Genomic DNA, 57,671 nt, shown 5'->3' on the forward strand with positions numbered 1-57,671 from the left:
CATGGAAATATCTCCACTTAGAATTTATACAATCACTATAGAAAAAGTGGAGTGATTTCAGGAGTTTTACAATCGGGTGCGATTGCTTTATAAGCGATTGCGTCTATATCGAAATCGAATTCAGAACAAAGAGGTGAATGAAACGTTTATTATAAAAAGTTATATATCAAATTATCTTCCCCATTTAGGATACATTACATCGAAAAAAGAAAGATTCTTATCTATACACGATCCTTTAGCTAAACAAGCTGCCCAAATGATTTTAGAGGATAGTGAAGGGGATTATTTAGAGGGTTGTATTACTGCAACTTATAATTCTGAAGTAATATTTACCCAAGATTTCGAAACGACAGATTTATTATTTACGTGGCAAACAATTATTACTCCTTTATTGAATAACGAAATGGATGATAATATTAATATTGTATTTCTAGATTCTTTGATTAATGTCGACGTTTCAGAAAAAGACAGTTTGTTTTATCTAAGATTAGAAGATCCATCTGGTATATTGAATTATAATTTAAGCAAAGTAGTTAATATTCCTAAAGAGGATTACTTAAAGGGAATGACTAAGGAGTTTTTATCTTTTGCAAGTTTCTGTATTAATAACGAATTAAAGTTCTGTGAAGAAAGCTCTTATCGTTCGTTCGTTTTAGATTATCAAACATTAAAAACTAAAACTGAACTCAAATAGTTCGAAATGGTCAAATTTGTATACAGCATACAAAGCAGGTTCATATTGTGGGAAAATATTGGGGATGAAGAACGCAGAGATAGTTAAGGTCTTCAGTTCAGTAATAGGGCGCTTTAACGGTACAAGATTTGTGCTTCAAACTGGCAACTTGATAGTACGAGAGGGATTCAGTTGAAATATGTTCTAATCTTTATTGGATTAATGATTTTGGCATTTATTAGTTTTATGTTTTTGGGAGAAGTATTGCGTATTGGAAATGGTGATGAGGTTTTTGTTGGTATTAGTGTTTTAGCTATGCAAAGTTCTGTTATCATAACGTTTTTAATATATCTCGTCTTAAAACAGAAAAAGAAACTACAGTGAAAAATTCCCAGTATTTATTTCTGCAATCTGATCCGATCAGCATACCTGAAGGGGCTTCAGGTTCCATGAAATAAAGACGGCCCCGCAACGGCGATTTTTGCTGCTACGGGGTTTATTTTATTTGATTGCATCTCCCGGTGAAAAATTATTTGTAACGATATGTCACCATTTCGGATCTTCAAGTGTGTTAGTAGTGAAAGGAGTTGAAAGCTGTTGCGGAAATTCGGCTCGGATACAGAGGCAGAGCGGATCGTCGATACATATGGCCATATGCTGTTCAGGATTTGTCTCGTTATTCTATGTAATGAGAAAGACGCAGAGGATGCCGTACAGGACACATTTATTGCGTATCTGACGAAATCTCCGGTTTTCAACGATTCGGAACATGAGAAAGCGTGGTTCATCACGACGGCAACGAACCGCTGCAAAAATATGAGAAGGTATCATTTCATCCGCAGACATGCAGATATACATGATCTGCATATTTATGCGAGGGATGATTCATACCACGACTTGCTCGAACAGCTTATGAGATTGCCTTTCAAACATAAAACAGCCATGCTGCTACATTATGTGGAAGGCTATAAAGTCGATGAAATAGCGGAGATCCTCGTCATTACATCGTCAGCTGTAAAGAAGCGCTTGCAACGGGGAAGAGAGCTTCTCCGGGAAAAATACCGAAAGGAGAATCCATATGGAATTTGAAAAGCTCAAAGACGCTGTCCGTTCAATCGAGATGCCGGAAGCGATGGAGGACCGAATGAAGAAAAATATCCGGAAGAAAAGGTGGTTTCAGCCAAATCGTATGAAATGGGTTTCGGCCGCATGTGCATTTGGCGTGCTGCTTGCCATGATACTCGTGATGCCGAACCTGAATAAGACAGGTGAAGCCGCGGACTTTGCGATCACCGCCTATGCAATGGGTGATGGAGGGCAAGAGATCCATACGGACGTCACAACAGAAAAAGCTATAGTCGAAACAGGGACGGATTTCCGGGAAGGATTAGTTGCGATAAGTGGAAGCGGCCCTAATTATATTTTCACGGATGTCAGACTCGGGGTAACCGGGGAACAAATTGAGTCGATCACGTACAAGTTAAACGAAGGTATGTTTATTGAGGATGTGACATTTTTATACGAAAAGTTTATCGATAAAGAATGGCTGCTGACCGAAAAAATTAATTTCATTGGGAGAGAACCCGATTCTGATGTGTATGAGGGGATAAAGGATGTAGGGAACAGTTATCAAGTCCGCTATGAAGATCAGGATCAACATAATTATACACTGGCACTCCCTCACGACGGCAATGAAGCATTAAGTGAAGGGATCATCATTACGGTACAAGTAGAATACAAAGATGGAAACACTGAGCAGCAAGAGATCATGGTAACTCAAGAATCAAATGAGATTGTGTTAAAGCTGATTTAATACAATTAAGATCTTTATGTCGCTCAATAAGCCAGAATCCACGAAAGCGGGTGGCTGACGTGGATTTCTTTTGACTAATTTCGCAAAATACTTTAGGAGGTCAGTTGTAGATTTTGGTTAGATATTTTGTTTCAAGGTCTTCTTGTTTGGCGGTAGGGGCCGGTTGGAAGAAATATGTTATAGTTGGAGAAAGTCGATCTTCAACCAACTTGGCCAATTATTGGGCTATTTAAGGAGTTCAAATAAATGAATTACAGTTACGAGGAATTTCTTGAGGACTTAGATACAGGTAGAGAGATTCATTTTATATATAGAAATGAAAATTACTATATAGGTGCTGGAACAGGTAGATTTATGTTTTGGAAGTTCTATGATTCTACAAGTGAAATTATAGGAGAAGACAGCAGGGATTTACTTCGAAAAGTTATTATTGATGGGAAACAAATAAAGGAAGTATGGAACTTACTAGAGATTGATGGTATTTTCTAGATAATGAATTGTTCAACCAGCAATCGGGCCAGATCACGTTAGAGTTATTCTTTAGGTTAGGAGGGAAAACTTGACCGATTTTATCTTGATTTTCTTACTTATATTACTAGTTACACGTATTTTTATAAAAAACAAAGAAACATTAAGAGAGTTTAAAAAGCTGAATAAAAGCCAACTTCTAGGCGTTTTTTTAACTCTTGTTTTTGATATTATCGTTGTCACCACTCTCATTTATTACGGTCGAAATTGGATTATGGAACAGTTTACAAATATCTTTTTACAAGCTCTTAGCTTTCTTGTTATTGTTTTCCTTGTACTTATTCTTATTGGAAAATTATCAGACAAAGTGGTGAATAAGATAACGAATGGTATTCTCCCGAAAAACTAAGTGGTTATACCGTTAATGGGCGCGATTGTGGCACATTGTTTATTCGCACTCGCTCAGTTGATCGGAGTGGAAGCCGGCGACGGGAGGTTCACCGCCCGCCCTCTAAACGCGTCCGGCTGCAACGTAGATCAACGGGTCGAAACCACTATCGTACCCTTTTATTATCAACACACTAAATTTAATGTCATAGCATAAACAGAGGTGAAGTAAATGAAATTTCTAAGAAAACTTACTGTCGCCATACTTTCCGCCATCGTATTTTCTTTATCGTTAGCTTTTTACGAATACACTCCCTCAGCGCAACGACAAGCCGATGTTGGGTACTTCCCTTATGACGCACTATTTGTACTATATTTCCTTTATTCCATACCCATTTATATAGTTGGAGGAATACCGTATTCGCATTATGTAGATATGTATTTCGAAAAATTCAAGTTTCGTAATGAAGTTCAGAAATATATCATGTACTTCCTACTCTATATAGCCGGTGGATTATTCATTGTAGGGATCCTGTTACTCATTTCGTTACTAATTGATGGAGAAGTTTCGGGTTTACTGATATCCAATGTTTTCGTACTTGGTGTTTGTGCCTCTTTATTATTTTTCCATATTTCGTTACTTTTCAATAAAGTGTTGAAAATACTAGCAAAATAAATAGAAGTGTTATGTTGTATAATCAGATAAGTTTATGAAATACGTTCAGAAGCACTCGCATAGTTCATCTGGGCAGACGCTCTGGATGAACGACTTGCGTCCGCAATATGCATTGTCCATATTTTAAGGAGATGCGTGTTCCCCAACTCCTAGCAAACAACGCAACAACTCCAAAAATCTCTCCACCTCTTCATCCGAAGGTTCATTCATTGCCGCCACTTGCAACCAATTATGCGCTTGCAAGTACCTACTTTCATAATGCGTGCGGTAGCCATTCAGAAGTAAATCATCACCGAGTCGCTTTGAACTTTTCCCTTTAGGTAGTACGAATGTCAGAATACCTGGATTTGCATACTCATTAGGTGCCACCACCTCCATACCCAACTCTTCAACGCCTTCACGCAAGCGATCTGCACAATGGCGAATACGATGAAAACGTTGTGGCGGATCCAACAATATATTTTCAAGCGACTGATGCAACGCGACTACTGCATTAGACGACTGTGTATACGGAATGCCCTCATATTTCTCATATTGACCGAGATCCAAATAGCGCGGAATCGTTTCATCCGGCTCGATCGCCTCTTGATGGAACACTAGACCAAGCCCCGCGTACGAAGCCAGTCCTTTACCACTAACTGAAGAAGCGAAATCGACGTCACGCAAATTCACAGGCACTGTTCCGACTGAACTCGCACAGTCCACTGCAATCCTAACCGCACGTGCGCGACAAAGTGCTGTAATCTGTTCCAACTCCTGCAAGACACCCGTCGACGTTTCACAATGAACGATCCACAACCAGCTATATTCTTGAGAATCCAATTGCTCCGCTAACTTTTCCAGCGATAACACTTCTCCCCATTCTTGCTCTAAGCAATCAAAAGCTAAACCAAAACGCTTTGAGTGATCGCATAACCGTTGACCAAATTCTCCATTGATTACAACGAGGCCACGCCCCCCTATTCTAGACAACTGGGCCGCCACCGCATCATTCGCAAGCGTTCCTGTTCCATGTAATAACTGAACGTATTTCGCACCCGTTAAGTCGAGTAATTGACGTTTTACAGTCGTAAATAATCGTGCATATTCAGCCGAACGATGGGAAAATGCTTCACTTGCAAAAGCTGCTTTAACATTTTCAGCAATTTTCGGTGGACCAGGCAAAAAGTTCACGACAGGTGCAACCAAACGCTTCGCTGCACTTTTTTCATATGCCGCGAACGATGAAATCATTGGCACATATTTCGCTTCCTTCGTACCGACCGGATTGGCAAATGGCTCAAAGCCCATATGACGATAAAGCTTCAGCTCACGCACTGTACCCGAAATCACCGCTGCATCGTATCCTGCTTGCTTGCACCAATTCACTAGCCCCTGCATCAAACCAAAAAATGCTCGACCACTACGATGTGCTCGATCGACTACAAGCAATCTGATTTCTACAGGATATTGTGGCTTTTGTTCAAGCCATCCCTCAATCGGACCGATCTTTTTGTCCAATGAAAACGGACGAGTCGAACGCAATGCCAACATCCCAACTATTTCATTTTCCTTTAAACAAACGATATATGTATTTTCCTCATGAAACGGATCGACCAACAAACGCTGTTCATTGGATGCATGCTGCGGAATTTCTTCCACAAACGCTCGATAATTCAACTGATGAATTCGCTCCGCATCTTGCGGAAGTACGGCAAGCCGATAATAATAGGTCATACTGATTGCCTCCCTTGCTCGTTAATGAAATAACTACGATGTGTATAGATGACTAGCGCAAACAAACAGAATGCTACGATCCCCGCCCATTGGCCGTAGCCAATAAAAATAGCTGGAATAATGGCCGACAATCCAAGCAGCGCGGCTTTTGTTTTCTGACGAATCCACGAGTATAACAGACCCGAAAAAATAAGGATTAACAGCAGAACAAGTGGCTGAAAGACGATCATGCCACCGAGTAAAGAAGCCGCCCCTTTCCCACCACGAAATCGATGAAACAGTGGAAAACAATGCCCAAGCACGGCCGCAAAAAGCATCAACAAGACGATAGCTGGGCTGAATCCAAGGGCACGCGAGACGATGATCGGCAATGCCCCCTTGGTCGCATCAAGAAGCAACACAACAAAGAACATCGACTTCCCAAGCACCCTCCCGGCGTTACGCGCTCCTGGATTGCCACTACCTTCTACACGCAAATCTAGTCCTTTCCTTTTCCCTATATAGAGCGCCGGCAATATCCCCCCGAATAAGTACCAGAAGATGAAGAAACTTATGAGTTGTATCAAATTCCAACCTCCATCCCCACTGTATATACTTTCACGACATAATTAGTTACATAACATTATAGTTTGATTATATAGTGAAATAAACCGCTTTCCTATAGTTTCTCTGGTTGATATAAAAAAAGAGAGCCAAAACATACGGCTCTCCTCGTGTAATCTACATCAGTTATTCTTCTGATAGTACTGCCGTTGCAACTCTCGCACTTGCTCTGCATACTCTTCTACTGGCCCAACTACTTCGATAGCAGGCACCATTTCTTGAATCGGATAACTTTTCACAGGTGCAGGCAGCGTAACCCCCATTTCTTTCTTCCACTGGGCTAACTGTTTCGATGAACTAGCATAGACAATCCGTCCCAAACCGACTAACCCATGGGCTGACGCACACATCGGGCAATGTTCACCCGACGTAAATACCGTCGCCTTCGCTCTGTCTTCTGCGTCCATATGATCTGCAGCCCACCGCGCCAAAGCAAATTCAGGATGCTGCGTCGGGTCGCCACCACTTGTACGATTATGGTCTTCAGCTAGCACTTCACCACTCGCTGAAACCAATACCGAACCAAATGGCTGATCTCCTTTATGTAACGCAATTTCTGCTAATTCGACAGCTCGTTGTAAATGCTTCATTTCATTTTCTTGTAACATGAATGAACCCCTCCTTATTCTTCACTTCCCTTTATAGCACTTCTTTTAACATACATACATAGTTCTGTTTACCATTCTTCCATCTACTAGGTATCAATAATCATATCCTACATTTCTAGTTTACATAGAAAATAGACGGGTACAAAATAAGCATAACGCGAAAAGGAAGTGATGGTATGAAAGCAGTAACATTTCAAGGAAAGAAGTCGATGGTCACAAAAGAAGTGAAAGCTCCGAGTATCCAAGAAAATAGTGATGTAATCGTACGCATTACGACAAGTGGTATTTGCGGATCGGATTTGCATCTGTACCATGGCGGGATTGTGCCCGAGAAAGATTATGTAGTCGGTCATGAACCGATGGGGATTGTCGAAGAAGTAGGTTCTGAAGTGAAAACATTAAAGAAAGGCGATCGTATCGTCGTTCCTTTTAATATAGGCTGTGGAGAATGTTTCTTCTGTCAACACGAAATGGAAAGTCAATGTGACGAATCCAATCCGCACGGTGAAGTAGGTGGGTTATTTGGTTTTGCTGAGCCAAACGGGAACTTCCCGGGAGGTCAAGCCGAATATTTACGTGTTCCATACGCAGATTTCACGTCATTTAAAGTACCGGAGAACAGCGAACTAGATGACGAGCATCTTGCCTTACTATCTGATGTTATTCCGACAGCGTATTGGAGTGTACTTCATAGCGGATTGAAAAAAGGCGATACCGCAATTATTCTTGGCTCCGGACCTATTGGATTAATGGCGCAGAAGTTTGCTTGGATGCAAGGCGCGAAACGAGTCATTTCAGTGGACCATGTAGATTATCGTTTAGACCATGCCAAGAAGACGAATAAAGTAGAAACGTATAATTTTAAAGAACATGACGACATCGGCAAATTATTGCATGAAGAAACGAAAGGTGGCGCAGACGTCGTCATTGATTGTGTAGGAATGGACGGAACTGTACAACCAGGCGAAACATTCGGATCTAGTGGAGATAACCAATTTGGAACGATCAGCCCGATTATCACGGCTTCACAAGTCGTAAGGAAATTTGGTACGGTGCAATTGACAGGTGTCTATGCGACAGACGCCAACAACTTCCCACTGGGTGATTTCTTCACACGCAATGTTTCCTTGAAAATGGGACAAGCACCCGTTATTCACTTAATGCCTGAGTTATTTAAAAAGATCGAAGCAAAAGAATTCGATCCGACAGATATTATTACGCATAAAGTGAAATTGGAAGACGCAGCAGATGCTTATTCTATTTTCGATAAAAAAGAAGACGGTTGTATCAAAGTATTGATTCAGCCTTAATATAAAAAACGCGATGAGTTGTTCATCGCGTTTTTTGTACCTAATATGCTGTTCCATCTTACTCGCCTGCTTTGTTTCATAGCCCCATATTCTTCGCAATAATCACTTTCATAATTTCATTCGTTCCGGCATAAATCGAACTGACTGCCACATCGCGATACCTTCTAGCGATTTCGTATTCTTCCATATAGCCGTAGCCACCATGAAATTGCATACACTGAATCGCCACGTCTTGTGCCAAATCACTCGTCCACCATTTCGCCATCGATACTTCATCTACGACGTTTTTGCCTTGCATATGCTCGATAATTAAACGATCAACAAATGTTTGACCAATGGTGGCCTTCGTTTGCATTTCTGCCATTTTAAATTGCGTATTTTGGAAATCCCCGATCCGCTTGCCGAAAGCCTGTCGCTCTTTTACATACACTAATGTAATATCTAGCATTTTCTGCACAGAAGCCACACTTTGTATGGAGCACATCAAGCGTTCTTGCTGAAGTTTCTCCATCAAATAGTAGAACCCTTTCCCTTCCTCACCCAGAAGGTTTTCTGCCGGAACCGATACATCTTCAAATATCAATTCACTCGTGTCATTCGCATGCTGTCCTACTTTATTGAGCTTCTTTCCCCTTGTAAACCCAGGCATTCCCTCTTCCACTACGAGCAAGCTGATGCCTTTATGAGCAGGTGATGCGGTAGGATCCGTTTTACAGACGACAATGACGAAGTCGGCAGAAGAGCCATTTGTGATAAATGTCTTTTCTCCATTAATAATATAACGGTCTCCCTTCTTTATCGCAGTCGTCCGCACGGCAGCAAGATCGGAACCTGTGCCTGGTTCCGTCATTGCAATGGCACTAATCATATCTCCGGTTACAGCTTTCGTGAGCCAACGCTCTTTCTGTTCGTCCGAACCAAAGGATTGTATATATGGAATGACAATATCATTATGCAATCCAATTCCACCGATGCCGCTTGCCACTTTTTCAAACTCTTCACTAATGACGACAGCATAGCCAAAATCCGCGCATATACCGCCATATTTTTCTTCAACTGAAGGTGCGATCAATCCTTGGGCGGCAGCTTTCTTCCAAAATGATCGAGGCACTTGCTGTTCTTTCTCCCACTCATCTATATAAGGCACGGCTTCCTTCTGCAAAAACTTCTGCACTGATTTCCGGAGCTGTTCATGCTCTTCCGTCATAAATGGTCGCTTCATGCATCCGCCACTCCTTTACTCTCCCGTAAGAAAGCTTCTATTTTTATACGTGAGGATTAACAGGTCGATTGGAAACCAGTGCTTCCCGAATACGATATTTCAACACTTTCCCTGATGCATTTCTAGGTATCTCTTGTTCTTCAATAAATTCAACCGGCACTTTATAATCCGCTAAATGGGCTTTACAAAACGCTTTCAACTCTGCATAATCGAGCTTCTCCTCTTTCTTCGCTACTACAATCGCGACTACTTTCTCTCCCCACACCGGGTCCGGTAAGCCAACTACCGTCGAGTCAAGCAATTGAGGATGTCTATACAGCGCTTGTTCCACTTCTGTTGAATAGACATTCTCTCCTCCGGAAACGATCATATCTTTCATTCTGTCTACTAAGGTTACGAAGCCGTCTTCATCGATCATCGCCAAATCACCGGTGTAAAGCCAACCGTTTCGGATCGCTTTCGCAGTTTCCTCCGGCTTATTATAATACCCCTTCATAACCATCTCACTTTGGATAATAAATTCTCCTACTTCACCAGGTAGTATATCCTCATCATGATCATCCACCACGCGTATTTCCGTATTCAGCGAAGCTTTTCCTCCCGTACCGATTTTATCTTTATGATCTGCTGGCAGAAGAAAAGCACCGCCACCTGGTCCTCCTTCTGTCTGACCACACATATTGTAAAACTGGTCGGTACTGAAAAGTTTCATTATCTGTTCCAACAAAGCGACAGGCATCGGCGCCGCACCATATCCACATCGTGTAACAGAAGAAAGATCGTATTTCTGCTTATCTGGAACTTGCAGCAAGAAATTATACATCGTCGGCACACCGAAGAAGAAGCTGATTTTATATTGATCGATTGCTTGTAATACTTTTTGAGGTTCGAAGTTTTGATGAACGACTTGTGTACAGCCTAAGTAAATTCCTGGTACGAGAAATAAATTCAATTGTGCGGAATGAAACAACGGTGCCGCATGAAGCAATATGTCATCGGGATTGATTTTGAGGATTAAAGAGGTGTTAAATGCGACGTGAAGCACGCGGTGATGATCGAATAACGCGCCTTTCGGATAGCCAGTCGTACCGGATGTATATAATATTTCTGCATCATCGGCTTCATCGACAGAGATCTCGGGATCATCTGTGGTATCTTGTAATACATCTTTGTAAAGGACTTGGTCGTTAATTGCTGTTGCGCCTGTTGTGATTTTTAAACGGATCTTGTGATTCTTCGCTGTTGCTTGATCGATCAACGAAGCATACTCTTCATCAAACAACACAACACTTGCATCACTATCATCCAAAATATACGAAACTTCAGTAGCGGTTAAGCGGAAATTCACGGGTACCGTAATAGCTCCAGCTTTCAATATGGCATAGTAGACGATAATAAATGTATCTGAGTTTTTCATCATGAGCGCTACTTTGTCACCTTTTTTCACGCCATGGTGAATGAGTCCATGTGAAAGTTTATTCACCTCTTGATTCAGCTCGCGATACGTATAACGTCGATCCTCATAGATCATTGCGGTTTTCTCAGGTATTCTGCGTGCATTACGGGAAAGTGATAGGCCGATATCCATTAGTATTGTCCCCTTTCTCTCACTAAACTCATTGACATACAGTTTCTATTTTCCTGACGCGAAAAATTTCCACTTCATTACCAATGGCCACATCATATAAATCGAGTTCTTCTTTCTATTCTCCGAGTACCGCTACTGTATGCTCTCCTAGAGAAGGAGCTGGACTTTGAATTTTTCCGGGCGTTCTTGACAACTTTATAGGTGTTGCGATATGCATCACTGGCCCAATTTCTGGATCTTCTACTTGCTGGATCATCCCCCGTGCCTTAACTTGTGGATCCTCTAGTACTTCATCGAATGACAGGACCGGTGTTACACAAGCCGCGACCTCATCGAATATTTCCATCCATTGCGCGCTCGTCTTCTGCAATAAAATCGCAGTAATTTCTTCTTTCATCTGCAGCTGAACATCTACTGGATCATGCAATTTCTCCGCAAATTCTTCTTTACCAATAACATCGCAAAATGCACGCCAAAATTTTAATTCAAATGCGCCAACAGCTAACCATTTATGGTCTTTCGTTTCGTACACCGCATACGACGCACGCTTGCCACTTAAGTCTAGTTCACCTCTTTGTGGCTGTTGACCCGTCGCAAGAAACCCGGGAAAGAATGTTGGCATCCAAGAAAGCACGCCATCCATCATCGAAATATCAACCATCTGCCCAATACCTGTTTTCTGTCTTTCAAACAATGCCAGCATGATCCCCATCGCTGCCGGATACGCACCCCCTCCGATATCCGCGATTTGTGTAGCAGGGATTTGTGGCGCACCGTGTCGCTCGCCCATCGCATCTAGCAGGCCTGCATAACCAATGTAATTCAGATCATGACCCGGCAGAGTAGCGTATGGGCCGTCTTGTCCGTAACCTGTAATCGCACAGTACACAAGCCCTGGATTAATTTCATTCAATATTTCATAATTCAATCCGAGCCGCTTCATGACGCCAGGTCGAAATGATTCAATCACAACATCCGCGTCTTTCACAAGCTGCTTAAAACGCTCTTTGTCTTCTGGATCTTTTAAGTTAAGACAAATACTCTTTTTACCACGGTTCAATGAATGAAAAAGCGCGCTCACTTCGCCCACCTTAGGCAATTCCGCCCGCGCATAGTCTCCAGTGTGATGCTCTTCTATCTTGATCACCTCTGCACCAAAATCTGCGAGAAGCATCGAACAGTATGGCCCCGGTAACAAGCGGGATAAATCCAGTACCCGAATAGAATCTAATGGCATTGAAATCTCTCCTCTTTACATGTCTTCATTCATCATTTAATTAATCCAATCGTTCCAAAATCGTCGCATTTGCCATGCCGTGCCCTTCACACATCGTCTGCAGTCCGTAACGCCCGCCCGTTCTTTCCAATTCACTCATCATCGTAATCATCAAGCGTCCGCCACTTGCGCCGAGTGGATGTCCTAGAGCGATTGCTCCTCCATTCGGATTCAGTTTCTTTGGATCGGCACCTGTTTCTTTCAACCAAGCGATTGTCACAACAGAAAAGGCTTCATTGACTTCAAAAACATCTATATCATCGAGTGTTAGTCCGGACTTTTCCAAAGCCTTTTGGGTAGCCGGTATAGGCCCCGTTAGCATGAGTGTCGGATCAGAACCTACCACTACGCGAGTAAGTACTTTAAACTTCGGCTTCAATCCGAGTTCTTCCGCCTTTTCGCGGGACATTAACAGAATTGCATTGGCCCCGTCGCTAATTTGGCTAGAGTTTCCTGCCGTCACATCGCCGTTTTCTCTAAAAGGAGTTTTCAACTTGCTGAGCTTTTCCATCGTCGTATCTTCCCTCGGTCCTTCATCATCCTTCACGGTCATGTTCGTACCGTCAGGAAGTGTGACCTCTATTGGCATGATTTCACTATCAAACCTACCTTCCTTTCGAGCAGTGATAGCTTTATTATTGCTTTCCAGTGAGTAGCGGTCCATTACCTCTCTTGAAATCTCCCATTGGTCAGCTATTCTTTCCGCTGATTCACCTTGATGGACCATTTCATATTTCGATGTGATTTCTTCACTGAATGAAACGCCTAGTCGGGTGCTACCCATCGGTACTCGGGACATACTCTCGACGCCTCCTGCCACGACGACATCCATATCCCCACTAATAATCGCTTGCGCCGCAAAATGTACAGCTTGCTGGCTTGATCCACATTGTCTGTCCACTGTCGTTCCTGGCACTTCCACTGGATATCCTGCCTGCAAAGCTGCAACTCGAGCGATATCAAAAGATTGTTCCCCTACTTGCGATACACAACCGAAGATGACATCCTCTACTAGTCCGGCATCGATTCCCGCTCGTTTGATTACTTCTGCTAGGGGCTTGGCTGCTAAATCTTCCGCCCGTACCGTACTCAATACACCATTTCTTTTTCCTACCGGCGTTCTGACCCATTCCACAATTACAGCTTCTCTCATACTACATCCCTCTTTCTCAAATACATTTGTAAGCCCTTACATTTAGTCGATTAATTTTTACATTCTCTATACACACTCTTACTTTGGCTGCATACGGACTGCACCATCTAAGCGAATTGTTTCCCCGTTAAGCATTGTATTTTCGCAAATACTTATCACCAATTGTGCGTATTCTTCCGGGTAGCCTAGTCGCGAAGGAAAAGGTACCATTGCGCCAAGAGATTCTTTTGCCTTCTCTGGCAATGAAGCGAACATCGGTGTTTCGAACAAACCCGGTGCGATCGTCATCACGCGAATTCCTTCAGATGCTAGATCTCTCGCAAGCGGCAATGTCATACTGACGATCCCGCCTTTAGATGCCGCATACGCCACTTGACCAATCTGTCCGTCAAACGCCGCAACCGATGCGGTATTCACAATGACTCCTTTTTCGCCATTACTATTCGGTTCATTTTTTGTCATATGCTCAACAGCGAGACGAATCGTATTAAACGTCCCGATTAAATTAATTTGAATGACCTTGCTGAAGTTCTCCAGATCATGCGCACCTTTTCTACCGCTATAGGTTTTCTCCGCCACACCAATGCCTGCGCAATTTACGACTGCATTGATTTTGCCAAAAGTACTCACCGCATGATTCAAAGCCGCTTGAACACTTTCCGTGCTAGTAACATCCGTCTTGATATATGAGGCACCATCTCCGAGTTCCTTGACCAATTTGTTCCCACGTTCTTCTTGCAAATCGAAAATCGTTACGTTTCCTCCTGCCGCAATAATTTCTCTAGCTGTAGCTTCTCCAAGTCCCGAAGCGCCCCCTGTAATAACCGCTGACACGTGATCCATGTTCATATTTACTTCGCTCCCTTTGATATATAGTCCTACAATAGAATTTTCAATAAATAATCTGCAATAGAATTGGCCAATTCGTCTATACTTTTACTACCTTTCGGAGAATACCAAATCACCGCATTATTCATGGCGCCTAGAATTATATAATTCACAATCTTCATATCTACTTGTACAAAACTTCCGTCCTCCATCCCTTGTTGAATAAGTCTGTTCATACAATCACTGTATTGATTTCTAAGGTGTAGAATTTCTTGTAAATGCTCACCTTCAAACACTTGATCCGGTTTAACGCCAATAAAGAAATCCGTTCTTTCTGTAATGACATTTTCCATGTGGACGACCATCGCCTTGCGCAACTTCGCAACAGACGTGAGTTCTTCTGCCAACACATCTTGGAGTTGCTCCATACTTTGTTCCAAAAGTAGTTTATGACTCTCATACACAAGTGATTCTTTATCTTTAAAATAATAGTAAACGGAACCCTTAGTCATGAGTAACTTCGCTGCAATATCTTCCATCGTCGTCGCATGATATCCCTTTTCCGCAATAACACTCATAGCAGATTTCCGGATCTCTTCTTTTTTCTTTTCTACTTTCTTTTCTCGTAATGACATGACTTTCTTCACACTTCCAATTTTTAACTTACGCATATTATGAATTTTCAGACTTTGAATGTCAAGTCAAATTTTAATGTCCGGGTATATTTAAAGGTACCAGGATCCGAAACAATTCTGAATACTTTCCAAGTTGTGTCGGGACCTGGTACCTGAAAGAGGTGTTTTCTCTTTGGGATTCTATACGTCTCTACTTTGTAATACAATTAGAGTGGGATGTCCTTATTATCAGAGTAGTCTATAAACATAGTATTTAACTGTAATATTTGTGATAAGATGATTACTAATACCAGATCACGAAAAGGAGCGTGCAAGATGAATACATATCAAAAACGTACTGTATATATTTCAATTGTCGCACTTGCTTTCTTCTTCGTATTATCCGTACTAACACAGCACTGGGGTTTCTTTTTATGGAGTTTACTACCTGTTTTTATAGTGTTGATGACTACGTTTTCCACAAAGTTCGACAAAAGCAATAAAGATCAATAGGTTTATTTTATCGTTGGGTGCGCTTTATAATAAAATGCCGTTACAGGCCTGAATTGGAGCTAATTCAAATGAAAAACATCAAACTTATTTTCAAAGCAGTTGCATTAGCGATGGGTGTCAGTACACTTGTTTTAAGTATTTTAGGTGATGTATCTGTAGAAACCGCCATCACACTACTGTCCATTGGTGTCGCTTGCTTAGCAATCGTGCAACTACAAGACAAAGAAAAGTAATAATCAAGTAGATGCTTTAGCTAATCAAAAGCCGTGAAAGAATCTGGCCAATACGTAGTAAGCAGCTTTTACTTAATCAAATACCTTTGAATTTCTCACGATTTGTTTTGAGATCCCTTTTCGACTAAAAGGATCCTGCCCTTCATTTAACGGCAGTGTACATTCCCATAGTCTAAATAGGAGTTGAGTTCATGAATAGATATAAATTTGGTCAGTTAAAAAGTTACAATCAAGTTCTTCTAATTTCCGCGGTCCTACTCGTTGCAGGTAATTTACGTGCGGCCATCACTTCTGTTGGGCCTATTATCGGTCTACTACGCGAAAGTCTGTCTTTATCTAATGGAAGCATAGGTATTTTAACGAGCTTACCGTTAATTGCCTTTGCGGTCATGTCCCCCATTGTTCCCAAGATCAGTACTAAATTCACCAATGAAACGACACTTATTGCGGGGATGTGTATTCTCTCTTTTGGAATCATCGTAAGGTCCATTCCATTCATCCCATTACTTTTTATTGGCACGATTTTAATCGGTGTAGGAATTGCTATTTCAAATGTGTTACTCCCCGGTATTATTAAAGAACGGTTTCCGAATCAAGTACCATTGATGACTAGTGTGTACACGACGACGATGAGTTTATTTGCGGCTTTAGCTTCAGGCGTTAGTATTCCGTTAGCTATCGGTGCTGGATTAGGGTGGGAATTTGCCTTAGGTATCTGGATAGTACCTGCGCTTGCGGGCATTGCGATTTGGGTTTATTTCGTTAAACAGCGAAGGTCTGCTGACGAAGTAAAAATGTATTATGTGAAGGCCGATGATAGTAAAATGTGGCGCTCGCCGCTTGCTTGGCAAGTAGCCATTTTTCTTGGGTTACAAGCTTTTTCATATAATGCGCTTATGACGTGGCTGCCGGAAATTTTAATTGATTATGGAGTCACGAGTGAGTCTGCTGGTTGGATGCTGTCATTCAATCAATTGATCGGACTACCTGCCAGTCTTATCATTCCAATCATTGCCGGCAAATTTACATCACAACGAGGAATTATTTTAATTTTATGTTCGTTGGCATTCATTGGGTATATCGGTCTTTTAAGTGGTGAGAGTTACGATGTTATGATTTGGAGTGTTGGATTAATAGGTGTTGCCTATGGTGGATTATTCCCACTTTCTTTAGCCTTTCTAGCTATGCGTACATCGACCGCAATGCAAGCAGCAAAGTTATCGGGAATGGCACAAGCAATCGGATATGCCCTTGCTGCGATAGGGCCCATTTTAGTAGGATCACTTGTTGACAGGACAGGTACTTGGACATTTTCCTTATCCATATTATTATTTGTCACAGTATTAAACCTGATTGTCGGTTTGGGTGCTGGTAGAAATCGAGTTATATAATATAAGTACCAAAACCCCACACAATTCTGAATTGTTCTCGAATTGTGTGGGGACCTGGTACCTAATCAAACCGTGCCACCCTAAAACTCCCGAGCCCACAAAGGCAAAAACCACTTTACCCCTCGCCGATTAACAGGAAGAACCTTCATATCCGCAAGCAAATGACTAATATACCCAGCAAGCCCCGCAGCAACCAAACCGTCAATCGGCCACTGGGCATACAAATGCTTCAAAATATATGCATAGAACACAATACCGATAATCGAATGTGTATAGGACCTATGCGGCAAGAATGACGCTATAATTATATAACTGCCAGCGAGTAAAATACCTGGCGACTGGTCAAGGACAAAGCCGAGAAGCATGACAAGAATACCTGTAATAGTGAGCATTCGTCGTTGTGTGATGATACGCGACACAATAAGCAGTAGAAGTCCGATACCGCCATATACATAAATATCTTGACTCAGTCCTTCTATAAATACTTGATAGATGAGAGTCAGTAATATCACGATGCCGGCGGTCTCCATCAGCCATTTGCTTACTTTCTTACTAAGTGTAATGCTATTGCTCGCAAGCCCGTTCGTGTCGAGATCCGGAACAACGCCGGATATTCCGCCGACTGCCGCACCAATCAATGCAGTCTGAATATCCGGCTGCACAGCGTACCCCGCAACGGCACCGACTACTGTACCGATAAATAGATGTGAAGTGCCTTTCATATGTAAACCTCTCTAGCTGTATAGTGTACGGTCGAATCAAGAACGTATATTCGTCCCGTCTTTTCTAGTATACCGATTGCCTAATGAAATAGGAAACATTCCGTTACGACAAAAAACGACCGAGAATGATCTCAGTCGTTTCACATTCATTTAGAAGAAATATAAACCGATACTGATAATAATCCCACTCACTATAAGTACGAAAATACAGAAGCCCATAATATCCTTGGCACGAAGTCCTGCGATCGCAAGTGCCGGCAATGCCCAGAACGGCTGGATCATATTCGTCCATGCGTCGCCCCATGCAATTGCCATAGCTGTCTTCGAATAGCTGACGCCGAGTGTTTGCGCGGCATCCAACATGATAGGAGCTTGCACTGCCCATTGCCCGCCACCAGACGGTACGAAAAAGTTTACAAGGCCAGCCGCAAAGAAAGTGAACAAGGGAAACGTACTTTCCGTCGAAATAGAAACAAACCATTCGGACATGACACCAGCTAATCCTGAAGCAACCATCATGCCCATAATCCCTGCATAGAACGGAAATTGAATGATGATACCCCCAGCTGTTTTAACCGCAGTCGTAACCGCAGCAAGAAAACGTTTCGGCGTACCATGGAAAATCACACCAAGAATGAGGAAAATAAAATTCACAATGTTTAAGTTTAAATCGAATCCTTTGGTAATGAAATGCTGAATGAGATAAATGAGACCAAGTGCGCCAATCAGCATGGAAATAATCACACTGTTTTCAAGCTTGCTCGCTGGTGTGTGATCTGTACCTTTCTCCACTTCGATATGTTCTTCTAAAAGCTTCGGATCCACCGTAACGGTATCTTCTGGCTTAGGCATCATAAAACGATTCAAAATGGGAATGATCAGGAGTAACGCCACAACAATAATCATGTTGTACGTTGAGAAGATCGTTTCCGATGTATGAACGACACCCATAATGTCAGCGAACGGATGATCTTCAGTTGCGATCGATAATGGAATGGAACCACCAAGACCTCCATGCCAAATAATCATACCGGAATAAGCACTCGCAATTAACAGACGGTAGTCAACATTTGGTACTTTCTTTGCAATTTCTTTCGCAAAAAGAGCACCAATGACCAGGCCGAATCCCCAGTTAATCCAACAAGCGATCAGTGCGACAACAGAAACGAGTATAATTGCGGAACCAGGCGATTTTGCGATACCAGCAAGCGCGCTAAGTAACTTTTTGAACACTGGGCTAATCGCCAAAACATAACCTGCGACTAGCACGATGACCATTTGCATCGTAAAGGATAAAAGCCCCCAGAAGCCATCTCCCCAATGCACGACCATGTCGAGTGGACCCGAATCGGTGAATCCAAGGCCGAGCGCGAATACAACCAATGTTAATAGAGCAACGAAAATATACGGGTCTGGCAAATACCTTTCCATTAACGTGTTGGACCATTTAGTTAAAAGTTTCATAGTATCCCCCCGTTTCATGATGTAGACCATTCCGTTCATTCATCAGATAAAATCTGATGAATGAACGTATTCAGCCCCTCTTTGACACCTTAAAGTGTAACTCCGGACTTCGCTTTCTCTTTGCAATGAAGGGCTGCGATATGACCGAATGTCATGCCGGGTCCAATTGTTGCGCCAGGTCCCGGATAAGATTCGCCCATGACGGCAGCCGAGCAATTACCGCACGCGTACAGTCCTTCAATTGGCGTGCCATCCTCTTTCAGTACACGGGCATGTGTGTCGATGACGACTCCGCCTTTCGTTCCAATATCCCCCGGATAGATCTTCAATGCATAGAAAGGTCCTTTGTCGATCGCATCGAGGTTCGGGTTTTTCAATGTGGGATCGCCGTAGTACTGATCATGCTTCGTTTCGCCACGATGGAAATCCAAATCCTTTCCCGTCTCCGCAAATCCATTGAACCGCTCCACCGTCTTCACCAGATTCCCTTGTGGTATCGCCAATTGCTCTTCCAATCCTGCAATCGTTTCACTTTTTAGAACCACATGATGTTCATAGTATTCTTTAGGGAAATCTTGTCCTGGGAACAAGCCCGCGAAGAGATGACGTTTCTTCGCTTTATGGTCTAGAATGATCCACGAATGAATGGCCTTTCCACCTGACTTTTCATTGTGCGCATACATAGTGTCCACAAATTCATGATAGGGCGTTGGCTCATTAATATAGCGATTGCCATCTTGATCTGTAATAATCATAGACGGAATGGCGCGGTCCGCCACTAAGAAGAATGGCTTACCTGTATGATCAATGATCGATGGCGCGCCCCAAACCTTATCCATGAAGCCGAGTTTCGCACCAAGCTCCTGAGCAGGCTCCAGTAAATCCCCCGTTTGCCCTTGCGGAGAGGATGTCCACGTTTTATCCGTCGGTGCCGGAAGATACTTCTCACGGAACGACTGTTTTTGGGAGAATCCGCCTGACGCAAAAATGACTCCCTTCGATGCTTTCACACGTGTTTCTTTGCCATCTTTCATAATCTTGATACCGCTAATTTCATCGTCTTCGATAATAAAATCGATGAACGGGCTATCTAGCCAAAGCTCGCCACCAAGCTCTTTGTATGTCATCGCCAGTCTACCGATCAACGCTTGACCCAAAGCAGAATAATTGGCTCTCAAAACCAAGTGCTTGACCAAACGCCAGCCGAGCGTCAAGCTTCTCTTCTTTCCTGTCCACGTTCGAGTAATCATATTAATATGACGGAAATCCTGCCCTGTCATGACAAATCCTTTCGTATCCATCGCAGGTGCCTTCATCTGCCCTCTCCAACCGCCGAGCTTGTTTAGATTAAAAACCGTAGGCTCGATGGAACGCCCTTCACCTTTACCGCCTGCTAAGTGAGGATAATAATCTGAGTAGTCTTTGGCGTACGTAAACCGCATATGCTCGGACGTTTCATGGAGATAATCCATCATGTCGATGCCTTTCTTCAAATAGGTCTCTTTCATCTCATCCGACGTTTTGTCACCGACCGTAGAATCCAAATACGTCTTTGCCTCCTGGAAACTGTCCTGTACTCCACCTTTAACCAAATACCGGTTATTCGGAATCCATACCCCGCCTCCCGAAAGTGCGGACGCCCCGCCAAATACTTTTTCCTTTTCAATCAAGACCGTCTTCAAGCCTTCTTTCTTTCCCGTGATCGCGGCCGAAAACCCCGATGCTCCTGAGCCAACGACAATTACATCATATTCATAATCCCACTCCATAAATAAATCCCCCTTTTTAAAATTACTCATGTATACATATGGGCAACTTAGTCTTCTACTAGTCTAGTCGAAGCTGATTGCCCCTCAGCCTGCATTTAAATTATATGCATGTACATGACATAATATTTTGTATACTTTGTAAGAAATATACTATTCCCTCAATACTGGGCATGAAACGCTACTATATTTTATTTCAAGATATACAGATACACTTTTCAAAAAACTATCACTAGTACTTACCTACTTTTGATAGTTCTGAATTGTTTCTGAATTGTGTGGGGACCTGGTACCGTTCAAAACTGCATAGTTGATTTCCCAATCAATTGGGCGTATGTTGTTCAATAGAAAACGCAGAACGCAACCTCGTTCATTGAACAAATAGTCGTAAATGTGTATGGAACCCAATAAGAACATTAACAAAAAGGAGTGTTTTTCATGGCAGGAGTTATGGAAGGTAAAGCAGGACTAGTAACAGGATCGGGTTCAGGTATCGGTAGAGCTACCGCCATTGCTTTAGCAAAAGCGGGCGCGAAAGTGATGATCTCTGACGTTAGTGAAGAGGCTGGACAGGAAACCGTACAACTGATTCAAGATCTTGGAGGAGAAGCGGCCTTTTTCAAATGCGACGTAAGTGATGAGGAACAAGTAATCGGACTGGTCAATCAAACAGTTGAAACTTTCGGCAAGCTAGACTTTGCGCATAATAACGCAGGCATTAACAAAGGGTTAAAGCCTATTGGGGAAATGGATTCGAAGGACTGGGATATTACGCTAAAAGTCAATCTCTATGGCACGTTTTACTGCATCAAGCACGAAGTAAACGCTATGCTTAAAACGGGTGGCGGCGCGATTGTCAACACAGCATCCGGTGCGGGTATTGAAGGCTCACCGAACATGGCGCCTTATACTGCATCTAAACACGCTATTGCAGGTCTTACGAAATCAGTGGCTTTAGAATATGGCCAACAAGGCATTACGATCAATTCTATTGCTCCTGGCGCAACGATTACACCGGCAATTGAAAGTTGGTCTAAAACTTCGCCCGAACAATACCAAGGCGTACTCGCTTCACTTCCAGCTGGCAGAATGTCTACCGCAGAAGAACAAGCAAACGCTGTGGTTTTCCTATGCTCAAACCTCGCGAAATCAATTAGCGGCGTCACACTTGCGGTGGATGGCGGGTATACAGCGGGTAAAATGCAACAATGATGTAGGTGGATTTTAAAAAAGAGTGGATCAGGTGTATAGCCTGGTCCACTCTTTTTATTGCCTTTGAATTGTTTCTAAATTGTGTGGGGACCTGGTACCGATCCTACTCTGAATCAGTAAGATAAGCCCAGACAACAAACACACTCACCGCCAACAAGATGATATACATATACAACTCCCAATACGTAAATGCCTGAGCAACATCCCATATAGAATGATCAGGCACAAACACGTCGTATGTATTAGCATTCCGATATGAGATTGGTAATTTGTCTCCGATGCCATATTGCTGATAGGTGTGTCTCGTTACATCCTTCAATACTTCGAAAGTGTGTCCCGCCCGATCCTTAAAAGAGATTGTCAGTTCATACTGCGAGTCTTCATATCTACGGTACGTAGTATGCGAAAACTGATCCAAAATGGTGGCCTCAGTCTCCGTCTTTCCAACAAACTGCAATTTACGAATCAAGTTCCATACAAAACGGCCCGAAATGAAAAGAAAGAACAGAACAATGATTCCTGCATTTCGCCAGGCTCTTTTCCTTACACTCCATTTTTTCTTACTTTTAACACGCCGTTTGGAATGCATCTTCCTTTCGAAACGATCCACTGCGGGAATAGAAAATATTAGGGCAACTAGACAAAAGAAAGTCAAAATGCCAAAAATGATAATAGCCAACAAGTAGTACAAGCTATCAATCGCAATATCACGAGCTGTCGAAAAAGTTGCGGTACCCGTCATGTAACCGCTAAGGGAGTCGCCTATTTTACTATTCTCCATCTGATTCTTTGAAAGGCGGTTAAGACGACCCGGCTCTTCTCCATTTGGTAATCTAATACGAACATAATAAACGGGAGGCGTAAATAAACCTTTAGCTCCTACCTTCTCTATGATCGTTACTTCTTCTGACTGAATAGAGCGTAAATCATATTCATCCATATAGGAATCTATCATGATCCAAGTAAGAAGACTAAATAATAACGTGATTACCGTAAATCCGGCTGCTTCTTTTATTCGTTCCATCTTACACGCTCCCTAACTATCCTACTAACACTCTATCAAATGCGAACAGTAAAACCCACCAGTAGTTATACCGATGGGTGATCACTTTATATTCTTTCTCTTGAAATCCAATAAAAACAGTGTCTACCACAGAAGATCAAGTAAACGCAGTGGTAATTCTACGCCTAGACCTTGCAGAGGATGACGGATAACATGCAATAATAAGGTATACAAAAAGAGTGAATCAGGTAAAGTCCGATCCACTCTTTTTTATGGTCTTAAAGGAAGTACATATTGATTTTTAAGCAGTAAACTACAACTATCGCCTACCGACTCCCCATACATTCTTAAATTGTTTCTACATTGTACGGGGACCTGGTACCGATCTCACGAATGTAGCTTGCTTTGAACTAAACTCCAAGACTCAGGATCGTTCAACTCATTAATATCCACTTCGAGATTGCTACCTAAATAAACCGTCTCTCCTTGGATAGCGACAACCATCGCCTGAAGAATCGGATCTTTTGTGTTGCATTGGTACACGTCGCCTATTTTAATTTTATGCGCTTTAGGCACATTGATCTTCGTCTTTTCATTTACTTGCTCCGTAATATAATCCGCATCTGGAATCTCCATATCAATAATATTCGCACCGTCTTCAAGCCCAGGCATCATCACCCAATACTCGTTATGTTTAATACCATTGGATTTATTACTGATGACACCATGACGTTCAATCGAAGATACCATTTCAATCGCATGTAGATGGTGATGATCTAAAGAATCTGGTTGAGGATTAATGATTAAAATATAATCGCCTACTTTAGCCTTCTCATCTTTGTGCAATGTATATCGTTTATGATTCACGACAAAACTGTCCAAATGTTTAGGTTTATACAAATTAATTTCTTTAGCCGTAGCCAACTGTTGTTCAAAGTCTTCTAGTCGGATCAAGTGAACGGACTGCTTGAAAAAAGCTTTTACAGAATAGACTTTATGCAGCTTATTTTGATAATAAACGAATTGGCCTTTTCTAACATTTAAGAGATTCAATATAATTCACACCTTGTTAAGTATTTTCCGCAGTCTACTGCCTTTTCATGCAGAATATACCTTAATCATATCAACAATTAGTGGTTAACGATATAAAATTGAATTATTCATAAAAAGATTTTATTAAAGAGTAGAAGGATGAAATACAAAAAAACTCCCCATAATAAATGCTGAGAGTTTTCCATGGATAAATAGGCAAGTCAAGTACCAGATGCCAGTACAATGCAGAACCGTTTCTGCGTTGTACTGGCATCTGCTCTAACTTATTCATCCGCCTGTTTTTTCTTCTTTTCCAAATACGCTGTACGTATTTTATCAATTTGCTGCTTTTTATCAAATTGAGCTGGCTTGTTTTTTTCGTGATACTTTGCCACAGACGCCTTGCCTTTACTATCTAGTTGATACTTCCCCATTGTTTTCACCTACTCTTCTCATCTTCTTAGTAGACCATCTATTCAACACAAGGATGATACCTTAATTTACTGAAGTAGACCTTCTTACTTTATAAGTATACCCTAAAACTCGCGTATATTAGCAAAATATAATGAATTTCATGCGGACCTGTCACCTACTTTACAACCGGCTCCGTCACCGTTAACGTTCGATTCACCGTATCCATACGAACACTGGCCCCTATAGGTACAGTGGCTTTGTAGAAGCTATGTGCGCTCGCTAGGTTGGTCAATAAAGGTTTGCCTAGTGGAACTATAAATTCATTGATCAAATCCACATAACTTTTCCCATAGGCAGAATCACAGTTCGTACATTGTCCCATAATGATGCCCACACAATCATCAAATTTCCCTGCCATCGCTAAGTGGTTTACGTAACGATACACCGTATTAATCGGTTCATGAGTTTCTTCCAATAGAAGAATTCTACCTTCTGTATTGATTTCATAGGACGTACCTAATGTGCCTACGAATGACGTGAGATTCCCACCTACAATCGGTCCCGTGACATTTCCCGGAACTAATCCAACCAGTGGAACTTCAGGCGGATTCATAATTTGCCAAGGTGCCGTGACATTCGATGTCGCCGCAAAGAATTGATTGAAATTATATGCAGGGGTCCCCGCCTTAAAGTCTAGCAACAGCAAACTTTGAAAACCGATGAGGTCGGCATATTCAAACAACACATTCAAAAAAATCGTAATATCGCTATATCCCGAAACAATTTTGGGGTTTTGTTTAATCACATTAAAATCAAGGAAAGGTAAAATACCTGCCACTCCGACGCCTCCGCGAGTAGGTAAAATCCATTTCACTTCCGGATTCTTAAACATCTTCATTAAATCCGAAGCCCTTTGTTGAGGCGTAGCCGCAAGAAATCCATTTGCCGAATACACATGTTCACCTACCACGACTTTATACCCCATCGTTTGCAACATCCGAATCCCTTCCGTAATGCGATTAGCTGCGAGCGGACTTCCAAGCGTCACGATCCCCACCGTGTCGCCTCTTTTTAATTGCTGCGGTTTTGTTGCCATGCACTAGTCACTCCTCTCCCTTTGTAAGTCGTACAAATATATTCTTTTGTTGTAGCTTATGTTGGGGAGGCTTTTTTGGGCACTGGCAAATGGCTCACTGGTGAACGGGAACGAATGGAATACAGCATAGCGAACGGTCAGCAAACGGTACCAGGTCCCCACACAATTCCGGTTCAATTCAGAATAGTTTCCAATTTGTGTGGGGACCTGGTACCGAAAAAAACAAAAAAACTCCGCCAGTTCACACAAACCAGCGGAGTTTTTCCTTTAGAACATATGGATATGTAGTTTTGCACACAAGTATCTGAAAATCAGTTACCTACGATATCTAGGCACCATGTGAAATTCTCCCATGCAGAATTCCAGCCGTTGAATAGCTCGTGCGAATCATCCCAACGAACCTCAAATTTCTTCTGACCATCTACCTCTACTAAATACAGTGCCAACGTAGAGTCTTTCTTAGCTATCGCTAACATCATACCATTTTGAAGTTCTTCTTCAGTAAACGGTACATCTGAAACCGATCGCAACTGTGCTTGCTCGAATACTTGCTTGTTACCGATTCTATAATTCATACAGACCCTCCACTAAAACTTTTATTCTTTATATTCATTCATACCTCTTCCGTAATTTATAGAAGTACAGAAGTACATTTTATACTTATTTACTAGTGAAATCAAAGATGAAGTGTATTGGATGAATTCAATATACTTCATAAACGGTGCCAGGTCCGCACACAACTCTAATTCAATTCACAATTGTTTCTGATTTGTGTTGGGACCTGGCACCGTTTATGATATGATTTACGCAAAAAAAGAAATCCAAAGCAAAGGGATGCAACTATGTTTATATTCTTATTTATCGCTACTCTCATTCTGGCATTCACCGGTAAACATCTCGGACATAAGCCAGTGATTTCCACAGTTGCCGGCGCCCCCCTTATGTCGATGGGCATTGCATTAAAAAGCGTCGTTTTCATATATTTTCCATCTGCAACCACCATCGTATTTTACGTAGTCATTGCAGGCGCATTTTGGATCTTAATTCATTACCTATTCGATTTGTTTCATAGGGACTTTTATTTGCTTCATGTGAAAGATCCCATATCGAGTTTTTCGATTGGCACTTGGATTGCATCTGTTTCAATTATTCTTATTTTGCTGTCGGACAACGACATGGCCGGTTCAATGAACATTCTATTCTACATAAATCTCACGTTTTGGTTTATTTATATTGGACTCGTTATTAGAAATTATATGTTCATTTTCACAAATCTGAAAAAGTATATACATCAAATACATGGCGGATTGTTACTGACATGCGTATCCACTCAATCTATTGTTATTTCGGGCTATCATGTGTTGGATGGCGCTGAATGGACAGGCCGCGCTAATACTCTACTTGTTATTGGTTCATTGTTTTATATACTGAACTTTTTGCTGATTGTGTTCCGTTATGTAACGGCTTCAGATAAAGATTTAACGGTCAATTGGGTCAATACGAATTGTATTTTACATGGTGCTTTGTCCATTACAGGCGTGGCACTTACATTCGCACACCCTACAGCTTTCTCCCTCATGTATATCGTTTGGACTCTTTCATTCGTATTTTTCCTTGTCATCGAAACGATTGAGATCATATGGGCTTTTCAACGAATTCGGAAACTCGGCTGGCGTCATGGCCTCTTTGACTATTCCCCGACGCAATGGGCTCGAGTGTTTACATTCGGCATGTTCCTTTTCTTCACGGAACGAATTCCTACCGGCCATCATCCATGGATCGACGCGTTGGCACAGCCACTACAACTCTTCTTGCCGGTTGTGATTGTACTATTAATTGCCGTAGAAGTTACGTTGATGAGCTTGCAGACTTATCGTACTCTACGGGCGGAGAGAACGGGAACAATTGCTTAACGGTGCCAGGTCCCCACACAACTTCAACACGATTCAGAATTGTTCCCGAATTGTGTCGGGACCTGGTACCTTATTCAAAAAAAGAAGCCAAAGATCGACATTCGACCACTTTGACTTCTTAAAACAGCATTCTTTATTCATTTACCTTTTTGGGTTTAAGAAGAAACATACAGACAGCAATTATTACAAAGGCCATTAATGCCAAAAATGGAATCGTAACAAACCCAAACCAATTGATGTACGCGGCATTACAAGGTACTCCGCTTACGCACGGCTTGATACCTCCAAACCCCGGTATCTTCTGTTCTAAGTAGTGCATGAAGGAGATGCTTCCTCCAATAAGAGCTAGCGGAAGCACAAACTTTTTAACAGTATTGTCATTCTGAAAAGTAGCAATCCCCAATAGTAATGTAAGTGGGTACATAAGTATGCGCTGATACCAACATAACTCACATGGAATATAGCCTTTAATCTCACTGAAATACAGGCTCCCAAACATGGCAACTAGCGAAACAACCCAAGCCACATATAATAGGAATTCCTGTGATTTAGATTGGTTTTCTTTATACTTCATCAGTCTTTATCCTTCTTCGCTTGCTCAATTGCGGACTTAATCGCTTCGTAATCAAATGGGTCTTCCATCATTTTTCCGTTTACGACAATAGTTGGAGTCATGGCAACGCCGACTTCCCTTACTAAATCTTCGTCGAGTTTTAATTTCTCCATAGTCGCTTGTTGTTCCATGTCTTCTTTTAAAAGTGTCTGATCAATCTCAGGGAAATCACTCGCAATTTCAAGAATTCTTTCAGGAGTTATCCACTCCGCATCATGATTTTCAGCTGGCTGTGCATCATACAATGCGTGATGGAAATCCCAGTATATACTAGGACTACGCTCCAAAACGGACTCAGCGGCGATCGACCCTAAAGTCGATTCATCACCGTGGAACAATACATTCACGAATGAAAATTGCACTGTACCTGTTTCGATATAATCCGTAACTAGCTTTGGATAAATCATTTCCCCCCATGCTTTACATGCAGGACATTTGAAATCACCAAATTCAACTATCGTTACAGGAGCATCTTGATCCCCAAGTGAAGGTTGCCCAGTGATATCGATTTTCTTTGTATCCGTTGGTAAGGTTTCTTCTTTATTGCTAAATACAACAACTGCCGCCAATATTGCGACTGCCAATAGTGTTAAAATAACCACAAATTTCATATTGGAATTCTTATTCTGTTTCATCAAATACCTCTTCTCTCATCGTTATTATTGCATGCTAGACATGAATCCAAAATAGAGCGATAGAACACTGAATATCCCCATGAAAAACGGAACAATTGCAGGCGTTTTTTTCTTGAAGCTATATACGATTAGCCCCATGAAGATCATGGCTACAATAAAAAATAGAATGTTTAATGTGTTAAAACCAAATTGCAAACTCATGGAAGGTTCTATAACCCCTAAATAAAAGTACTCGAAGTACGCCGAAGGACCGCTGCCTGCGAGAGTAATCTCGATACTATGCGGTGGTTCCTGTTGTCCCAAGACCCCTGTCGAAACGAACGTAAAAAATAGAAGTACGCTTTCGAACTTCAACCACGGTATAGGATTAATTGGCTCTTGCCTTTTCAATTTACGTTTAATCCAAAACCCATTTATAAAAGCGAAAAACAGAACCGGGATGATAGTCAAATGCTTCACCAATAAGGCTTGTCCATAGGGTAACATCCATGCATCGCCATACTCATTTACATCAATCACCAATGTCATGAGAAATAATCCTGTTCCTACAATCGTAAGAAAACATGTGATGGCCAAAGGAGTAAACCATCGTAAATAGGAAAGCCAATTCTCTTGGTTTTTTGAACACCAACCAACGATCAGGAGGATACCAATCCATACTGTCACTGCTAGAAAGTGTAAAGAGTGAATAACGAAGCCACTCCATTCGGTAAGCGATGCGCCATGACTTGCCCATCCCAATGCCAGGAGTAGGACGAAGGTGAAAGCTAATGAAATACCAGAAAGCACTTTGCTATTCAAGACTGAAAACAAGGATACAAACAAATAAAAGAATAGTGCAAGTATGAGGGTGACTGTCCATGCCTTGCCTACTTCAAACCCCGTAAGCACATTTTGCATCGTCAACAGTAGACCGATGTCTTCATAAAGAAATAAGATGACTCTAATCAGCGGTGCAGCCGAAAAGAACACAATGCCTAGCACTGCCAATTGAAGTAGCCTCTTCGAAATACGGATTTCAGGTTTCAGTCGTTCTGGAATGAATTGAATGATAAATGCGCCCATCAATAGTGAGAAACATAAATACAATAAACTTTCTGAAATATAAATCCAAATCATTTATGTTTGCCTTCTTCCTATGATCCAGCCGAAAACTCCGCCAGCAATCGTAAATAAAACGACAAGGATGATAACTAAGACATCATGTGATGCTATTTTTGATTGAACTTCAACTGGCTGCTCCACATTTTCTTCTACTCGTTCTTCAATGGGCTTGGCAGGTGTTTCTTGGACTTCTTCTGATACTATAGGATCCTTTAATTCATCTTGATTGACTACAAATGAATAAGTTCCCTGTATCGGATGACCATCCGCACCAATAATCTTCCAGTCCACAGTATATGTACCTTGATCTAACGGAGACAAAAAACCAGCTGTCATGACATGATCATTCACGTTAATAGTACTGACGATTATTTCCTCATTCGCCTCGTTAAAGACTTTCACCGTACTTGTGGCTTCAATTTTCGTATTAAAATCCAATACAATTTCATGAACTTCTTCAAAAATTACTTCACCATCAGCTGGGGTAGCACTAGTTAGGCCAGTATGTGCGGATACGGTATTTGCTGAGATGATGAATAACAAAATGGACATCATGACAATATTTTTCTTCATAACTTCCCCTCTCACTTCCTTTCATTCATATAAAAATCATGCCTCCTTTTAAATCCCTGTAACCATAAGGTGCGTACTATATACTGTCTGCTTCTTTAACTATTGACTCTTGAGAATGCTCATAGGTTCCGACTCTTCAAAAACAAATGATAGCGATATAGATCATGTAATTTCGTTCAAAAATAACCTTTTCAATATGTACTAACCTGATGTTGCGTTGAACACCAACAGTGGCCCCCATACAGTATTCACTTTTATTTGACATACATATTAGTCATTGCTAATGTGATAATAACAAAACGTATTAGTCATGTCTAATATAAGGAGTGATATATATATGATACAAGAAAATTTAGAACTTAAAGTGAAGTTTTTACGTGCATTTGGAGACAAAACAAGGGTTCAAATATTAGAGTGCATCAAATATGAGGAAAAGACTGTCACACAAATTGTTGAAAGTATAGAAGGTAATCAGTCAAATATCTCACAGCACTTAGCTTGTCTTAGAGGTTGTGGGATTATTGTAGGAAGGCAAGAAGGTAAATATGTCTACTATGGATTGCGAAATCAACAAATTAAAGAGTTATTAGACACATTTGATCATGTGTTGAGTCAAATTGAAAACAATGTTGCTTGCTGTGAAAATCATATAAGTTCATAATAGTGCCAGGTCCCCACATAACTTCGAAACAATTCAGAATTGTTTCCAAGTTGTGTCGGGACCTGGTACCTGTTTGAGTGGTGTCCGTACCTGTTTGCCTTCATTTGACAATTCAAACACCTTCCGATAGTATCTGTAATGAATTGCATAGATACCCTCGTTAGGTAAGGCTCCTGTATGGAGAAACGCTGCTGCCCAGAAACGTCCAAAGACGCCAATGGGTCAACAGGAATTATCGAGTTAAGGTAATTTTTAATGTAGCTGGATTCAATCCTATGCCATACAGTGCTAAAGCTCCACGACTGGAGGATATTTGTTTGGCCTTTTACAGTTCTTTTCAGAGAACTTTTTTCGTATTGCTTATGACAAAACACCTTCTCTTCTTGAAGGTGTTTTTTTATGATTCATTTAAAACAAACGTATGTTATCAAAATTCCTTTGTTTGCTGTTGTAGCCTTACCCTACGAGAGAATTAATTGAAGGAGCGTTGTATATGACCAAGTTAAGCAGAAAGACACGCGAACAATACATGAGTTTGGCGTTAGACGAGTTGAGAGAGGAAAAAATGGTAGAGTTTCGAGAAACGTTTTTAGAGCTGCATCCATCCGACCAATCGGATATTTTCATGACGTTGCAAGAAGAGGAACGTCATCGGGTCTATTCGTATGTATCCCCTCGTGAAATGGCGGATATCTTCGGGCTTTTAAAATTCCATAATCAAAAAGAAGTTTTTCAAGAGCTGAATGACAAATATGCTTCCGAAATGTTTAACAACATGTTTACGGATGACATCGTTACATTCTTAACGAAGCTCAATAATGAGTTGCCAAATTCCATAATCGATAATATGGAACCCGGCAAAGCCGAAAAGATTAAAAGCCTTTTATCGTATCTACCAGAAACTGCTGGATCGGTAATGACAAAGGAATTTGTGAGCATTGCGTCTACTGACAACGTGACAGATGTTCTGAATACGTTACGGATCATTGCCTCGGATGCCGAAATTATCTACTATTTATATGTGGTCGACGAACAGGGCAAGCTAATCGGAGTTGTATCGTTACGAAACTTGCTCGTCGCAAATCCTGACGAAATGATCATAGATATTATGAATACACGCGTCGTATCGGTGCCAGATCATATGGACCAAGAGGATGTGGGAAAGCTCATTAAAAAGTATGACTTTCTAGCGGTTCCTGTCGTCACTACAGAAAATCACCTGTTAGGCATAATTACTGTCGATGATATTATGGACATTTTAGAAGCAGAAACGACAGAAGACTTTGGTGAACTATCGGCTACTAAAGGTGCGACAGATATAAACTTAACTTCATTTGCAGCTGCTAAAAAGCGTTCTCCATGGATCATTAGCCTGATGTTTTTTGGGTTGATCACAGGTGGCGTAATTGGACGATTTGAAGAGACATTGGAGTCCGTCGTGCTACTAGCTGTATTCATTCCAATGATTATGGACTCTGCGGGTAATGTTGGAACGCAATCGCTAGCGATCTCTGTTCGCGGTCTGGCGTTAGGTACAATTGAAAAGAATAGTGCATTTAAAATGGTGAAACGGGAATTGAAGACCGGCTTCTTAATTGGACTGATTTGTATGGTCGTCATTACAGGGCTTGTGTATATTTTCTATAGTAATTTGGCGCTTGGTTTGATTGTAGGCTGTTCCATTTTACTAACGCTAGGAATTTCCGCTGTCATTGGTGCAATCGTTCCATTGATCATCAATAAATTGAAATTTGATCCAGCGATCGCATCCGGCCCGTTCATTACTACGTTAAATGATATTATCGGGTTACTAATTTATTTCAAGATTGCTACAACGTTAATCGAATTTTTGTGATTAAAAAGGAGTCTGTCTACATAAGTAGACAGACTCTTTTTTGGTTGTGAAAGGTTCCAGGTCCGCACACAACTTCAGATGAATTTAGAATTGTGTCTGATTTGTGCGGGGACCTGGACCCCAATCGATTGTTGGTACCTTATTTATGTCCGATGATTAATGAGTAGGAAAGTCTCTTCGAATGAAAAATACCTGTTTGAGAAACTTTCATGTTTGTTTAAACATAAAAGTTTGTTTCTCAAACAGGTATCAACTTTTACTCGCAACTCTACGTATACACTTATACAAATCGCGGTCTAATTCTTCAAGTAAACAACCCTTCGTTCAATATATATAACTTTCGAGGTCTTCCTTGCAGACCTGATTCCCGATCATCTTTGACTGTAACCAGTCCATTTTCTTCTGCTTCTTTGAGAATGCGGTTTGCTGAACGATCACTTATTTGCAACAGACTCGCGAAGTCACTGCTCGTCAATTCTTTTATATTGACTTGGTCAAAAGCCAGCAGCACCTTGTGTATACGGTCATTCGACATGTTCAGCCGTTCTTTCAATGTATCAATGGAAACCATTTTTAGTAATTGACGTGCAGGCGTCTCATTATGCTGAGTTCCAGTAAGCGGGCCTATTAATTGTTCGTCTTCTAATAAAATATACGTACTGCTTAATTGATTACTTTCAGAAATTCGGCTTGCTCGTTTGGCATTAATTTGCGCTTCAGTGAAACTCCTCCCCGTCCCCCAACCGAGATGAAAGACCATTGAATCTTCTTTAGGTAAATAGGGGAGTATATCACAAGAAATAAAGTTATTTGTCATGTTTTCGAGCACTGAACGGTTAGTTGTAATTTCAAAGTAATTCTTACTCGCATCAATAATGAGTTGATTTTTCATATGATAATTGTACTCTAGCAACTTTGAATGTATAGCGAGAAACTTACTTTCCAGCAAACTTGCATTATCGAATTCAAAAGTCAAATAGCCATAGACAATTTGATTGCTTTTTAGATGATCGATCCGTACAGCATTGATCATCTCATTTGCCGTTTGTATAATCGTTTCATCCGAGATTTCAAAATAGAAATAATCGATACCTTTCTTCTGGAAATCCTCCAAAGTGTTCACAAACCGTGTAAACGACCAGTCAATTCTTCCGGTCGCATGCAATTCCTCATGGTATTTTATGCTTTCAATATAAATATCATCCATCGAATATTCCGTTAAGTCTTTTGTGATGATAGGCCGTTTATCAACGGGCAACTCTTCGACGAAACGTTGAATAATCTCACTTTCTTGATAAAAGTCGATAAACACTCGAGATAAATCAAGATTAGGATGTTCCAATAGAATGTGAAACAACTTTTTATAAAAATCGGCTTCCGACATTTTCAAGTAATACGCTGGCTTTGTATAAGTTTCATTTTCAGACAAAGCCGTCATGTAAGCGAGTTGACCACTAAAGAAGTAGGCATCCAAATGATCTTTGTTCGCTTGGTAGACGGCTTTTAAGTCTTCGATTGTCTGATAGGGATAGTAGTGAAAGTTCACTTCATTGTATTCCCTTAAAATATACTGAATCCGATTTAAGCTGAAATGCGGTAAAAATATACCTATATTCACATAGACTCCTCTATTCTTTTTGTTAAAGTTATCATGTAAGTACACTACACTCAGCTTAAAGGACTTTTTTGACTAATACAATAGATGGAATGAATCATTCAGATATTTTTCTGGTTCGGTTTTACCCACTCCGGAATAGGACTTACATAGCCGTTCTCCCCAACCGCTACATGTAATTCATTCTTTGCCTGTGCGATCAATTCTTCGTTTTCAAGCATCTTTAATGCGCTTAAAGCTAACACTTTCGAAACTTGCAGCATTCCTTTGTGTGCATAACTCGTCTTCCCTTGCGCCACTAATTGCCAGGTGTGTAAGGGTGTTCCGAATGCGGCTGTAGTCATGACAATTTGTCCTGTTGGCGCAATCCAACTCACATCTCCCACGTCCGTTGAACCCGGCATAACTTTATCCATTTTCATATAGGGCAAAGGCTTTTCAACAAGTGGTTCATCCCCAGAAATTTTCATACCATCCATTCCCATGTCCCCGCTTCCCATATCCTCCTTCGTGAAAGTTGCTTGAAATTCACGCGCTTGTGCTTGTTCTTCGCTAGTAAATGGTATAGGGCCCATGTCCATCATCGATTCACCTAAAATTGTATTGATCGTATGATTGGGAATGAAGTTCGAACATGCTTTATCAAAAACGACCTCGACCTCTGTTCCAGTCATTAATGCAGCGCCCTCAGCAATTTTTGTCATACGCTCATATAGTGATTGTACCTGTTCAATGCGTGGAGCGCGGATCAATTGCAATACTTCCGCATTGGACTGAACTACGTTTGGAGAATGCCCACCACTATCTGTAATCGCATAATGAATACGCGCACCATCAATCATATGTTCACGCAAATAGTTCACGCCTACATTCATCAGCTCAACAGCATCCAGTGCACTTCGACCTAAATGAGGTGCAGCTGCCGCATGTGCGCTTTTCCCTTTGAATTTAAAGTATGCTTGAATATTAGCCAGTGTACTAAAACTCCATACGCTGTTCATTGGTGCAGGGTGCCAAGTCAACGCAAGATCTACATCATCAAACACTCCATCACGCGCCATAAATGTCTTACCTGAACCACCTTCTTCTGCAGGACAGCCATAATACCGCACTCTGCCGCTTAGTTGGTTTTGTTCCAAATAAGATTTAACAGCCAATGCAGCACCTAAAGTCCCCACTCCCAGTAAGTTATGACCACAACCATGTCCATAATCCCCCTTAACAATCGGCCGTTGTTCAGCAATTCCACTTTCTTGACTCAAATCTGCAAGAGCATCATACTCACCTAGAAATGCAATAACAGGTCCTCCTGTTCCAAATTCTCCAACAAAAGCAGTAGGTATACCTGCCAAATTCTTTTGAACTTCAAAGCCTTCTTTTCGCAAGACATCCATGATTTTATGGCTAGACTCCACTTCTTCAAACCGAATTTCCGGATGATCCCATATAAAGTCACTGATTGCTGTCAAATCATTTTTCTTACCTTCTATATATTGCTCAATCCACTCTTTCAAATTAAACACCCTTTCTCTCTCTTCGATCACTCGTTGTTGTGATAAATAATAGAACAATAGCTATGATTGCCACCGTGACATACAACACCATCCCTGCGCTTAACCCCTGATTAACCAATAAACCGAAGGATAATGGGAATAATACAAACCCAATGACACTATTAAATGAATAGGCAATGGAGTAGTCTGCAAGTACAGGTGACTTCATTTCAGAATCCACCATTTTCAGTAATAATAATCCTGTTAAGAAAACCCCAGTATTCGTTCCTAATAGAACCATAGCTCTTTCAAACCAATGATCTTTGAAAAAGAACTTTGATAAATAATAACTAGCGCCAATCGTTAATAGTAGAACGCCAATCATCATAACGGACAGTGGAACGATATAAGTGAAGACCGCTTGTATTGGTAAACTCATGATGGCTGCAACGATCGCAAAATCTGCAAAAGTGGATGCGATTTTAGACTTCGTCTGGTTGTCTACAACCCAAGCAAGTTTGAGCTTCTGCATAGTGCCCCAAACAATGTACATTAGTATGATTGCATAGGCCCACTCAGGTATAGAATTCAAAATGAGGACATTATGTTTCTTTAAGAAATACGTCAGTAAGAAGGACAGCCCACTAACGCCAAGAATTAGTGATAAGTGAAGGGCAAGTGAATCGATGGAAGCAGAGTTCGTTGACTCTCTCCCTGCAGTCAGTTGCTTATCAGGATTCTTCTGAACACCAGTCCGCATATCTTCCGGCAAGCTTGCACTTCCATTCAAATATTTCGTAAAACCTTTCCGTGCAGCGATATTAATGAGCAATATTCCCACTAAAATACCACTAATTAATCCGACAGTTGCAGTTGTTGTCGTGACCCCTTGCGCAACTTCCCAATATGGTTGGTTCATTGACTGAAGCATACTTCCGACCACACCAGCAGTTCCATGACCACCAGAAAACCCAGCAGAAAGTTCTGTACCGAAAGTCGGATACAAATCAGAATAAGAAGGGAATAATTTAAAAACCCCTGCTATGGCCAAACCGAAAAAGTTTTGGACACTCCCAATAATAATCATCAATAACAACATAATTCCGACTGGCTTCATTAAGCCTTTCTTTTTGTTACCGCTTTCATCTTTGCCGCCAATTTTCATCCCAAGTGGAACAGATGCCACTACTGGCACAATTAATATACCTGGTAATATCGAGGCAATCGTTAACCAATCTTGCGGAATTGGCAACACCGCATATTGCTTTAAAATAATAGGTCCCAATAATAGTCCTACAAAACCCCCAATGACTGAAGCTGGCAGAAACAGTTTTTGCATCGTTTTAACTTTTGCTCGGACAATTGTACCGATGAGTAAAAACATACCAATTAAAGCAAATGTAAAAAACAGCATGCGAATCACTTGCGAGAGTACCGTCGTTTCCATATCTCATTCCTCCTAACTTAAAGGACACTGTCCTTTAATATACCTTAACTAGTTTTATAATAGCATTGTTGTGTAAATAGTCAAACATTATTTTCAATATTTTTCGCGAAAAGTACCAGGTCCACACACAAATTCAGTTGAATTCAGAATTGTTTCTGATTTGTGTGGGGACCTGGTACCCAATCGTATGTTGTACAAGCTTTACTAATATGTTAAGGTATTTACAAAGGTTACTTTCTTAATTTATTAAGTAACCACGTCTATTTTTTAAATCCTGATTTCAAAAACGTAAGAAATCAGGATTTACTCTTAATTACATACAGGAGGTACTTATGCTGAAGTTTGAAGATGTGTCAAAAGTGTACGATGATGGATTTCAAGCTGTGAAATCTGTCAACTTCGAGATCGCGGAAGGTGAATTACTAGTTCTCATAGGGCCAAGTGGTTCAGGTAAGTCTACTACCATGAAAATGATTAACCGGATTATTCCACACACAAGTGGCAAAATTTCTATCAACGGCAAAGATATCAAATCTTACAACGCCGCTGAACTCCGCAGAAATATCGGTTATGTCATTCAACAAGTCGGGCTCTTTCCTCATTACACGATCGAAAAAAACATTTCTATTGTACCCCAATTGAAAAATTGGAGCGAAAACAAAACGAGAACGCGTGTACTTGATCTACTAGAAATGGTCGGACTCGATCCGAAAATTTATGCTTCCCGGTATCCGAAAGAATTATCAGGTGGACAGCAACAACGTGTCGGCATTGCGAGAGCGCTTGCAGCGAATCCAGATGTCATTTTAATGGATGAACCGTTCAGTGCGCTTGACCCTATTACACGTGAACAACTGCAAGAAGAATTACTTAAGCTACACAAACAGTTAAAGAAGACCATTGTCTTTGTCACACACGACATGGACGAAGCGTTAAAGATGGGCGACCGTATTGCCATTATGAAAGACGGCAATTTACTTCAGTTAGACACTCCAGAGAAATTACTACACGAACCCGCTCACGGCTTTGTGGAAGAGTTTATGGGTAAGCATCGAATTATCCAAAACCCTGAACTGATGCCGGTTACAGAAATCATGGCAGAGAAGGTTGTCACTACCCGTTCTACTACTTCTCCAGAACGAGCCATTTCGCTTATACGTCAACGAAAAATAACGGATCTTCTCGTCGTAGATGACCAAAGGAAACTACTTGGTATTGTATCCGCTTACGATTTAATTAAAAATTTAGATGGCATCAAAACCATTGATGACGTGATGAAACCCGCTGTACCTTTTTTACTGGATACGGCGACGGCGAAAGATGCCATTATTATGATGGACACTTCACCGTTCGGCATGATTCCAATTGTCGATGAACATCATATATTGGTAGGACTCGTCAACCGCGGCTCCTTACTCTCTGCGATGTCTAGTCAATGGACAGATAAGGGGGCCGATCTAGATGAATGATTTAAATATATGGCAACAACTCGTGGAACAAACCAAATTGCGATGGCCGGAAGTGCTCGAAGCGACATCCATCCATATTCAACTCGTATTCTTCTCGATGATCTTCGCCGTAGTCATTGCGGTAACGCTTGGGATTGTCATTACACGCGTACCTAAACTGAAAACGGGAGTCCTTGGTGCGGCAGGCATTATGCAAACGATCCCTAGTTTAGCGGTACTTGGTTTTATGATTCCCATTTTCGGAATTGGCGTGAAAACAGCCATTGCTGCGTTATTTCTCTACTCTTTACTGCCTATTATGCGAAACACCTACACGGGAATTAAAGACGTTGATCCCGCCACAATCGAAGCGGCAAAAGGTATGGGCATGACGAATATGCAAATTTTATTTAAAGTAGAATTGCCTCTTGCTATCCCTATTATTATGGCTGGCATTCGAACAGCTGCGGTCATTAACGTCGGGAACGCGACACTCGCAGCATTCATCGGAGCAGGTGGACTCGGTGACTTCATTTTCCTCGGCATTACACGTGGAATTGACGGATTGATCTTACTTGGAGCCATTCCAGCGGCGATCCTTGCGATTGCCCTTGAAACGTTCTTTAGCGCCGTTGAACGTTGGACGACGCCGAAAGGATTGAGATAATTTGAAAAACAAACTTACACTATTGCTCGTCACGACCTTACTGGCTAGCTTATTGTCAGGCTGTATATTCAATGAAAAGGATTCACTCAGACTCGGTTCTCGAAACAATACGGAGAGTATAATTTTGTCTAATATCATGGGACAATTAATTGAAGATCGCTTAGGTGTAGATATTATTTACAAAGAAAACCTAGGCGGCTCATCCGTCGTCTGGAACGCGATGACCAACGACCATATCGATGTCATCCCTGACTACACAGGAACCATTGTCGTAACGTATTACCAAGAAGAGCCTGGGACAGCTGAAGAAACATTAGCTGCGACCAAACGACTCGTCGCCGGTGACAACATCACCGCACTCGGTACGTTCGGATTCAATAATACGTATACACTGGCACTTGATGAAGAGAAAGCGGAAGAGCTTGGCCTTGTGACGTTTAGTGATTTTGCTAAAGTGTCGAACGACTTCATTCTCGGCGCCGTGTTCGAATTTATCGACCGACCAGACGGATTACCTGGTTTCGAGAAAGAATATGACATCGAGTTTAAAGACGTCAAAGGAATGGATCACGGGATGATGTATCGTGCCATTGGTGCAAATGAAGTAGATGTCATCAACTCCTACACGACTGATGGACAGCTCGCAATTGCGAATCTACGCGTGTTAGAAGATGATAAATCGTACTTCCCTCCCTATCACGCACTGCCGTTAGTACGGGATGAAACACTTAAAGAGTACCCAGAACTCGAAGAAATACTCGGCCTGCTTGAAGGTCAAATCGATGAAGAAACGATGCAAGTCATGAACGGAAAAGTCGATAATGATGGAATTATGGTTGAACTCGTCGCCAAGGAATACTTGGTAGATAGTGGGTTAATTGAAGAAAAGTGAATGGAAACAGCGCACCCTCTTTTGTAGATGAGGGTGCGCTGTTTTTTTCGTAGATGGTGCCGCAGATTGTGCCAGGTACACACACAAATCCGGTTCAATTCAGAATAGTTTCTGAATTGTGTGGGGACCTGGTACTTGTTTCAAATTCTGTCACTTCATATTCACACCAAATACAGACACAGTCAATCGATTTGAAATAAATTCGACGTCTTGCCACGTCAATAGATTTTCAACATATCCTAATGTATCTGAATTAGTAGGTCCAATAATACGTTGCAAGGCTAATATATCAAAATAATTGTTTGTGTTAGTTGTATTTATTGGAAATAAGCCTCCTATTCCAAGAACTCCGCCTTGAACTGGATTTTTTAATATCCCATTACCGTCATAAAACTGAGATAAATAATCAAAGCCTCTGTCGCCTATGTCTATGATGAATGAAACGTTAAGCTGTGAACTTTCCACACGCACTTTATAATAATCCTCATAATGTGCTTCGAATTCATACTTTTCGTCATAGTGATCACTGTTGAACAATTCCTGTAACCTGTCACTCTTAAAGGAATAGATATAAAAAATACGATATCCCCCACTACCGCCCGTATCCATACTTACCATAATATCAGGGACACCATCTTTGTTAAAATCGCCAAGAAATAAGCGCGGATTATATCCCGCATCATTTTTCAGATGAACGGTTGTACTTTTGGTTGATCGTCCTTCATGTATTACGAGTGTAATATTATCAGCATAGACACCTGGTGGCCCATCGAATTGACCATACAAATACACGGTGTCCAACATACCATCCCCGTTGACATCTCCCATTTTCATATCCAACAATGTATGTTTCCCGTTAACCTCAATCTCTCCTATTCAAATGTAATCGTTGTTTATTGTATGATATGCCGATAGGGTCTAGTTGATTTTCTTCTAATGAACAAGAATCCAGTTCCACTTACATAGTTGTATCTGGACCTGATACCTACTGTAAATTCAAAAAGTCTCGAGACAACCAAGGATTGTTCCTGGACCTCGTATATTTACTTAGTTTTTTTCACACGTTTCACTAATCCATACAGCTCTTTCCCCGAACTGTCTACTCGTTGAATCAATCCAATATCTTTTGCGTAGTAATCGAAAATTGTTTTATTATCCCACGGCGTATAGTTCTCAATTACCAACACGTCACGGTACTCTATAGTACGAACAGTCTTCACAGCATTCGTTTCTGTAATCCAAATATTACCGAAGCTGACCGGTCCGATATCGTTTTCACTGTGGGTTTGAGTTACAACAAAAGGGAAAGGAATATATTGATCATAATGGAACCAGTCATCGTAAGCTTCTGCGTAGGACCAAGAGTTTTGAACATAGCCTAGACGAGGAATCTTTTCATGTTTCGTTTCATTGTGTATACGCCAATAAGCTAAGCCGTTTTCTTCTTTTCTGTCATACTCATAACGATAGTTACTGGAGCCGTCTGTATAGTAATACGTATAATTCGGATCCGGCATAATATTCATTGCTCTCGTTGTAAGTGCGCGGGCTAGAAATGCTGAAAAATGCGCACGTGTAATGAGCTGATTCGGTTTGAATGTACCGTCTGGATATCCAGTAGCAATATTGTTGGACGACACTCTCAAAATATCAATGTGAAACTCCGAATGCGCTGGAACGTCACTGTACCGCGGACTTTCTTCTCCCTTTTTATGCACCTTCAAATTAAATGCTTTACTCATCAGCCTCGCCATAAATGCGCGAGAAATACTGGATTCCGGTTTGAAATTGACCGCATTTGAAAACAGACCCGCAGTATACGCCGCCGCTATCTCATTATAATAAGGATGAGATTTGGGTACGTCCTTATAGTTAGGATCTTTCAAATTCGTCGTCGGCAGATCCAGTGCCTGAACAAGCATTGCGGCAATATGCTTCTTTGCGATCGGCTCATTCGGCTTAAATTTCCCGTCCGGATAACCGCTTATTATTCCGCGGTCCGCCAAGTAATTTACTTCTACATACAGTGACGACGTTTTCTTATGCATGTCTTTAAAACTTGCAGCTTGTACATCCTGCATCGTTCCCGTTACAGCAATGAGAAAAATCACACACACCACAATCCATTTTTTCAACAATAGTTGTCCTCCGTAAATTCATTTTTTGCGCACCTTATATATGTATGAATATCGCGAGGTTCATATGAATAATAATTAGGATATCAGATCCACACACAACTCCAGATCAATTCAGAATTGTTTCCAATTTGTGTTGGGACCTGGTACCGTGTCTTCATGGAAACAGCGCACCCTCTTTTGTAGATGAGGGTGCGCTGTTTTTTTGCATTGTGAAATTACCTTATTTTACGATGACTTAGTGCTACCATTCATTACTCGCCTTTTTTCATTCGAGCTTCATTCAATTGCTGCTTGATCGAATCCAACTGACCCTTATGTTGCTGAATTGTATCTAACTCATTGTCATATTGCTCCACATTCATAAACGCATTTTCTGCGCGCTCAATTGCATTAAATGCATGCTCGATGGCTATCTCTTCTGGATGAGACATTGCTTGTTTCACTGCACGATCTGCTTTCTCTACTGAATTCCCAAAGAATGTACCTGGGTGTTGTTTTTTCCAACTCTGGCCAAATTCCTTTCCCATATACTTCTCCTCCCACATGTAAAATAAATGATACTGTGCTTAGTATCGCAATTTATTGTGGAAGTATACGCAAAGAGATTTTACCTTGAGTACCAGGTCCGCACACAACTCTAGTTCAATTCAGAATTGTTTCTGAATTGTGTGGGGACCTGGTACCTAAATCAGCATACTTATTCAAATACAGGAAACACTACCGACAAGAGAAGAGGTGATATAAACTGAAACGCTTCTGGCTTATTTCTTTCATTGCTTGTATAGGAATACTTTACCTAGCTCTTTTCACCAATCAGTGGGGACCAGATACGGATCTAGTAAGCACGGCCTCCGCATCTAAAAATAGCAAAGACAGACTGACGATAGAATTGGAATCATTCAGCAAGGCGCATCATATCCCCGCGGTTGATGCAAAGGTCGACAGAGTCTGGAAAGCCATCCCCGGCTACAATGGACTGGAAGTGGATCTCGAAGCCAGTTACAAGAAAATGAAAGCGACCGGCAAATTAGATGAATCAAAAGTCGTATACAAAGAAACTTCCCCCACTGTTCATTTGAAAGATGTAGGCCCCCACCCCATTTTCAAAGGAAATCCTGATAAACCGATGGTATCTTTTTTAATTAATGTTGCCTGGGGTAATGAATACATTCCTGAAATTTTGGATGCACTAAAGAAGCATAAAACGAAAGCCACCTTCTTCTTCGACGGTAGCTGGGTTAGTAAAAATCCCGATTTAGCTAAATTGATTTTTAATGATGGCCATGAAATTGGAAACCACGCATACAGCCATCCCGATTTACAGCAGAAATCAGAAGCAGAAACAATGGAAGAGTTAAAAAAGACAAATGAGGTCATCATAAAAACACTCGGGATTACATCACCCAAGTGGTTCGGTCCGCCAAGCGGCAGTTTTAATCAGCAAACGGTTGAAACCGCAAGCCAGCTAGGAATGTATACGGTTTTATGGACGGTAGATACAATCGACTGGAAAAAACCAGCGACGAATGAAATGGTGAACAGAGTCGTATCTCAAGTGGAGAACGGCACGATGATTTTAATGCACCCGACTAAACCTGTAGCTGAAGGAATGGAAGATATGATTACACAAATCACAGAGAAAGGTCTTCAACTTGGGACCGTCAGTGAACTGATGAGTGAAAAACGTGTGAACGGAACAGCATGGGATGATGAGTGAGGTGCCTGCGCAACCAACATGTATATCGGTGCAAAACAAAAATTCTCCTGACCGCACATAGCCGGTCGGGCGAGTTTTTTATGTACTCCAAAGGCAGGAATCGAACCTGCGACCGATCGGTTAACAGCCGATTGCTCTACCGCTGAGCTACTTTGGAAAGAGAGTTCATTTGCGCTATATAGTATGGACAGGAATCTGACATGTATACATGGTTCGTTTAGTAAAGGAGCTGGTCCGTGTGCTTGCTTCAACAATCCGTACAGCTCATTCCCTGCAATAGCCACTCGCTGGATTAAGCCCATATCTTTCAAAAAAGTACGTGTGCGTGAAACTTTTATGATTGTTTAAACATTCACGATTGTTTCATACACAGGTACCATATATTAAAATAGTAAAACAAAATGCGTAAGTGATTTATTTCATTCCTCTACAGGCAATGTAACGATCTGTTTCACTTCTTTACTCTTTCTTCCTAGTTTCGGATATCCGATAAGAATCGCAAGAATTGCACAACCACCCATTAAAACCGGATAAAACGAGTAGGGGATAATACTTATCGGTGAAATCGCTGCAAGTCCGGCCGCTGCAAGCATTTGCCCTCCATAAGGCAGAATTCCTTGCCAACTGCCAGCGAATGTATCGAGTAGACTTGCTGACTTTCTTGGATCAATTTCATACTCGTCAGCAATACTTTTTGCTAATGGACCTGTAACAACAATTGAAATGGTATTATTGGCAGTAGCAATTGCTGCCGCACTGACCAATCCGGCAATCCCAAATTCGGCACCTTTTTTCGATTTTATTCTACTGTTTACAGTATACAGTAGATAATCAATCCCACCATTATGCCGAATAACCTCCACCAAACCACCAATCAGGAGTGCAATAATTGCTAAATCTTCCATACTCATTATTCCTTCACCAATCGTTTTTAAGAAGCCGCCAAAACTGTAAGACCCGTCAGCCAATCCGACACCACCGGCAAAAATCGTGCCGCCAATTAAAACGATCAGTACATGCACTCCCGCTAATGCCGCAGCCAATACGGCAATATACGGAAGAATCTTTATCAGTTCATAATCAAAATCCGCACCGATTACAGCTTTGTTTCCCCGTGTAATAACACCCAGAATAATCGCTGTTAAAATGGCACCCGGCAATACTATGAAAAAGTTTACTTTAAATTTATCCTTCATTTTTGTATGTTGGGTCCTAACTGCTGCGATTGTTGTGTCTGATATCATCGATAAATTATCTCCAAACATCGCCCCGCCGATCACCGTTGCCATCGTCAGTGCCACAGGGATATCCGTCTGGCTTGCGATACCAATTCCGATTGGCGCCAAAGCTACAACTGTCCCCATTGAAGTTCCCATTGATATTGAAATAAAGCAGCCAATGGCAAACAGTCCTACCATCAATAGATTTGCAGGGAGTAGAGACAATCCTAAGTTAACAGTAGAATCTACTGCGCCCATGCCTTTTGCTACCGTCGCAAAAGCACCTGCCAGTATGAAAATAATTGCCATTAACATAATATTTGGATGACCTGCGCCTTTCGTGAATATACTCACTTTATTCTCGAATTTTTCTTTTCGATTCATTAGTAAAGCAACTGCAGAAGCAATAATCACCGCTACGTTCAGCGGCATATTCGAAAAGTCCTTAGTCAATACACCAGCGCCAATAAAGAGTGCTACAAAAATAATTAATGGTAAAAGTGCAAATGCATTTCCTTTCTTCACTTCTTTTACGGTCATTCCAAATCCTCCCTCAATTCATTTTGTATGACAAATCTTTAATTCTCCTAAAAACAATTTTTATAGGACTTTTATTTAAACAATACCAATAAGTCATATCGGAATTGTTATTATAATATCCCGGCAACTAGAGTCTGTCAATTAAATAATTCACTTTTCTAAATATTATTAAATATTGATTTACAACACTAGTGAAGTTGTGATAGTTTATATATCAACTACGGAAAGGATGATAACAATGGCATTAGTCGAAAGTTTTTTACTTGATCATACGAAAGTAAAGGCTCCATATGTAAGATTGGCTGGCACAGAACAACATGAAAAAGGGAGTGTATTACAGAAATACGATCTACGTTTTTTACAACCTAATCACGATTCAATCCCTACTTCAGCGATACACACACTAGAACATTTACTTGCCACATACTTGCGCGATGAACTAGAAGGAATCGTCGATATTTCTCCCATGGGCTGTCGAACAGGTTTTTATATGATTATCTGGAATGAACATGAACCAAAAGATGTTGCTGCGGCACTTACAACAGTTCTAAAAAAAGTAATTGAAACAGAACATATTCCCGCTGTTTCTGCACTCGAATGCGGAAATTACCGCGATCATTCACTATTCGCGGCACAAGAATATGCTAAATTAGTTGTAGAAGCAGGACTAAGTGATGACCCATTTCGTTCGCTAACTGCTGAAACTGTCTAAACCTAAGCCTGAGATTGTATAACACAAACAGGAGCCGACGCAAAAATCAGCCCAAACTGATTTTGCATTGGCTCCTGTTTTATAATTCCCTAAACTGTCTTTCTGTGGAGAAACTGACCTACCTATCGATGATCCCCCTTCACCCCACGAGTTAATACAAACCACCGGAGTTTTGTTAAGCTACCAGGTGTTCTCATAACTCTATAAACAAACGATAATGCACCTGACTTCCACAGTTTTTCTATCGTTTTGGTTAATAGGTACCTTATATATTAACGCATCTCCCAAAAGATACTTGCTGCATTCATTCAGAAATACTACATGCGACCTTTCATCTTTTTTTAAAAACGATGTATCCTTTTTAGGAATACTCTCTATATGAAGTATGAGGAGCACTAAATGAATACGCCTACAACACTTTACTCTAGGGGGACCAACACATGAAATTATTAATTAACGAAGATCCGATTCCATTATTACCTTCACTCGCAATGAAAGTAGGACTGAATGCTGCGCTATTCTTGCAACAACTTCACTACCGTTTGAACATTTCAAAAAACATCCGTGAAGGTCATAAATGGGTGTTCAATACATACGACGACTGGATGGAAGAATTTCCGTTTTGGTCGTTAAACACGATTAAACGGATCACGTACGACTTGGAGCAAAAAGGTTATTTGATTTCCACTTCCAAGCACAATAAGATGAAAATCGACAACACCAAATGGTACCGAATCGATTATGAAAAGCTGCCATTTTCGTATACGCCAAATGAGATAACAGCCGACCCAAAACCGGACACTCCACCAGCTCAACATGAAACGTCAATTAACTCACAATTGGACGCTGTGCAAACTCACACTGGTACGACGGCGTATCCCACTATGGGACGGCCTATAACCAAAGAACTTAAGAAGAACAATAATAAAACCATTGTCGAGAAGAATCTCGACGTCGCACATTCTGTGATACAGTACTTGAATGACAAAACCGGAAAACATTTCAAAGCGGAGTCCGCTGCTACCCGTAAATTCATCAACGGTCGAATCAAAGAAGGCTACACACAGGAAGACTTCATCCGTGTCATCGACTTAAAGACCAAGCAGTGGTTGAACCTTCGTGAATTCAATGCGTTCCTTAGACCATCTACTTTGTTTAACGCAACAAACTTTGAAAACTATGTCAATGAGCTGATTGTAGCAAGGGAACCGGAAAAAGAACTATACATTCCACCAGTTCTCGATTTTAATAGTGGTGAGGGATTAATCTAAGGTAATTAACTATTGAAGTAGTGTAGTTGATAGTGGAATACAAGGCTGATCTTTTAGAGTAGACAATGCGTAGTTGTGTAAAGAATGAAGTAGTGAAAACGATCTTGAACTTATTTTGAGTCATGAAAAAGCACCTTCTGAAATGGATACACTGATTGTATCAAGAAGGTGCTGCATTTTAATTTATTAATAGGAGCTTTACTGTTGTTTATTGATCGACACTTCTGGAACGTAGTGGAAAGTATTCCGTAAAATCTAGCACCCCATAATATGTATTGCAAAGAGCTATATGTCTCTCCACTATTTCCTCATGACAATGATCCGAATGGTGTGAAAGTATTGTCGAGACCTGGTACCTTCTTTAAACTCTCGTAATCTTCAAAACTCCGCTCAGCAGATTGAAGATCGCTACGAGCAAGATGCCGTCTACCAGCTTGGTGAAAAATAGCTGAAAGGTATGGAAGTACGATAACGTTGTGTTTCTATTGACCAGACTGATTAATTTGGAATACCCAGCATCACTGACAGGTAGCGTGTTCGTTAACATCAGACTTAAATAAAAAGATTCAAATTTGCTTCCGATTTCGATATCCAATACACTTTTGAAAAACAAATCGTATCCAAATCCGAACACCATGCTAGGACCTACTAATGTAAGGAGCATCGCACTAAACAGTATCGACACAAACTTGATTTTATTCAACAGGCTGTCACTTCCGCTAAACCTTTTCGCCTCTGAAATAATCGTCACTATATTCCTGATGATTACATACAAACTCACTAGCGGAAGAGCCCAGCAAATTACTATAATCACCCCTTTAGAATAGTGGACTTCAAAATTAATCAATGCTCCCAAAAACATATAAATAAGAAGAAATATACTAAATAATTCAATCCAAGGTAGTAGCACTTTTATGCCCAGTCTTTCGGCAAAATCGTCCTGAATATCTTTTTTCAATTGTCTTTTTAACCAGACATAAACTAACAGTAAAAATAGTATGACCAGACTCAATACAAATGAAAATTTCAGCAGCTGGGAAAGCGGGTACGAAAACACTATCAGGATTAAGAACAATAATTTTACGAAGTAATTTGAAAACATTTCTTCCCCCTTAAACCTGTCGATTATTTATGTATTATGGATACACTGTTTTAAATAAAAGTACAATATAGATATTAGGTCCGAACATGAATTTAATACGTTTCAAATTTCCGCACGATTTACTTTTGGACTTGGCAACTCACTAACAATTCCTTTCTGGTTCATCACTACTCAATCTCTGAATATCCTCATAGTTTTTCACCACTGCACCAAGCACCAGCAACCCTAATACCGCGATTGCGATCAGCCAGCCCCCTACAGTAATCCAGTTGAAGAACCCGAATACAGCTCCTGCTACCAAAAGTACAACCGTGATCACGAACCATCGTATCTTCCAGCCATACAACCATGTGAGCAACGACATATTCTTCGGCGGATCGCACAGCTCTTCATAGAACTTCACATGATGCAGCCGCTCTTCCGAATAAAATAAGTACTGACCGTCCTTCGCCTGCAGTAGGAATATATGCTTATTCACTTTCTTCACAATCTCTAGCGGCTCTTCATCCACTATATGAAATGATGTATTCACACTGACCATGGAAAAGAAGCCATACACGATGAACAGCAGCAAAAACACAAAGATCCCCGCCAGAGAGTACGACTGCCCAGCCAGCAGTTCCCAGGATACCCCTGCAAGCGGATCGTTCCCTCCTTCTTTCATCCCGCTCACACCGCCAACCACCAGCATGAACAGAGCTGTTCCAGTCAAAGCGGACAGAATCAGCCATTGTGCAAAATACACATTAAATCGCTCACTCACCGTTAAACGCAATTTTTCAATGGGCCTCATATTATACGAATTGAGCGCAATGCGAAAAAAAGGGACCAAAGTAATAATAAGCAGTGCCACTGCCCTCCACGGCCCCTGAATATATTCGATTACCTGCACATTCATCCACTCCTTATTACCGCGTATAGGTTTATACTACCATGAATGCGAGATAAGTAGATATTGATTGAAGGTACATGTGGATGAAACCTTCGTGATTGTTTAAACATTCACATTTGCCTCATACCTAATGTTATTTTCCTACAACTACATCCTTCACTGTCTCTGCCACTCTTCTACTTTACTTTCTTGCCCGGCGTGTCGTTATACTTCATCCGTACCTGTTGCAAGTGCGTTTTTCTGATTGACTTCTTTTCCTCTTTCGGAAGATTTACAAGCTGATTCAAGTTACTAATTATGGCATTTATCTGATTGTCAGTGAGCCGCGGTCTATCGTCTTGCTTGATTGCTTTCACTAATCCACGATAGTGAACAACATCAGCTGACCGGAACGGTTCTTTGAATTTGAATTCGACTTCATTAGAGAAGGCGATGATGGAGCGTACAGGCAGGTTCGGCAAGTTCAGACGGCTTTTGAGCGCTTCTATGTGACCATAGTTCTGCCGTATCGGATTATAGAATTTCTGTTTGTTTTTATAGATGACCTGCGTCCAGTATTTCTGATGTTCACTGCCGAATATCCATCCTTTATAATGTTTTGTTTCGATGACGTGCAGACCATATTTGGAGACGACTACGTGGTCGATCTGCGTCAATCCGTACTGCGCGTCCTCTACGTAGAGATCATGATAGGCACGGTACTCTTCGCCAAGTTTTTCAAGGCGTTTCCGTACGGTTCGCTCACCGACAGCACCGCGCCATTTCGGCAGCTGCAACTGAACGACAGTTGTAAGAACCACCATGGCCACCAGAAACCAGAAGGCTTTCAATGTCAGGATATATAATAGGGTGGCAAAAAATAACTCCATATTGTATTCGCTCACTTTCTACAACTAATCTATTTACTATATACTTCCATATTATCGAAATATCAGAAAAAAGTCACGATACTCTAGCTAACAAAAAAAGTACCTGTGCATGAAACTTCCATGATTGTTTAAAAAATCACGTTTGTTTCTCACACAGGCACCTTATTTACTTTGCCTTTATTCCTCTTTATCTGTAAACCATTTCCGTCCCCACTCTTCAATCCCTTCCCAAAACTCTTTTTTCTTCTCGTCCTTCTCTTTTTTCTTCTCTTTCTTTTCTCTTTCTTCCTTAGTCTTTTTCTTCTGCTTCTTCAGCTCTTTTATTTCTTCATCAATTAACGACAAATCAAATTCCTTTGCTGTTAATTCACTTGCTGATTTTGAAACAACTTGCGCGAAAATGGGTGGTGCGGTAAAGCTGCTGGTAGATGTTAAATAATGGTCGGCGTCTGTTTTATCATATCCAAGCCAGACCGCACCGGCAATATCCGGTGTATAGCCAACGAACCAATGATCTTTTGAACCGTCCACTCCTTCAAACGGGAGCTGGGTAGTGCCCGTCTTCCCCGCCACGTCCACACCGGAAACTTGTGCTTTTTGGGCAGTGCCTTCATTTACAGCCCCTTGTAACATATAGGTCATTTGCTGGGCAACTTCTGCATCTGTCACGCGTACAGACTCACCCTTCCACTTCCCAAGCACTTTTCCTTCCGAATCTTTAATTTCTGTGATCGCATGCGCTTCCTCCATCACACCATCATTCGCAAACGCAGAAAACGCTTGAGCCATCCGCAAAGGAGAAGTACCTTTGTCCATTCCTCCCAACGCTAATCCAAGTGCACGGTCATTTTTTTCTAATGGAATACCAAACCGTTCAACAGCCTGAACTCCATTTTTGATGCCAATCTCATCCAATAGCCAAACGGGAGGGATATTATACGATTGTGCGAGTGCATCGTACATCGTCACGTTCCCTCTATATGTCTGATCAAAGTTTTTCGGAGAGTACCCATCCATATCTATCGGTTCATCCACAAGCAAATCCGACATATGGTACCCTTGCTCAAGTGCCGGAGTATAGACGGCAAGCGGCTTTAACGCAGATCCAGGCTGCCGTATGAGGTCAGTCGCATTATTAAAGCGTTTCTGCGTATACTCTCCTCTACCACCGACTAACGCCAGGATCCCGCCTGTTTTAGGGTTCAGGAAAACAGAGGCGCTCTGTAAAAGCTGATCTGGAGTGCTCTTCGGAAAGTATCTATCATCGGCATACACTTCTTCCAGCGCATTTTGGACCACCGGATTAATTTCTGTCGTAATATGCAACCCACCGGACAGCACTTCATTTCTTGTCAAATCGTACATATTGACCGCCTCGTCCACTACACGGTCGATATAATACGGATATTCCGTTTTATTATCTGGTACTGTCGAATCAGCTAGTTCTATTTTCTGTCCTATCGCTTCATCGAATTCTTCCTGACTACTATACTGTTCACGCAACATCAACGACAACACAAGATTGCGCCGCTTCAACGACTTTTCTATATCTTTCGTAGGCGCTAAATGCGACGGTGCTTTAATGACGCCTGCTATTGTCGCAGATTCGCCTAACGTCAATTCGCTAACATCCTTACCGAAATAGGTCTGCGCCGCACGTTGAACACCCCACGCCCCATCACCGAAATAAATTTGATTCAGGTAACGTTCCATGATCTCCTCTTTCGAATACACCCGTTCGATCTTCTTTGCAAGGATCAGTTCTTTGAATTTACGCGAATACGTACGCTCCTGCGTCAAAAACGCATTTTTCGCGAGCTGCTGCGTAATCGTACTGCCCCCCGCCACGATTTTGCCTTTGAACGCGTTCTCGAGTAAGGCGCGTCCCATCCTGAAATAATTAATGCCATGATGTTTGTAGAATCGTTGATCTTCCACAGAGACGACTGCTTCGATCAACGTATTCGGAATCTGGTCGATTGATACACCTTCAATATTCGAATTCGAAACCTTACTGATCACTTCACCGTCCGGATCGTAAATCACTGTCGATCTGGGTGCAGGTTCTTCGAGTTTACTTACGTCACTGAATGTGATGAAGACATTCAGTACGAGTAGTACGCTAAGAACGGCAAGCAGTGCACTGATCCATACGAAACGGATGATCTTGTTCTTCAGGCTTCTTTTCTTTTTAGGTGCTTTTTTATGTTGTAATGCCTTATACTCGGATCTTTTCATATAGGTTTCACCTGCTTTATGCTGCGGATTTTTATTAGTTGAGTACAGCATAAGTATTGACGATGCCGGTGTTTGAAGGTTGCGGACTTTGTCTGTTGGGGGATTTTGGTACACATGTATGTAAAAAAAGATACTACTCAGAAGTTAAGCTTCTGGGTAATATCTTAATACAAGTACCTGTGCATGAAACTTTCATGATGGTTTACACATTCACGTTTGTTTCGCGCACAAGCACCTTATTCAATAATTTAGTTCATAAATTTGTGAAGCAGAAACATGTATCAAACCATTCAGATCACGGACCTTTATTTCCATGCCAGTGATCGTACCTGATACCCCATCGCCCACTTCACCCGTGAAATAAACGGGATTTTCAAACTTTACTTCAACTGTACCGACCTTCTTAGCTGTCACATGAAATACATTCGTGTGGGGATCTCTTTTAATTGTTGCAATATTTTCTGCATTTTTCGTAACGATAGTGTGCTTCCCAATATTCCGTGCTGCTTCTTTATCATAATACCCATTCTTTTCAAACAGCTCTTCAACATTGAATGTATAAGATGGACGCTCTCTCAACACATCCATGTCGTAATGAAAATAAGCGTGCTCGGGCTCTTTCATGTGAATCGCATAGCGGATTTCTTCACCTCTTGCCAATTGAGCAACGGCATAATAGCTGCCCGGCTGGCGAATCGTTATACAAGTCTTTTGATCCTCTTTGCACATATGAAGAGATGCGTCACCATCTAGCAAATCATTGGTTGCTGAATACAGTCTGACTTTCTTGATTTTCTCAGCTTTAGACAATTCCAACGGAGCCTCTGTCGGCAAGTAATCATCTGTTTGCTCAATCGATAGTTTCAGTCCGTCATCTGTTTTTTTAACATGCACATAATATTTCCGGTAGATCTCCTCCTCTTTATTCATTGGTGAGTCTCCGTTATATCCGCTGACATTCAGTGTCGCAGTTCCTTCTTTCAGTGCAATAAGTTGCAGTCTGCCTGGTCCATACGCTGTGTCGCGAGTGACAATCGACTCGTACACGTCCTGATCTTCTTTCCAAATCACTGAATACATTCCGTCCATCCCAAGCTCTTCTGGTGTAAATGAAACCATCGCAGGTTTTTCATCTTCTGTTGCTTTCATCATCTTAGCTGCTTGTCCCCTCGTCACGGGCTGATTCAAACCAAAACGGTCCGGCGCAATGCCACCCGCAATTCCAAGCCGGTGAAGTATCAAAATGTTGGCACTGTGAGACTGGTTGCCCGCGATGTCTTTAAAAGGATTTTTCATTCCGTAGAAATCATAACGCGGCAAATCAAATGCTTTTACAAGAATAGAAGCGAGCTGTCCCCGTTTCACTGGGTCGTTCGGACCGAACCGGCCATCTTCATAACCGCCAATGACATTTGCCTGCGCCAGTGCGGCTATCGCCTGATAAGAACCGTTAGTTTTCACAACATCTTTGAAATGCGGATTTTTTGCGTTTGAAGTGTCCATTCCTGTCAGTTTCACAATAATTGTAGCAGCCTGTCCGCGTGTCAATGGATTGCCGGGCTTAAATGTTCCATCTGGATAGCCGCCAATGATATGCCGTTCCGCCAGTTCATCCACCGCCTGTGCAAAATGTTTGCTCGCCGGCACATCAGAAAATATAGGTTCTCCAGCGGCATAGCCAGCAACTGGAAAACTGCACGCCAGCACCCATGCGCCAATCACCGTTATAATTTTCTTCTTCATATTTTTTATCCTCCCTATCATGGATCTGTATGTAGATTTGTCGTACAGACGGAAAAGTCAGGAAAAAGTTTCATTTTTTTCGGAGGTCTTTTTACAAACTTATCATGCGGGTTTTGAATCTTCCCAAGTAATAAATCTAAAAAAACGAAACAGATACTGCGCCCATATAAAATGGACGCAGTATCTGTTTTTGTAAATCAACTTCAAGAACAGCCATCTATCAAATATCCGTAGTATAGCCATCCCTGCGTATTTCAATATTCATAATGGAACCTAGTTTACGAATATTAATGGAAAGACCTGTTTCTTGATAGTATTCCGAACGTTCCCCCCGTTCAAATTCAATATAGATGAATCCAGCTTTGTCACCCGTAAGTCGGGCAGTAAAATGATTCGTCCCCGGATCTCGAGTAATCGTAGCCAACTGTTCATAGTTTTTCGTCGAGATTGTATGCTTCCCTATATCAAAGTTTGTTCCGCGGTCATATGTCGACACATGCTGCTCTTTCAACGTCTCCACTTTATAATAAAATGTCCCCTGCGGTTTCACTTCAATTCCATGACGTTCTTTCTCTCCATTGTTTAAATGAACCGTCATAATATATTGACCTGCCTCGTCCATCTTGATACAAGTTCCTCCATAGGGGCCTTCGCATGTCACAAGCTCTACATCATCAGACAACTTCTCCCCGTCCATTGTCGACAGGGAAATACGTTGAATATCATTTGCACTGAAAGGCATTTTTGCATCTGTCGCTAAATAGTCTGTCGTTTCTTCCAAAGTCAACTTCAATTCACCTTCGACTTCTTTAACATGCACATAATACTTTTTAGACTCTGGCGTATCATTGCCAGATTTCCTGCTAAAACTGATCGCTCCCTTGCCTTCTTTCATCGGAATCAATTGGACACGATCACCGGTATAGCCGTTCGGTGTATCCTTGCCTCGTAGATGTATAGCTTGGAAAACACCAGAGTTCACCTCACTCGAGTTGACCCAGGGGATACGCTCCCACCCGAGATCTTCTGCTTTGACTGTAACCATCGGGACGTTCACTTCTTCCGTTGCTTTCATCATTTTAGCTGCCTGCCCTCTAGTGATCGGATTTTTCGGGCTGTAGGTGTTCGGTGTAGTACCTGTCGTGATGCCAAGCTTGTAAAGGATCAGAATATTTTTCTCATGAGACGGATTTTTTGAATCAATGAATGGATTGTCCATCTGTTGATAATCATAACGCGGTAAGTCGAATGCTTTTACTAAAATCGAAGCCATCTGCTCGCGTGTAATCGGATCATTGGGGCCGTAACTACCGTCTGGATAGCCGCCAATAATATTCGCTTGTGCCAATGCCGCTATAGCCTTGTAGTAGCCATTAGCTGTCTTGACGTCCTTAAAACCAGGGTCTTTGACGGTCTCCGTATCCATTTTCAACAGCTTCGCAATAATTGCAGCTGCCTGTCCCCGTGTGATCGAGTTACTTGGCTTGAACGTACCGTCGGGGTAACCTCCGATAATAGCACGCGCTGCAAAATCATTTACAGCCTCCGCAAAGTGCTTTGTATCCGGAACATCCGAAAACCGCTGCTCGCTTGCGGCTGTTCCGGATAATGGTAAGCTGCACGCAAGTACAAATGCACCAAACATGATAGATAATTTCTTTTTCATTTGTTCTCTCCCTTTCTCTTGTCCGCCGAATTTTTCTTCATCTTCATCGAAGTACCCTACAGACGCGGAAATACGGGAATAGTTTCAAACTTTCTATAAAGAAAAATGCAATACAAAAACCCCGGTAGTTTATATAAACCAACGGAGTTTTGTAGAGGTATCAGCAATCCAGTATTTAAAGAATACGGTTCGCAATCTGTCGTAATTCTAAAAATGCATCTTCCAAATGATTCGTTAACTTCTGTGCATGATCTGCTTCATCCGCACTGGAGGAGATATTAATAGAAATCGATTGATCTAATAAAATATAAGCGAGTCCAAAACCACCTTCAACGACTGGGCCGAATATCCGATACTTTACATTGTCATACGCCATACCACTTGTCGAAATAAAATCATGACGCATTGTCAAATAACCAGTGTCGCTAAAGAGTGCAGGTCTATCCGTCATACCGAGGTCTTCCCCGTGCAACGTATACATTTGCTCTAGGCCGTACATATGCCTTTCAACACCGAATCCTTTACGGCACCTGATGATTCGATCTGTATGAGCCGCGCTCGCCTTTTGCATCAAGTCATACAACACTTCATGACTCTCTTCACCGTTTTCTAGCGCTTTCACCAAGTCGACCTTTTCCATACTCGTCGCTCTCGCACATTCCGTTCTTCCCTCATAAAATGCACGAACTGAAACGGGTTCATAAACGCTTCTAAATACGCCAAACGTTCTGTACTGTGCAATTTGTAAGGCCATATGAAAAAACGCGTCCGGACTAATATTCATGTTTTTGATTTCATCTGAACCAAAGCTGTTGAAGATTGTCGTTTTAATAGAGAACTCTTTTTTGACTCTTGCATTCTCTTTT

55 protein-coding genes, 1 tRNA gene and 1 riboswitch (1 of these 57 running past the window's edge) are annotated in these 57,671 nt (G+C 41.5%); of the genes, 20 read left to right on the forward strand and 36 right to left on the reverse strand.

The window, feature by feature from the left end; translation table 11 throughout:
* Positions 1 to 76: 76 nt before the first annotated feature.
* The 6 genes from CSV72_RS12340 to CSV72_RS12370 all read left to right on the forward strand — a co-directional run bounded on the left by CSV72_RS12340 (position 77) and on the right by CSV72_RS12370 (position 4,017).
* The gene (locus CSV72_RS12340) at positions 77 to 694 is read left to right on the forward strand and encodes a hypothetical protein (RefSeq protein WP_099678592.1); all 618 of its coding nucleotides are present in this window, start codon (positions 77 to 79) and stop codon (positions 692 to 694) included.
* Positions 695 to 1,270: 576 nt separating this feature from the next.
* Positions 1,271 to 1,762, forward strand: a complete 492-nt coding sequence (locus CSV72_RS12350) for an RNA polymerase sigma factor (protein WP_233191271.1) — start codon at positions 1,271 to 1,273, stop codon at positions 1,760 to 1,762.
* Positions 1,752 to 2,486 (forward strand): hypothetical protein, encoded by a 735-nt coding sequence (locus CSV72_RS12355; protein WP_199170097.1) that lies wholly within the window; start codon positions 1,752 to 1,754, stop codon positions 2,484 to 2,486. The genes CSV72_RS12350 and CSV72_RS12355 overlap by 11 nt, the downstream gene beginning before the upstream one ends.
* A gap of 246 nt (positions 2,487 to 2,732) precedes the next feature.
* Positions 2,733 to 2,975: a hypothetical protein gene (locus tag CSV72_RS12360; protein WP_099678596.1), complete on the forward strand. Its 243-nt coding sequence runs from the start codon at positions 2,733 to 2,735 to the stop codon at positions 2,973 to 2,975.
* 70 nt (positions 2,976 to 3,045) lie between these two features.
* Positions 3,046 to 3,363, forward strand: coding sequence for a hypothetical protein (locus CSV72_RS12365; protein WP_099678597.1), 318 nt, complete (start codon positions 3,046 to 3,048; stop codon positions 3,361 to 3,363).
* 210 nt (positions 3,364 to 3,573) lie between these two features.
* On the forward strand, positions 3,574 to 4,017 hold the full coding sequence (locus tag CSV72_RS12370; protein WP_099678598.1) for a hypothetical protein: 444 nt from the start codon (positions 3,574 to 3,576) through the stop codon (positions 4,015 to 4,017).
* A gap of 123 nt (positions 4,018 to 4,140) precedes the next feature.
* On the opposite strand, the gene CSV72_RS12375 is transcribed toward CSV72_RS12370, so the two are convergent.
* The 3 genes from CSV72_RS12375 to CSV72_RS12385 form a co-directional block, all read right to left on the reverse strand.
* Positions 4,141 to 5,733, reverse strand: a complete 1,593-nt coding sequence (locus CSV72_RS12375; protein WP_099678599.1) for an aminotransferase class V-fold PLP-dependent enzyme — start codon at positions 5,731 to 5,733, stop codon at positions 4,141 to 4,143.
* Entirely contained in the window at positions 5,730 to 6,299 is a 570-nt protein-coding gene (locus CSV72_RS12380; RefSeq protein ID WP_158232211.1) for a glycerol-3-phosphate acyltransferase, read from the reverse strand. The genes CSV72_RS12375 and CSV72_RS12380 overlap by 4 nt, the downstream gene beginning before the upstream one ends.
* Before the next feature lie 159 nt (positions 6,300 to 6,458).
* Positions 6,459 to 6,944, reverse strand: a complete 486-nt coding sequence (locus CSV72_RS12385) for a nucleoside deaminase (RefSeq protein WP_099678601.1) — start codon at positions 6,942 to 6,944, stop codon at positions 6,459 to 6,461.
* Between the two features lie 176 nt (positions 6,945 to 7,120).
* Here CSV72_RS12385 and CSV72_RS12390 point away from each other — a divergent pair, with 176 nt between their 5' ends.
* Positions 7,121 to 8,254: an alcohol dehydrogenase catalytic domain-containing protein gene (locus tag CSV72_RS12390; RefSeq protein WP_099678602.1), complete on the forward strand. Its 1,134-nt coding sequence runs from the start codon at positions 7,121 to 7,123 to the stop codon at positions 8,252 to 8,254.
* A 76-nt stretch (positions 8,255 to 8,330) separates the two neighbouring features.
* Here CSV72_RS12390 and CSV72_RS12395 read toward each other — a convergent pair whose 3' ends face one another.
* The 6 genes from CSV72_RS12395 to CSV72_RS12420 form a co-directional block, all read right to left on the reverse strand.
* A complete protein-coding gene (locus tag CSV72_RS12395) occupies positions 8,331 to 9,476 on the reverse strand; it encodes an acyl-CoA dehydrogenase family protein (RefSeq protein ID WP_099678603.1) in 1,146 nt (381 codons plus the stop codon).
* 43 nt (positions 9,477 to 9,519) lie between these two features.
* Positions 9,520 to 11,064, reverse strand: a complete 1,545-nt coding sequence (locus tag CSV72_RS12400) for a class I adenylate-forming enzyme family protein (RefSeq protein ID WP_099678604.1) — start codon at positions 11,062 to 11,064, stop codon at positions 9,520 to 9,522.
* A gap of 115 nt (positions 11,065 to 11,179) precedes the next feature.
* Complete coding sequence (locus CSV72_RS12405) at positions 11,180 to 12,301, reverse strand: CaiB/BaiF CoA transferase family protein (RefSeq protein ID WP_099678605.1); 1,122 nt, start codon at positions 12,299 to 12,301, stop codon at positions 11,180 to 11,182.
* Between the two features lie 40 nt (positions 12,302 to 12,341).
* Positions 12,342 to 13,493 carry a thiolase family protein gene (locus CSV72_RS12410; RefSeq protein WP_099678606.1) on the reverse strand — a complete coding sequence of 384 codons (1,152 nt, stop codon included), beginning with the start codon at positions 13,491 to 13,493 and terminating at the stop codon, positions 12,342 to 12,344.
* A 78-nt stretch (positions 13,494 to 13,571) separates the two neighbouring features.
* Positions 13,572 to 14,342, reverse strand: a complete 771-nt coding sequence (locus CSV72_RS12415; RefSeq protein WP_099678607.1) for a 3-hydroxyacyl-CoA dehydrogenase — start codon at positions 14,340 to 14,342, stop codon at positions 13,572 to 13,574.
* A 29-nt stretch (positions 14,343 to 14,371) separates the two neighbouring features.
* Entirely contained in the window at positions 14,372 to 14,992 is a 621-nt protein-coding gene (locus tag CSV72_RS12420; RefSeq protein ID WP_099678608.1) for a TetR/AcrR family transcriptional regulator, read from the reverse strand.
* Positions 14,993 to 15,271: 279 nt separating this feature from the next.
* On the opposite strand from CSV72_RS12420, the gene CSV72_RS16905 reads away from it, so the two are divergent.
* The 3 genes from CSV72_RS16905 (at position 15,272) to CSV72_RS12425 (ending at position 17,072) form a co-directional block, all read left to right on the forward strand.
* On the forward strand, positions 15,272 to 15,448 hold the full coding sequence (locus tag CSV72_RS16905) for a hypothetical protein (protein ID WP_199170098.1): 177 nt from the start codon (positions 15,272 to 15,274) through the stop codon (positions 15,446 to 15,448).
* A 68-nt stretch (positions 15,449 to 15,516) separates the two neighbouring features.
* Entirely contained in the window at positions 15,517 to 15,681 is a 165-nt protein-coding gene (locus tag CSV72_RS16775; protein WP_158232212.1) for a hypothetical protein, read from the forward strand.
* Positions 15,682 to 15,872: 191 nt separating this feature from the next.
* Positions 15,873 to 17,072 carry a CynX/NimT family MFS transporter gene (locus CSV72_RS12425; protein WP_099678609.1) on the forward strand — a complete coding sequence of 400 codons (1,200 nt, stop codon included), beginning with the start codon at positions 15,873 to 15,875 and terminating at the stop codon, positions 17,070 to 17,072.
* 80 nt (positions 17,073 to 17,152) lie between these two features.
* On the opposite strand, the gene CSV72_RS12430 is transcribed toward CSV72_RS12425, so the two are convergent.
* The 3 genes from CSV72_RS12430 to CSV72_RS12440 all read right to left on the reverse strand — a co-directional run bounded on the left by CSV72_RS12430 (position 17,153) and on the right by CSV72_RS12440 (position 21,027).
* Complete coding sequence (locus tag CSV72_RS12430; RefSeq protein WP_099678610.1) at positions 17,153 to 17,794, reverse strand: metal-dependent hydrolase; 642 nt, start codon at positions 17,792 to 17,794, stop codon at positions 17,153 to 17,155.
* A gap of 150 nt (positions 17,795 to 17,944) precedes the next feature.
* A complete protein-coding gene (locus CSV72_RS12435; RefSeq protein ID WP_099678611.1) occupies positions 17,945 to 19,258 on the reverse strand; it encodes a short-chain fatty acid transporter in 1,314 nt (437 codons plus the stop codon).
* A gap of 89 nt (positions 19,259 to 19,347) precedes the next feature.
* Positions 19,348 to 21,027: an FAD-dependent oxidoreductase gene (locus CSV72_RS12440; RefSeq protein WP_099678612.1), complete on the reverse strand. Its 1,680-nt coding sequence runs from the start codon at positions 21,025 to 21,027 to the stop codon at positions 19,348 to 19,350.
* A 435-nt stretch (positions 21,028 to 21,462) separates the two neighbouring features.
* Between CSV72_RS12440 and CSV72_RS12445 the strand changes: the two genes are divergently transcribed.
* Positions 21,463 to 22,236 (forward strand): SDR family NAD(P)-dependent oxidoreductase, encoded by a 774-nt coding sequence (locus tag CSV72_RS12445; protein ID WP_099678613.1) that lies wholly within the window; start codon positions 21,463 to 21,465, stop codon positions 22,234 to 22,236.
* Positions 22,237 to 22,339: 103 nt separating this feature from the next.
* Here CSV72_RS12445 and CSV72_RS12450 read toward each other — a convergent pair whose 3' ends face one another.
* The 5 genes from CSV72_RS12450 to CSV72_RS12475 form a co-directional block, all read right to left on the reverse strand.
* Positions 22,340 to 23,260 carry a hypothetical protein gene (locus CSV72_RS12450; protein ID WP_099678614.1) on the reverse strand — a complete coding sequence of 307 codons (921 nt, stop codon included), beginning with the start codon at positions 23,258 to 23,260 and terminating at the stop codon, positions 22,340 to 22,342.
* Between the two features lie 366 nt (positions 23,261 to 23,626).
* Complete coding sequence (locus tag CSV72_RS12455) at positions 23,627 to 24,292, reverse strand: hypothetical protein (protein WP_099635218.1); 666 nt, start codon at positions 24,290 to 24,292, stop codon at positions 23,627 to 23,629.
* Positions 24,293 to 24,555: 263 nt separating this feature from the next.
* Positions 24,556 to 24,705 carry a hypothetical protein gene (locus tag CSV72_RS16910; protein ID WP_099635217.1) on the reverse strand — a complete coding sequence of 50 codons (150 nt, stop codon included), beginning with the start codon at positions 24,703 to 24,705 and terminating at the stop codon, positions 24,556 to 24,558.
* Positions 24,706 to 24,860: 155 nt separating this feature from the next.
* The gene (locus CSV72_RS12465) at positions 24,861 to 25,781 is read right to left on the reverse strand and encodes a S66 peptidase family protein (protein WP_099678615.1); all 921 of its coding nucleotides are present in this window, start codon (positions 25,779 to 25,781) and stop codon (positions 24,861 to 24,863) included.
* Positions 25,782 to 26,092: 311 nt separating this feature from the next.
* Positions 26,093 to 26,356: a hypothetical protein gene (locus tag CSV72_RS12475; RefSeq protein ID WP_099635215.1), complete on the reverse strand. Its 264-nt coding sequence runs from the start codon at positions 26,354 to 26,356 to the stop codon at positions 26,093 to 26,095.
* 267 nt (positions 26,357 to 26,623) lie between these two features.
* On the opposite strand from CSV72_RS12475, the gene CSV72_RS12480 reads away from it, so the two are divergent.
* A complete protein-coding gene (locus CSV72_RS12480) occupies positions 26,624 to 27,694 on the forward strand; it encodes an SLAC1 family transporter (protein ID WP_099635214.1) in 1,071 nt (356 codons plus the stop codon).
* A gap of 133 nt (positions 27,695 to 27,827) precedes the next feature.
* Here the strand turns inward: CSV72_RS12480 and CSV72_RS12485 are convergent, their stop codons facing one another.
* From CSV72_RS12485 to CSV72_RS12500, 4 genes are read right to left on the reverse strand one after another with little or no spacing between them, the layout of a single operon-like run.
* On the reverse strand, positions 27,828 to 28,268 hold the full coding sequence (locus CSV72_RS12485; protein WP_099635213.1) for a disulfide oxidoreductase: 441 nt from the start codon (positions 28,266 to 28,268) through the stop codon (positions 27,828 to 27,830).
* A complete protein-coding gene (locus CSV72_RS12490) occupies positions 28,268 to 28,942 on the reverse strand; it encodes a DsbA family protein (protein WP_099678617.1) in 675 nt (224 codons plus the stop codon). Before CSV72_RS12490 ends, CSV72_RS12485 begins: the two co-directional genes overlap by 1 nt.
* 24 nt (positions 28,943 to 28,966) lie before the next feature.
* Positions 28,967 to 30,061, reverse strand: a complete 1,095-nt coding sequence (locus CSV72_RS12495; protein ID WP_099678618.1) for a copper resistance D family protein — start codon at positions 30,059 to 30,061, stop codon at positions 28,967 to 28,969.
* Entirely contained in the window at positions 30,062 to 30,619 is a 558-nt protein-coding gene (locus tag CSV72_RS12500) for a copper resistance CopC family protein (protein WP_099678619.1), read from the reverse strand. It lies immediately after the preceding gene.
* 337 nt (positions 30,620 to 30,956) lie between these two features.
* On the opposite strand from CSV72_RS12500, the gene CSV72_RS12505 reads away from it, so the two are divergent.
* Both CSV72_RS12505 and mgtE read left to right on the forward strand, forming a co-directional pair.
* Positions 30,957 to 31,280: an ArsR/SmtB family transcription factor gene (locus CSV72_RS12505; RefSeq protein ID WP_099678620.1), complete on the forward strand. Its 324-nt coding sequence runs from the start codon at positions 30,957 to 30,959 to the stop codon at positions 31,278 to 31,280.
* A 149-nt stretch (positions 31,281 to 31,429) separates the two neighbouring features.
* Positions 31,430 to 31,595, forward strand: a riboswitch (M-box (ykoK) riboswitch).
* Between the two features lie 178 nt (positions 31,596 to 31,773).
* Entirely contained in the window at positions 31,774 to 33,135 is a 1,362-nt protein-coding gene (mgtE, locus tag CSV72_RS12515; RefSeq protein WP_099678622.1) for a magnesium transporter, read from the forward strand.
* 304 nt (positions 33,136 to 33,439) lie between these two features.
* On the opposite strand, the gene CSV72_RS12520 is transcribed toward mgtE, so the two are convergent.
* The 3 genes from CSV72_RS12520 to CSV72_RS12530 all read right to left on the reverse strand — a co-directional run bounded on the left by CSV72_RS12520 (position 33,440) and on the right by CSV72_RS12530 (position 37,690).
* Entirely contained in the window at positions 33,440 to 34,753 is a 1,314-nt protein-coding gene (locus tag CSV72_RS12520; protein WP_099678623.1) for a hypothetical protein, read from the reverse strand.
* A gap of 98 nt (positions 34,754 to 34,851) precedes the next feature.
* The gene (locus tag CSV72_RS12525) at positions 34,852 to 36,264 is read right to left on the reverse strand and encodes a M20 family metallopeptidase (RefSeq protein ID WP_099678641.1); all 1,413 of its coding nucleotides are present in this window, start codon (positions 36,262 to 36,264) and stop codon (positions 34,852 to 34,854) included.
* A gap of 1 nt (position 36,265) precedes the next feature.
* Positions 36,266 to 37,690 carry a sodium/glutamate symporter gene (locus CSV72_RS12530; protein WP_099678624.1) on the reverse strand — a complete coding sequence of 475 codons (1,425 nt, stop codon included), beginning with the start codon at positions 37,688 to 37,690 and terminating at the stop codon, positions 36,266 to 36,268.
* A gap of 332 nt (positions 37,691 to 38,022) precedes the next feature.
* On the opposite strand from CSV72_RS12530, the gene CSV72_RS12535 reads away from it, so the two are divergent.
* From CSV72_RS12535 to CSV72_RS12545, 3 genes are read left to right on the forward strand one after another with little or no spacing between them, the layout of a single operon-like run.
* Positions 38,023 to 39,159: a betaine/proline/choline family ABC transporter ATP-binding protein gene (locus CSV72_RS12535; protein ID WP_099678625.1), complete on the forward strand. Its 1,137-nt coding sequence runs from the start codon at positions 38,023 to 38,025 to the stop codon at positions 39,157 to 39,159.
* The gene (locus CSV72_RS12540; RefSeq protein WP_099678626.1) at positions 39,152 to 39,805 is read left to right on the forward strand and encodes an ABC transporter permease; all 654 of its coding nucleotides are present in this window, start codon (positions 39,152 to 39,154) and stop codon (positions 39,803 to 39,805) included. Before CSV72_RS12535 ends, CSV72_RS12540 begins: the two co-directional genes overlap by 8 nt.
* Before the next feature lies 1 nt (position 39,806).
* Positions 39,807 to 40,697 carry a glycine betaine ABC transporter substrate-binding protein gene (locus CSV72_RS12545; RefSeq protein WP_099635310.1) on the forward strand — a complete coding sequence of 297 codons (891 nt, stop codon included), beginning with the start codon at positions 39,807 to 39,809 and terminating at the stop codon, positions 40,695 to 40,697.
* A gap of 150 nt (positions 40,698 to 40,847) precedes the next feature.
* On the opposite strand, the gene CSV72_RS12550 is transcribed toward CSV72_RS12545, so the two are convergent.
* The 3 genes from CSV72_RS12550 to CSV72_RS12560 all read right to left on the reverse strand — a co-directional run bounded on the left by CSV72_RS12550 (position 40,848) and on the right by CSV72_RS12560 (position 43,362).
* Complete coding sequence (locus tag CSV72_RS12550; RefSeq protein WP_143561176.1) at positions 40,848 to 41,531, reverse strand: FG-GAP-like repeat-containing protein; 684 nt, start codon at positions 41,529 to 41,531, stop codon at positions 40,848 to 40,850.
* Positions 41,532 to 41,740: 209 nt separating this feature from the next.
* Positions 41,741 to 42,835, reverse strand: coding sequence for an S-layer homology domain-containing protein (locus tag CSV72_RS12555; RefSeq protein WP_099678628.1), 1,095 nt, complete (start codon positions 42,833 to 42,835; stop codon positions 41,741 to 41,743).
* 251 nt (positions 42,836 to 43,086) lie between these two features.
* Positions 43,087 to 43,362: a DUF2564 family protein gene (locus CSV72_RS12560; RefSeq protein WP_099678629.1), complete on the reverse strand. Its 276-nt coding sequence runs from the start codon at positions 43,360 to 43,362 to the stop codon at positions 43,087 to 43,089.
* A gap of 350 nt (positions 43,363 to 43,712) precedes the next feature.
* On the opposite strand from CSV72_RS12560, the gene CSV72_RS12565 reads away from it, so the two are divergent.
* On the forward strand, positions 43,713 to 44,552 hold the full coding sequence (locus tag CSV72_RS12565; protein WP_369802919.1) for a polysaccharide deacetylase family protein: 840 nt from the start codon (positions 43,713 to 43,715) through the stop codon (positions 44,550 to 44,552).
* Positions 44,553 to 44,637: 85 nt separating this feature from the next.
* Here the strand turns inward: CSV72_RS12565 and CSV72_RS12570 are convergent.
* Together CSV72_RS12570 and CSV72_RS12575 are read right to left on the reverse strand one after the other, a co-directional pair.
* Positions 44,638 to 44,709: transfer RNA gene (locus CSV72_RS12570), tRNA-Asn, on the reverse strand.
* Between the two features lie 262 nt (positions 44,710 to 44,971).
* Positions 44,972 to 46,312 (reverse strand): Na+/H+ antiporter NhaC family protein, encoded by a 1,341-nt coding sequence (locus tag CSV72_RS12575; RefSeq protein ID WP_099662461.1) that lies wholly within the window; start codon positions 46,310 to 46,312, stop codon positions 44,972 to 44,974.
* 238 nt (positions 46,313 to 46,550) lie between these two features.
* On the opposite strand from CSV72_RS12575, the gene CSV72_RS12580 reads away from it, so the two are divergent.
* Together CSV72_RS12580 and CSV72_RS12585 are read left to right on the forward strand one after the other, a co-directional pair.
* Positions 46,551 to 47,024: an S-ribosylhomocysteine lyase gene (locus CSV72_RS12580; RefSeq protein WP_029055074.1), complete on the forward strand. Its 474-nt coding sequence runs from the start codon at positions 46,551 to 46,553 to the stop codon at positions 47,022 to 47,024.
* A 440-nt stretch (positions 47,025 to 47,464) separates the two neighbouring features.
* The gene (locus tag CSV72_RS12585; protein WP_099678631.1) at positions 47,465 to 48,295 is read left to right on the forward strand and encodes a conserved phage C-terminal domain-containing protein; all 831 of its coding nucleotides are present in this window, start codon (positions 47,465 to 47,467) and stop codon (positions 48,293 to 48,295) included.
* 361 nt (positions 48,296 to 48,656) lie between these two features.
* Here the strand turns inward: CSV72_RS12585 and CSV72_RS16585 are convergent, their stop codons facing one another.
* The 7 genes from CSV72_RS16585 to CSV72_RS12620 form a co-directional block, all read right to left on the reverse strand.
* The gene (locus CSV72_RS16585; protein ID WP_143561175.1) at positions 48,657 to 48,998 is read right to left on the reverse strand and encodes a hypothetical protein; all 342 of its coding nucleotides are present in this window, start codon (positions 48,996 to 48,998) and stop codon (positions 48,657 to 48,659) included.
* A gap of 541 nt (positions 48,999 to 49,539) precedes the next feature.
* Positions 49,540 to 50,289 (reverse strand): hypothetical protein, encoded by a 750-nt coding sequence (locus CSV72_RS12595; protein WP_099678633.1) that lies wholly within the window; start codon positions 50,287 to 50,289, stop codon positions 49,540 to 49,542.
* 176 nt (positions 50,290 to 50,465) lie between these two features.
* Positions 50,466 to 51,089 carry a nuclease-related domain-containing protein gene (locus CSV72_RS12600; protein WP_158232213.1) on the reverse strand — a complete coding sequence of 208 codons (624 nt, stop codon included), beginning with the start codon at positions 51,087 to 51,089 and terminating at the stop codon, positions 50,466 to 50,468.
* Between the two features lie 246 nt (positions 51,090 to 51,335).
* Entirely contained in the window at positions 51,336 to 53,396 is a 2,061-nt protein-coding gene (locus CSV72_RS12605; RefSeq protein ID WP_099678635.1) for a transglycosylase domain-containing protein, read from the reverse strand.
* 240 nt (positions 53,397 to 53,636) lie between these two features.
* Positions 53,637 to 55,139 carry an S-layer homology domain-containing protein gene (locus tag CSV72_RS12610; RefSeq protein ID WP_158232214.1) on the reverse strand — a complete coding sequence of 501 codons (1,503 nt, stop codon included), beginning with the start codon at positions 55,137 to 55,139 and terminating at the stop codon, positions 53,637 to 53,639.
* 220 nt (positions 55,140 to 55,359) lie between these two features.
* A complete protein-coding gene (locus CSV72_RS12615) occupies positions 55,360 to 56,805 on the reverse strand; it encodes an S-layer homology domain-containing protein (RefSeq protein WP_099678637.1) in 1,446 nt (481 codons plus the stop codon).
* Between the two features lie 175 nt (positions 56,806 to 56,980).
* Positions 56,981 to 57,671, reverse strand: partial view of a choline/carnitine O-acyltransferase gene (locus CSV72_RS12620; RefSeq protein ID WP_099678638.1) — the end only. Its footprint extends 1,094 nt past the window's final position; the window shows 691 of its 1,785 coding nt (coding positions 1,095-1,785); its start codon lies beyond the right edge, outside the window; its stop codon occupies positions 56,981 to 56,983.

Source organism: Sporosarcina sp. P20a (assembly GCF_002743175.1).
Lineage (GTDB): Bacteria > Bacillota > Bacilli > Bacillales_A > Planococcaceae > Sporosarcina.

What these genes read in the sequence shown, in the direction of transcription:
- CSV72_RS12355 (WP_199170097.1), top strand. Translation starts at nt 1,752, where the DNA reads ATGGAATTTGAAAAGCTCAAAGACGCTGTCCGTTCAATCGAGATGCCG.
- CSV72_RS12360 (WP_099678596.1), top strand. Translation starts at nt 2,733, where the DNA reads ATGAATTACAGTTACGAGGAATTTCTTGAGGACTTAGATACAGGTAGA.
- CSV72_RS12370 (WP_099678598.1), top strand. Translation starts at nt 3,574, where the DNA reads ATGAAATTTCTAAGAAAACTTACTGTCGCCATACTTTCCGCCATCGTA.
- CSV72_RS12375 (WP_099678599.1), bottom strand. Translation starts at nt 5,733, where the DNA reads ATGACCTATTATTATCGGCTTGCCGTACTTCCGCAAGATGCGGAGCGA.
- CSV72_RS12385 (WP_099678601.1), bottom strand. Translation starts at nt 6,944, where the DNA reads ATGTTACAAGAAAATGAAATGAAGCATTTACAACGAGCTGTCGAATTA.
- CSV72_RS12390 (WP_099678602.1), top strand. Translation starts at nt 7,121, where the DNA reads ATGAAAGCAGTAACATTTCAAGGAAAGAAGTCGATGGTCACAAAAGAA.
- CSV72_RS12395 (WP_099678603.1), bottom strand. Translation starts at nt 9,476, where the DNA reads ATGAAGCGACCATTTATGACGGAAGAGCATGAACAGCTCCGGAAATCA.
- CSV72_RS12400 (WP_099678604.1), bottom strand. Translation starts at nt 11,064, where the DNA reads ATGGATATCGGCCTATCACTTTCCCGTAATGCACGCAGAATACCTGAG.
- CSV72_RS12405 (WP_099678605.1), bottom strand. Translation starts at nt 12,301, where the DNA reads ATGCCATTAGATTCTATTCGGGTACTGGATTTATCCCGCTTGTTACCG.
- CSV72_RS12410 (WP_099678606.1), bottom strand. Translation starts at nt 13,493, where the DNA reads ATGAGAGAAGCTGTAATTGTGGAATGGGTCAGAACGCCGGTAGGAAAA.
- CSV72_RS12415 (WP_099678607.1), bottom strand. Translation starts at nt 14,342, where the DNA reads ATGAACATGGATCACGTGTCAGCGGTTATTACAGGGGGCGCTTCGGGA.
- CSV72_RS12420 (WP_099678608.1), bottom strand. Translation starts at nt 14,992, where the DNA reads ATGCGTAAGTTAAAAATTGGAAGTGTGAAGAAAGTCATGTCATTACGA.
- CSV72_RS16905 (WP_199170098.1), top strand. Translation starts at nt 15,272, where the DNA reads ATGAATACATATCAAAAACGTACTGTATATATTTCAATTGTCGCACTT.
- CSV72_RS16775 (WP_158232212.1), top strand. Translation starts at nt 15,517, where the DNA reads ATGAAAAACATCAAACTTATTTTCAAAGCAGTTGCATTAGCGATGGGT.
- CSV72_RS12425 (WP_099678609.1), top strand. Translation starts at nt 15,873, where the DNA reads ATGAATAGATATAAATTTGGTCAGTTAAAAAGTTACAATCAAGTTCTT.
- CSV72_RS12430 (WP_099678610.1), bottom strand. Translation starts at nt 17,794, where the DNA reads ATGAAAGGCACTTCACATCTATTTATCGGTACAGTAGTCGGTGCCGTT.
- CSV72_RS12435 (WP_099678611.1), bottom strand. Translation starts at nt 19,258, where the DNA reads ATGAAACTTTTAACTAAATGGTCCAACACGTTAATGGAAAGGTATTTG.
- CSV72_RS12440 (WP_099678612.1), bottom strand. Translation starts at nt 21,027, where the DNA reads ATGGAGTGGGATTATGAATATGATGTAATTGTCGTTGGCTCAGGAGCA.
- CSV72_RS12445 (WP_099678613.1), top strand. Translation starts at nt 21,463, where the DNA reads ATGGCAGGAGTTATGGAAGGTAAAGCAGGACTAGTAACAGGATCGGGT.
- CSV72_RS12450 (WP_099678614.1), bottom strand. Translation starts at nt 23,260, where the DNA reads ATGGAACGAATAAAAGAAGCAGCCGGATTTACGGTAATCACGTTATTA.
- CSV72_RS16910 (WP_099635217.1), bottom strand. Translation starts at nt 24,705, where the DNA reads ATGGGGAAGTATCAACTAGATAGTAAAGGCAAGGCGTCTGTGGCAAAG.
- CSV72_RS12465 (WP_099678615.1), bottom strand. Translation starts at nt 25,781, where the DNA reads ATGGCAACAAAACCGCAGCAATTAAAAAGAGGCGACACGGTGGGGATC.
- CSV72_RS12475 (WP_099635215.1), bottom strand. Translation starts at nt 26,356, where the DNA reads ATGAATTATAGAATCGGTAACAAGCAAGTATTCGAGCAAGCACAGTTG.
- CSV72_RS12480 (WP_099635214.1), top strand. Translation starts at nt 26,624, where the DNA reads ATGTTTATATTCTTATTTATCGCTACTCTCATTCTGGCATTCACCGGT.
- CSV72_RS12485 (WP_099635213.1), bottom strand. Translation starts at nt 28,268, where the DNA reads ATGAAGTATAAAGAAAACCAATCTAAATCACAGGAATTCCTATTATAT.
- CSV72_RS12490 (WP_099678617.1), bottom strand. Translation starts at nt 28,942, where the DNA reads ATGAAACAGAATAAGAATTCCAATATGAAATTTGTGGTTATTTTAACA.
- CSV72_RS12495 (WP_099678618.1), bottom strand. Translation starts at nt 30,061, where the DNA reads ATGATTTGGATTTATATTTCAGAAAGTTTATTGTATTTATGTTTCTCA.
- CSV72_RS12500 (WP_099678619.1), bottom strand. Translation starts at nt 30,619, where the DNA reads ATGAAGAAAAATATTGTCATGATGTCCATTTTGTTATTCATCATCTCA.
- CSV72_RS12505 (WP_099678620.1), top strand. Translation starts at nt 30,957, where the DNA reads ATGATACAAGAAAATTTAGAACTTAAAGTGAAGTTTTTACGTGCATTT.
- mgtE (WP_099678622.1), top strand. Translation starts at nt 31,774, where the DNA reads ATGACCAAGTTAAGCAGAAAGACACGCGAACAATACATGAGTTTGGCG.
- CSV72_RS12530 (WP_099678624.1), bottom strand. Translation starts at nt 37,690, where the DNA reads ATGGAAACGACGGTACTCTCGCAAGTGATTCGCATGCTGTTTTTTACA.
- CSV72_RS12535 (WP_099678625.1), top strand. Translation starts at nt 38,023, where the DNA reads ATGCTGAAGTTTGAAGATGTGTCAAAAGTGTACGATGATGGATTTCAA.
- CSV72_RS12540 (WP_099678626.1), top strand. Translation starts at nt 39,152, where the DNA reads ATGAATGATTTAAATATATGGCAACAACTCGTGGAACAAACCAAATTG.
- CSV72_RS12550 (WP_143561176.1), bottom strand. Translation starts at nt 41,531, where the DNA reads ATGAAAATGGGAGATGTCAACGGGGATGGTATGTTGGACACCGTGTAT.
- CSV72_RS12560 (WP_099678629.1), bottom strand. Translation starts at nt 43,362, where the DNA reads ATGGGAAAGGAATTTGGCCAGAGTTGGAAAAAACAACACCCAGGTACA.
- CSV72_RS12575 (WP_099662461.1), bottom strand. Translation starts at nt 46,312, where the DNA reads ATGACCGTAAAAGAAGTGAAGAAAGGAAATGCATTTGCACTTTTACCA.
- CSV72_RS12580 (WP_029055074.1), top strand. Translation starts at nt 46,551, where the DNA reads ATGGCATTAGTCGAAAGTTTTTTACTTGATCATACGAAAGTAAAGGCT.
- CSV72_RS12585 (WP_099678631.1), top strand. Translation starts at nt 47,465, where the DNA reads ATGAAATTATTAATTAACGAAGATCCGATTCCATTATTACCTTCACTC.
- CSV72_RS12605 (WP_099678635.1), bottom strand. Translation starts at nt 53,396, where the DNA reads ATGAAAAGATCCGAGTATAAGGCATTACAACATAAAAAAGCACCTAAA.
- CSV72_RS12610 (WP_158232214.1), bottom strand. Translation starts at nt 55,139, where the DNA reads ATGAAGAAGAAAATTATAACGGTGATTGGCGCATGGGTGCTGGCGTGC.
- CSV72_RS12615 (WP_099678637.1), bottom strand. Translation starts at nt 56,805, where the DNA reads ATGAAAAAGAAATTATCTATCATGTTTGGTGCATTTGTACTTGCGTGC.